The sequence below is a fragment of the Woronichinia naegeliana WA131 genome (genome assembly GCA_025370055.1).
Taxonomy (GTDB): Bacteria; Cyanobacteriota; Cyanobacteriia; order Cyanobacteriales; family Microcystaceae; genus Woronichinia; species Woronichinia naegeliana.
Window position 1 is genome coordinate 2,825,904 of record CP073041.1, and the last position, 57,671, is coordinate 2,883,574.

The following is a 57,671-nucleotide window of genomic DNA, read 5'->3' on the forward strand; positions in this document are numbered from 1 at the left end:
TAAATGTGCCAGGGTGGTGGGTGATGTGTTGGGAAAATACCATCCTCACGGTGATCAGTCGGTCTATGATGCGTTGGTGCGTTTAGTGCAGGACTTTTCCAGTCGTTATCCATTGCTATCGGGTCATGGCAATTTTGGTTCGGTGGACAATGATCCCCCTGCTGCCATGCGTTATACCGAAACCCGTTTAGCACCGATCGCGATGGGTGCAACTCTTCAGGGCATTAGTGAGGCGATCGTTGACTTTACCAGCAATTTTGATAACTCCCAACAGGAACCGACGGTTTTACCGACCCAATTACCGATTTTGCTGCTCAACGGTTGTTCAGGTATTGCCGTTGGTATGGCCACCAATATTCCTCCCCACAATTTGAGTGAAGTGGTGGATGGTTTAATTGCCCTGATTGATAAAGCAGATTTAACCGATGCAGAACTCTGGCGTTATATTCCTGGCCCCGATTTTCCGACAGGGGGAGAAATTCTCAATAGTGAAGGCATTGAAAGTGCCTATAGCACAGGGCGAGGTTTAATTCCAGTACGAGGGGTTGCCCATTTAGAAACGGTACAAACGGAAAAACGGCGTAATCGTCAACGCACAGCCATTATCGTTACAGAATTACCTTTTCAGGTTAATAAAGCCGCCTGGATTGAAAAGGTAGCAGAGTTGGTTAACGGTGGCAAAATTGAAGGTATTGCCGATCTACGGGATGAAAGCGATCGCACTGGAATGCGGGTCGTGATTGAATTAAAACGGGATATTGATCCTCAAACTATTTTAGAAAAACTTTATAAAAATACAGCTTTACAAAGTAATTTTGGAGTAATTTTTCTCGCCCTAGTTAACAATAAACCGGTTCAATTATCCCTACGTCAAATCCTAGAAGAATTTTTACAATTCCGCGAAGAAACCCTCACGCGACAATATCGCCACGAATTAGGAGAAGCCACTCACCGTCGCTCCATTCTTGAGGGTTTACTAATTGCGCTTAATCAGTTAGATACCCTTATTGAAGTGCTACGCTTTGCCCCCGATGGCAGTAGTGCCAAAATGCAATTACAGTCCCGTTTAGAATTAACGGAGAATCAAGCTGAGGCGATCTTAGCCATGCCCATGCGTCGCATAACGGGTTTAGAACGACAAAAGTTGCAACAGGAACATGATCAATTACAATCTCGTATTGAAGAGTTAGAAAGATTATTAAGCGATCGCCCAGTTCGTTTAAAGGCCCTTAAAAAGGAATTAAGATCGTTAAAAAAACAATTTGCCGATCCAAGACGCACGAAGATTTTAAAACCGATCGCCTCCAAACCAAAAGCCTCAAAATCAGTGATTGTGCCTGAGATAGCAGCCGGATTTTCTGAAATCACCACCGAAGCGATGGCGTTAGAAACACCGTTAGCAGACAATTTAGCCTTTTCAGACAGCATAGAAAATCCGATTCCAGAAAATCTTATTCCAGAAAATATTACTCCAGAAAATTCTAGCCCAACGACTGAATCAATAACCCCATCCCCAACAGTTGCCAAAAATAAATCGTTGTCTCTTTTCACACCTCAACAACCGCCGGAAAACGCACTGGTTAATATCACGGCAACGGGCAAAATTTATTGGTGTTTACCAGAGGAAGAAAAGCCTCAAACTGAAGATGATCCGGTAATTTTTGAGCAAGTCATTCCCAATGAAGCCCCCTTAATTATTGTCGGCGATCGCGGTAAGGCCTATCCCATTGCTGTTAAAGACATTCCGCCCCTGGCCGTTGCTACTATTTCCTTGCTAGATCTACTGCCTCCGTCAGCCCAAAAAGAAACCGAAAAGGCGATCGGACAATTTTTTGTTACGCCGGAACTTAACCAGGATTTACTGTTGCTAACTTGTCAGGGTCGTTTAAAACGGTTATTTAATTCGGAATTGCAAGAGGTCAAACAACGGGGCTTAAGTTTACTTAAACTCAAAGAAGATGATCGCCTCCAATTTTTGCAATTTGTCCAGAGCCAACAAGCCTTAATTTTGGCCACCAGTGGCGGCAGATTATTACGTTTTTCCCTGCACGAAGATCGGATTGTCCCCATGAGTCGTCAATCCCAGGGCGTACCGGCGGTTCGTCTCAGACCCCAGGAGTCGTTGATTGGTAGTTTGGGAGTCAATGTCCAGCATTCCGTCCTCCTCATCACCGCCAAGGGTTACGGTAAAGCCTTGGGAATTGAACATTTACGGCAGGGGAACTTGGGTGATATTGGCACAACAGCGATCCAATTTACTCACAAGAGCGATCGCTTACTGGCCCTACTCCCCCATGAAGCCGGTTTCGACCTGCGACTACAAACCAATTTGGAAAATGTCTTTATGCTAACGACCAAGCGATTTTCTCCCTGGGGCAAGGATGGTAGCGGCGATCGCCTGGTGAAACTTCAGCCAGAAGAATGGATTACCCAGATCACCCATTTTCCTAAGCTTCTTTCTTGAGAGATTGTTCAGCATAAAACTTTTTATCATGGGATTAGAGTTTCACTAGCAAATCTGAGGGAATAAAAATCAATGGCAGGTCATAGTAAATGGGCCAATATTAAACGTCAGAAGGCCAGGGTAGATGCCAAAAAAGGAAATACCTTTACTCAACTTTCTAGAGCTATTATTGTGGCTGCCCGTCAAGGTTTGCCCGATCCGGCGGGTAACTTTCAACTGCGAACCGCGATCGAAAAAGCCAAAATCGCTGGTATTCCCAATGAAAATATTGAACGGGCGATTGCCAAAGGAGCCGGAACCTATGGTAGTGGCGAGGCCGAGCTAGAGGAAATCCGTTATGAAGGCTATGGGCCAGGGGGCATTGCTATTTTGATTGAAGCCTTGACCGATAACCGTAATCGCACGGCGGCGGATCTGCGGGTTGCCTTCAGTAAAAAAGGAGGCAATTTAGGCGAAACAGGTTGCGTCAGTTGGATGTTTGCCCAAAAAGGAATAGTGCGTTTAATGGGGACAATTTCAGAGGAGCAACTTTTGGAAGCTTGCTTAGAAGGGGAAGCCGATTACTATGAATGGTTAGAGGAAGAAGAAGGGGGAGGAGTAGAAGTTTTTACGACTATTGCCGGTTTAGAATATCTCAGCCAAACTTTCAAGCAAAAAAATCTCAAGGTTACGGAGGTAGAACTGCGTTGGATTCCTGAAAATACCATTGAAATCACAGATCCAGAGCAAGCCAAAACCCTATTAAAGTTAATTGATCATCTGGAATCCCTAGACGATGTACAAACCGTAACGGCTAATTTTGAACTCAATGATAATCTGCTTTATCTTACCTATTAGAGTCTAAAATAGAAGAGCAAAATATCTTTAACCTATCAATATATTCTCTAATGCAATTGATTAACCAAAGAAAGAACATTTTGACATTCTTCCTGTAACTCAGTTATTAAGCGGTTTAAAGTAGAATTTTGAGTGTTAATTTTTCTAGTGATTAATTGCATTAGTTTTTACCCAATCTCTTTAATGCCTGTTGAATACCTTTTTCAAAAGCCCTAATTTCCTTTTGCCAATGATTAATTAAGGCTTGATCGACTAACTCTTTTTTTGATTCTAATCTAATTTTCTCTTGATGTTCAGCAATTCGGGCTTCCAAAGACGCGTGCTGGCGTAGCCAGATCCCTGCGGGATCGCTTTTTTAAAATGACTTTTTCCCATAAAAATGAAGTTAAATCGAGGTGAGCCATAAAGATTCATCCTAGAGCAATTCTAGCTCAAAACTTGTGCCGCAATCGCCAAAATATCCTCAATTCTCGTAAAATACAAACATTAACATCGTGAGAGATGCCATATCAATGTCGAATCAATGGGGTCGTTTTTTTCTGCAAAGTATTAGCTCCCTGCTGCTGGTCAGTTCCCTAACCACCGTTGTCCAAGCCCAATCAGCAACCAAACTCATCCCAGAAAATGCTGCGGAACAAAAAACAGCCCTTTACTTTGAACGCATTCGTCAATCTCCTCCCCAGATGTTAGCTTTTTTACGCCAAATGCCCAAAGGCGGTGATCTGCATAATCATTTATCAGGAGCCATTTACGCCGAATCCTATATCCAGTGGGCCAGCGATCGCGGTCTTTGTGTCAGTCAAGTCACTTGGATAGCATCAGAAGCTCCCTGTGAAGAAACAGCGGCCCAGATTCCCATTAGTAAAGCCCTGACTGACCAAACCCTCTACAATCGTTTAGTTAACGCCTGGTCAATGCGTTTCTGGCAATACTCAGGACAAAACGGTCACGATCGCTTTTTTGAAACCTTTAGTCAATTTGGAGCCGCCACCGATCATCAAACGGGCCGAATGTTAGCAGAAGCTGCTTCTCAAGCAGCCAAAGGCAAAGTAAGCTATTTAGAATTAATGCTGACCCCTGCTAGTAAAATATCCCGTCAAGTGGGAGAAAAAGCCGGTTGGGACGGTAATTTTGAGAATAGTTTTAATCAATTGAAAAAGAATAATATTGACGAAGCCGTGACAGTGGGAATTCAAGAAATTGCAGCAGCAGAAAAAGAAAAAAATCGTTTACTTCAGTGTGAAACTCCCCAGGCAGACCCAGGCTGTACTGTAACCATTCGCTATATCTCCCAAATATCCAGAGGTGCAGCCTTAGAAAGGGTTTTTGCTCAGATGGTGACTGGCTTGATGCTGGCCAACCTCCCCCATTCTCCCTTTGTTGCCGTTAATTTAGTACAACCAGAAGATAGTTTGATGGCCAGACAAAATTTTTCCCTGCAAATGCAAATGCTGAACTATCTACACTTCCAGTATCCTCAAGCCCATATTACTCTTCATGCCGGAGAACTTTTTCCCGGTCTGGTTCCCCCCGATGACCTAACTTTTCATATTCGCGAATCGGTGCGAACGGGTCATGCTGAACGGATTGGTCATGGTGTAGCGATCATGAATGAAGATCAGCCCTATGAACTGTTAAAAGAATTAGTCCGGCGTAATGTTCTGATTGAGATTTGTCTGAGCAGCAATGAAACTATTTTAGGGATTACCGGCAAACGTCACCCTCTGGCCACCTATCTGGAATATGGGGTTCCTGTGGCCCTGGCAACTGATGATCAAGGCATTGCCCGCTCTGATATGTCCCAGGAATTTCTCAAGGCCGCTGAGGATCAGGGGCTAGGCTATTTACAGCTGAAAATGATGGCCCGTAATAGTCTGGAGTATGCTTTTGTGTCGGGGGAAAGTCTCTGGCGCGATCGCCGCAAATTTATCTCCATCGCCGCCTGTGAAAAAGGGACAACTAAACCATCACAGCCTTGTCAACAGTTTCTGAACCAGAGTGAAAAGGCCCGCCTACAATGGCAATTAGAAAAAGCCTTTCAAGGGTTTGAGGCAGAATATAGCGTTCAGCCATGACAGTTACGCAATCTTGAAAAAAACCGAAAAGTCAACACACCTAATCACAGAATAACGAAGTATAATGGAGTAAAATAGGGTAAATCAAATGAAGTACCTAACCCCAACCCAAGTTTATCAAAAATACGGTTATCACCCAAGAACAACGTCCGACTGGGCAGATCAAGGGAAAATCCCTTGTATTCGTTCCCCTGGTGGACATCGTAGATACCCTGAGTCTGCATTCGAGGAGTCAATCTCTGTCGAGAGAGAACGGGTCTTGTATGCTCGTGTAAGTACGAGAACCCAAGTCAATGATCTTGAGAGTCAGATTGACTTTTTGGGGAATGCCTACCCAGGGACAAGAGTGGTCAAGGATGTCGCCAGTGGAATGAACTGGAAGAGAAAAAACTTCCTGAAATTAATGACTCAAGTATCAAAAGGAGAAATCGGCGAAATTGTTGTTGGACATAAAGACCGACTTTGCCGATTTGGATTTGATTTTGTGGAATGGTTCTGTCATCTTCACGATTGTAAAATCACGGTAATCAACAATAGTAAACTATCTCCTCAAGAAGAATTGATGCACGATTTTATGAGTATAATGCACTGCTTTAGTTCCAAACTCTATTTTCTTCGTGCTTACAAGAAAAAGATTGAGGATGAACAAAATATATCTACAATAAATTCAACAACCAAGCAATGTGAAGCACTATAATAAAGCGAGGAGGTTAACTCAATGAAACGCAAGGTAAAAGGTCAACTGACGGTAACTAGGATTGCTATTCTAGGAACTCAAGAACTGAATAAGTGGAAGTCGGAAGAACTGGATACCATCGCGTTTCGATTGGGTCAACTTCGTTGTGACCTCTGGAATGAATTTGGTTCATTAAAAGCTTGGGGAATCTCAAAATTCGAGATCGACAAACTACTCCGCCCCTTTCGTGAAAAATATCAACTTCCCGCAAAACTGTGGGATTCAACTCTTTACGATGTAATAGACAATATTCACCTTGTACAAGCTTCCTGTATTGAAAAAGTAATGAAGGCACTGGGGCAATCTTATCAAACGTTTCACTCCAAAAAAGGAGTATTACAGTTAACCCTAGAAAGTCGTGATTGGCTTAATCACCCTAAGTTATGCTCTCTTGTTCGTAAATATTGGCATCGTGGTCATACAAGGGTTAACAATCAAATTATCCTCAGAGCTTTTGATACACAATTCGATGAAAATGGAGTGGTCTGGCTTCGTTTTGGTGGACTTGAAAAGGGAAAAGCCATAAAAGTTCCGACTACATTACCTCACGAAGTTACCTGTCAGTTACGCTTGATTAAACGGGCTGATAGATGGGAAATTCATTACACAACTAATATTCAAAAAGCAGAACCTAAAACAGAAGGTTTAACCATCGGTTGCGATAGGGGTTATACGGAAGTTTATGCCACTTCTTCTAACGATGGTGCTAGACTTTTAGGTAATAATTTTGGTTCCTTGCAAACGAAAGAAACCGATTATCGTACAGCTAAAAAAGTTAAGCGCAACAAATTAAAATCTGTTGCCGATAAAGCAATCCAAAAAGGGGATACCGCCAAAGCGGATAGGATTAATCGTAACAACTTGGGTAAACAGAAATGGGATAAACGAGAGTCCCGTTTCAAGGGACAAATTAAAACCCTTGTTTTTACGGCTACCCATCAACTCATGCAAAATGCGATTAAGGTAGCCTTTGAAGATTTAACAGAGCAAATTCGCAACAAAAAAACAAGAACAAAACGGATGAAAAGAAACGTTTCTTCTTGGTGTAAAGGCGTGGTCGCCGATGCTCTTAATCAGGTTTCAACTCGCGTAGGTTGCGCGATTGTTGCTGTTAACAGTGCCTATACGTCACAACTCGATTCTCGGTTCGGGACTCTCACAGGGACTCGTTCAGGGGAGCAGTTTATCGGACATGATGGGGTCGTATTACACTCTGATATCAACGCGGCTGACAACATTCTAGCAAGACTGGGAGACGTTGAAATCCCCCGTTTTCTTGGCTATAAAAAGGCAAAGGAAATATTGCTAGAACGGACTCGGAAGTTTCTGGATAGCTTGACTCCTATGCAGGGTCAACTATTCGAGGCGAAAACGGACAAAGGCAAGTCCCAGACCCTAGAACCAAGGAAGCGCAAGCCTCCATCGGTCAATCAGGGAGCGAATATAAAGCAGTTGACGCTGTTTAACTTCGGTTAACTCCGTTTTCTGTGTGCCTCTATAATTAATAAAGCGATATTGAATCTTCTTTTCGTGAAAAGCAAGTAAGAGCAGTTTTATTTCGCTCTCTTTGCCCGTTTTCTTAATCAGCATAAATACTTAAAAGCTTATCAACTGATTAGAAGTTTGTATCATCCGAACGCTATTGGTGGTTCTAACTTATCAAATGCATTATTTATCAACGATTATTCAAGGATTGGTTAAAAATTTAAAAGAAATCCTCTTCATGAGGATAGTGATCGAGTTAAAAAAACAGGAGCATAATATTCCGCCTTCTAGCCTTGATGCACGCAAAGATACTCATACCCTTTTTCCAAGCACGACGGAGCCAGTAGAGCACCAATCGTCTGCCGCAGTAGAAATAACGCTTCTTCAATCCCAACTCCAGACCGAAATTGCAGAACGCCAACGCCTAGAAGCCTTGTTGCTCTCCCAAATAAATACAGAGGAGGAGTCACAGACCGAGCAAAAACGTTATCAGCGTCAGGATGCGATCTCCCAATTAGGACAACGGAGCATTTTAAATAGAAATCTCGACCATCTCTTTGACGAAGTGGTTACTCTAGTGGCCCAGACCTTAGAAGTTGATCTTTGCTGTCTCTGGGAATTACTACCTAATCGAAGTGCCTTCATGTTAGGGGCGAGTTATGGATCTGATCAGGACTTAGGGACAGTGACGATTGAGGCCACATCACGTTCCTATACAGGCTATACCCTCCAGATCAACGAAAACTTGGTGATGGCCACCTATCAACCCGTTCTAACTCAAGATTTACGGGTTGAAACCCGTTTTCGCGGCGATCCCTTTCTTCAGAATCATCAAGTGGTCAGTGGACTCACCGTCATTGTGCCCACTCCCCTAGGCCCCTTCGGTGTATTAGGGATTTATAGCAAGGACGAGTATAAATTTACCGGCGAGGAAATCAGTTTTTTGACGATTGTCAGTCATATTTTGTCGGCGGCGATTGATCGGCATAATTACGAATCTCGTTTAACCTTACTGGAACGAGCCATAAATGCCAGCCAAAATGGCATTATCATTACGGATGCTCTGGAGTCAACTAATCCAGTCATCTATGTGAACAAGGGTTTTGAAACGATTACCGGCTATAGTCAATCGGAGATTCTAGGGCAAAATTGCAATTTTTTGCAGAAAGATGACCGCTATCAGACAGAGATTGAGGCTATTCGAGACGCTTTGAGTTCGGGACAGGAATGCCAGGTCACGCTGCGTAATTATCGTAAAGATGGCAGCTTATTTTGGAATCAATTGTATATTGCACCCGTTCAAGATGAACAGGGCCATCTCACCAATTTTATTGGCATCCAGGCTGATGTAAGTGATATTAAGCAAGTCGAAGAGAATCTAGCCACCAGTGAAGCTAAATTTCGAGGTATTTTTGAACAAGCAGGGGTCGGCATTGTTCAGCTAGATCGGTTTGGCAATTTTTTGACGGTGAATCCAGGCTTTTCTAAAATTCTGGGTTATACCACCGAACAAGTGAGAACCAAAGTCTTTACCGATCTCTATCGCATTAACATACAATTTTCTCCCACTCTAGAGCAAAATCAGGCTATTACTGAATTTCAATCTTTTTTGACGAATGCTCAAACGGGTCGGAAAGTTTCTCTCTCTCAAGAACAACCCTGTCGCCATCACAATGGTTCTGAACTGTGGTGTCAAATTACCTTTTCTACCATTCACGATGAACTTAGTCGTCCGACGGGATTTTTAGCTATTCTGATTGATATCAGTGAACGCAAACAAGCAGAAGCCGCCTTAAAAGATAGCCAGAATAAGTTGCACAGCATTTTAGGGTCTCTTAAGGACATGGTTTGGTCGGTGGATCTGGAAACTCAACAATTTATTTATTTGAATGAAGCGATCGCCGACTTTTATGGCCAACCCCTAGCCAACTTTCATCAAAATCCTGGGCTGTGGTTAGAAATCATCCATCCTGAAGATCGAGCCTTTGTGGAACAGGCCAGTGAACGGTTGCATACGGAAGGAATTGCTAAGGATATTCGTTATCGCATCATTTACCCCAATGGAGAGATTCGTTGGCTCCGCGATCGCGCCCATCTGATTTACGATGACACTGGCAAGGCCATTCGTCTGGATGGTATTGCCACTGATATTACGATCGCAAAACAGATTGAAGCCGATCTTCAGTCCAGTGAAGAACGTTTGAGCCGCATTATTACCACCATCTCCGATGGCCTATTGGTGATCGACGGTGAAGGGATGATCAAATTTGTCAATCCTGCTGCCAGTAAACTCTTTGGGCGTTCTCAAGCAGAACTGTTGGGTGATCATTTGGGCATTCCCGTCATCACCAATGAAATTACAGAAATTAGCCTTCATCACCCCACAGGAGCCTTGATTATGGCCGAAATGCGGGTGGTGGACATCACTTGGGGACAAAGCAATGCCCATCTAGTGTCTTTGCGAGATATTACCGAACGTTACACCTCTGCCCAGGCTCTGGCCCAAAGTGAAGAAAAATATCGCCGTATTGTGGAATTAACCACCGATGGTATTTGGATTCTGGATCAAAATCAGGAAACGATCTTTGTTAACCAGCAATTGGCAATGATGCTGGGCTATTCCATCGAAGAGCTTTTACACCATAACATTTTCTCTTTTATGGATAATAACTATGCTTTTAACCCTTTAAATCTGTCCTTCCCCACCTGTACCCTACCCCATAGCCGCGAAACCCAAGACTTTAAGTTTTATCGCAAGGATCAGCAGAAATTGTGGGCGATGGTTTCCAAAAGTGCCTTTTTTGATGAAGAGGGCAACTATGCGGGAGAACTGGCTATGGTGACAGATATTACTGAACGAAAGGCGATTGAGCAGGCCCTGTTGGAAAGTGAACAACGTTTAGAGGGAATTCTCAGTTCGATTCAAGATGTGGTCTGGTCGGCTTCTGCCATCACTATGGAAACCCTTTACCTCAATTCCGCCACCGAAGCGGTTTATGGGCGATCGCTGACCGATTTTTATAACAATCCGACCTTGTGGTTTGAATCCATTCACCCGGAAGATCAAGTTCTAATGGAAGGTCATCTGCAAGTTTTATGGGAACGGGGCAGTGCAGAAGTCGAATATCGTATTGTGTGGCCAAGTGGCGAAATTCGGTGGCTCTTGCGGCGCGTTAAAGTTGTTTATGATGAGCAGGGTCGTCCGCTACGTTTAGATGGCATTGATAGCGATATCACGGAACAGAAGCTGGCCACCGAGCAACTTAACCACCGTGCGACCCATGATTCCCTCACCGGCTTACCCAACCGTTTGCTGTTTTTGGATCGGTTAGGTCATGCCTTGCAACGCAATTCTCGCTACCACGATTATCATTTTGCTGTCCTCTTTTTAGATCTGGATGGTTTCAAGGATATCAATAATAGTTTAGGTCACACCTATGGCGACTTACTTCTACAGGAGATTGCCCAATGTCTTCAGAAATGTCTGCGACCCAATGATACCCTAGCGCGCTTAGGCGGGGATGAGTTTACCATGCTGCTGGAGGATATTCATGATGTGCAGGATGCGATCACCGTCGCGAATAGGATTCATCGCCAATTAACCTATCCTTTTATTTTGAACGGGCAAGAAATTTTTACCAATACCAGCATCGGTATTGCCCTTAACTATCCCTATTACCGTCATCCCCAGGACATTTTACGGGATGCAGATACGGCAATGTACCATGCCAAAGCAGATGGCAAAGCCTGTTATCGTATTTTTGATCCGGCTATGCACACCCTAGCGGTCAACCGTCTCCAACGAGAAAACGATTTACGGCGGGCCTTGGAACGTCAGGAGTTTCAGGTCTATTATCAACCCATTGTCGATTTGCAGGAAGGGGGCTTGGCTGGTCTAGAAGCCCTAATTCGTTGGTATCACCCCAGTGAGGGTTTGATCTCACCGATAGATTTTATTGCGATCGCCGAAGAAACAGGATTAATTATTCCCATGGGACAGTGGATTTTAGAAAAAGCCTGTCATCAAGTTGCCCAGTTGCAAAAATTATTTCCCCAACATCAAAAGCTGAAAATCAGTGTTAATATTTCCAGCCGCCAAATTCGCGATCAAAGTCTCTTACAAAAGATTGACCAAGTTCTCTGCAAAACGCAACTTCAGCCCACTTGTCTCAAGTTAGAAATTACCGAAAGTATCCTCATGGATAATATGGAACTGGCAACCAACGTCCTAGCAGAATTACGCGATCGCAACATCGAAATTTGTCTAGATGATTTCGGCACAGGCTATTCTTCCTTAAGTTATCTGCACCGCTTTCCTATTAACACCTTAAAAATTGATCGCTCCTTTGTCATGCCCATGAAGCCCGATGACGAAAATACCGAAATTATCCGCACCATTGTGATGTTAGCCCATGCCCTTAACTTGGATGTCATTGCCGAAGGGGTTGAGACGGAAATGCAAGTCACCCAATTACGTTGGCTCAAGTGTGAGCAGGGTCAAGGTTATTATTTTGCTCGACCCATGCCCTACTCCCATCTCTTGGAATGGCTAAGAGACTATCAATCCTGGAATGGGCGGAATGTTCAAAATCAGCCATAAAGCTGACTAGAGCCTACGCCAACGGCGGCCATCTTGATTGAGCAGCATTTCCGCCTCCGCCGGTTCCCAAGTACCAGCCTCATATTGGGGAACAGTACTCGGATCAGCCGGAGCATCCCAAGCCGATAAGGCCGGAGTGACCACTCGCCAAGCCTCTTCCACCTCGTCCGCACGGGTAAAGAGCGTTTGATCCCCTAGCATACAATCCAATAAAAGCCGATGATAGGCATCCGCCGTAGCGACTCCAAAGGAAGAGCCATAGCTAAAATCCATCTCCACTGTACGGGTGCGTAATTCTGCCCCAGGCATTTTGGCTTCAAAGCGCAGTGAAATCCCTTCATTGGGCTGAATCCGTAGGCTTAGAATATTAGGATTGGCTTGGTGAGCGACGGACTGAAAAATCAGCAAGGGTACATCTCGAAATTGAATGGCAATTTCACTCACTTTTTTGGGTAAGCGTTTTCCGGTTCGTAAATAGAAGGGAACCCCTTGCCAACGCCAGTTATCAATCAGTAATTTCATGGCCACAAAAGTTGGTGTGGAAGAATTGGGATTAACCCCTGGTTCTTCTCGATAGCCTGGAATCGGTTTACCCTTCATCCAACCCGCTTTATATTGGCCCCGCACTGCAGATTTATCGAGGTTACTAATATCGGCTAAATGGGTGGCCTGCAAGACCTTCACCTTTTCGTTACGAATACTATCTGCATTAATGCCATTGGGAGGTTCCATCGCCGTTAAACAGAGTAATTGCAGAATATGATTTTGTACCATGTCCCGCAAGGCCCCCGCCGTCTCATAGTAACCGGCCCGTTCTTCCACTCCAACGGTTTCCGCCACCGTGATCTGGACATGATCGACAAACTGACGATTCCAAATTGGCTCAAAAATAGCATTAGCAAAACGGAAAACCATCAAATTTTGAACAGTTTCTTTACCTAAATAGTGGTCAATCCGATAGACCTGTTCTTCTTGGCAGACATTTTGAACCACGCGATTCAGGGTTTGGGCAGAGGTCAAATCTTTCCCAAAGGGTTTTTCGATGACAATCCGTTGTTTGCTGGGATCGCTTAACATTCCGGCGGCTCCCAGTTGTTTAATCCCCGGCGGGAAGAATTTCGGCGAAACCGCTAAATAGAAAACGCGATTACCTCTGGTGCCGCGCTGTTCATCCAGTTCAGCCAGAAAGGCCTTCAAGCGGTTATAGCTGTCTGGATTGTCCATGTCCCCAGAAAAGTAGAATAGTCCTTTGGCGAACTCATTCCATAGTTCTTCACTGCCAATGCCATCGGCAAATTCTTCAATGCCTTGACGCATTTGATCCCGAAAATGGTCGTGGCTCCAGTCTCGTCTAGCAAACCCGACTACCGTGAGTTCTGAGGGAAGGCGATGTTCCCGCTTCATTTGGTAAATGGCTGGCACTAATTTGCGTTGTGTCAGATCACCGGATGCCCCAAAAATCGTTAAAATCAGGGGGTCTGGGGTGCGTTCTTGTCGAAGTCCAACTCGAAAGGGGTTTTCTAGTAGCGTTACCATAAATTGCATCTAGTCCTGTAGGCACTCAGCTTAAAAATAGCGCGAAAATCCCAGAAGACCCATTTTTATCCTTGATAAATTAAACTTTGTTGATTTTTCTGGCTCTAGCCTGGGGCGGAACTGCGATCGCCGCTTGTGCCTTTGACCTTGTAACAATGCCATAATGCGATCGCTCATCCAGAAATAATCATGATGCCTGTAACCATTAGAACCCAATTGAGATTATCAAAATCAAATTTTGTTAGCAAGGGATTAATGAGCCTATTTGGTCTCTATTTTTCCTGTTCGACACCGCTATTAGCTCAAAATAAAACAGTCTTTCAAGAAATTCAAAGAACTGGCTTACTCAAAGTTGCCGTCAGAGAAGATGCAGTTCCCTTTGGCTATCGAGATCTGAATAATAATTGGACAGGCATTTGTCTTGATTTTATGGCCTTGCTAAAACAAGAAGTAATTAGAAAACTAGATCGACCCACTATCCTGGTGAAATTATTTAAGTCAACTCTCTTTAATCGTTTTGATCTGGTTGATGATGGTGTAGTTTATCTAGAATGTGGCCCTAATAGTATTCGTGCCAATCTTGATTATAAAAATGTCACCTTTTCCGAACCCTTTCTTTTGACGGGAACTCAACTACTAATTCGAGAAGCAGATAAGAGTAGAATTAATCCCAATAGTTCTCTTCCGGGAATTACGATTGGCGTTTTACGAAATACGACTAACTTACAGTTTATTCGAGAAAAATATCCTGAAGCAACGATACAAGAATTTCAGGGGGTGACAGGTCGCTTGAGAGGGGTTCAGGCTCTTCGGCAGGAAAAAATTGATGCGTTTGCCAGTGATGGAATTTTATTGCTTGGGGAAGCGTTATTACAAAATCTGGCCCTAGGAACAGATTATTTAATGATTCCTAAAATACCGCTTAATTGTGAAGCCTACGGGCTAATTTTACCCAATCATGATCCAGAATGGAAAGCATTAGTGGATGAAACCATTAAAAATTATGCAGCCCGTCAACTCTATCAAAAGTGGATTGGCCCGGTTCTTCCCGAAATTGAAAGTGCTATTAAATACTGTGAGCAACAGAAGACAACACCCCTCGAAAATAATCAAATTAATGATCAGCTTGAATAAATTCTATCTATTGCTAAGTGACTGGTTCCAATTAAATTGAACATAGATTTTGTGCCTGATCCCCCCTGCCCCCCTTGATAAGCTACTGTGTACACACATCTTGAAAGAATCACGCTTTGAAAGAATCACGCTTGTAACTCACATTCCACAGATTGTCGAAGAGGCGAAGTAGTTCGCGCGAGCTAGTATGGGTGCCTGTGCATTAATTTTGGGTAAGGATACAAAATATAAATAAAGTTCTAAAATAGAGTCTTGTAGTAGATGAAATTAACAGTAAAAATGGAGAACCTAAATATTAAAGACCTCGACCACTTAGGTCTAGTAGCAGGGATTATAGATGAAATGGGTTTAGTAGAAATTATCAATGAAGAAGTAGGAACTCATCCTCAAGAAAAGCTGAGTGTAGGTACAATAGTAAAAGCAATGATATTAAACTGCTTAGGATGTGTAAATGCTCCGTAACAAGAAAAAGAAATCAAAATTCTCAAAAGAAGCGTCCTGAAACATTTTCAGTACCTAAAAGAACCGAGGACAGGGAGAAGGCAAGACCATAACTTAACAGCAATTGTCACCATAGGAATATTGGCAGTATTGTCAGGGGCAGATGGCTTCGTAGCCATTGAAGCCTATGGCAAAGCCAAACGAGAATGGCTAGAAACGTTTCTAGAGTTACCAAAGGGAATTCCCTCTCACGATACCTTTGGAAGAGTATTTGGAAGGTTAGAAACAGAAGAATTAGAAAAAAGTTTTCTGAGCTGGATAAGTAGTATAACCAAGAAAATGGACATAGAGCTAATACAGATAGATGGAAAAACGAAAAGAGGTTCTTATGATAGGGAAAAAGGACTCAAGGCGTTACATACGGTAAATGCTTGGAGCAGCGAACAAGGACTAATGTTAGCTCAAAAGAAAGTAGATAGTAAGTCGAATGAAATAACGGCAGTCCCCTTGTTACTGATTACTGAAGTTACTTAACATCAAGGGAGCCGTAGTGACTTTAGATGCAATGGGAACGCAAACAGAAATCGCAAAACAATTCAGTGGTATTTGAGTCATCAGGACTGGTGGCAACCGTTATTATCCGAAGAATATAAGCATTATTATCAATCAGTTTATGGACATTAGAGTTGATCCACTGAGGAATGGACACATCTTAATAATACAAGGCTCAATTAGAAGATAGTGCTAATTTTGCTTTAACCCTTCGGCAATTCTTATTAAATGAAAATGTATTATAAGAAAAAATGACCATTATCTTGGATAGCTTTCTTACAAAATTCGGGTATTTGCTATAATAACATTTTGAGCTAATCAAAAAGAAACCTATGAACCAAACTTTAACGACTGACTATAAGTTTATTCTCAGAGACGAAAATGAGATTCCTTTTATCGAAGGAACATCTATGAAGGTTGTCGAATTAGTGACTTCAATTCATGCCTATGGTTGGAGTCCTGAAGAGTTACATTTTCAATATCCCCATCTTAGTATGAGTCAGATTTATTCGGCTTTGGCTTATTATTGGGAACATAAACTAGAGATTGATGCTGATGTTCAGCGACGGTTTGAATATGCGGAGAAGCTACGTTTAGAAGCAGGAATTTCTCCTTTCGTTAAAAGATTGCGTTCTGAAGGAGTCATTGAAAGAAAAGTAATTTTGACTTAAAGAAAGATGAGTGGAGTTAAAAAAGATTATCAAACTATTAAAAAATAAGAAAACGGTAATCATTTTAAAAACGGATTCTTTGCGCGAAAATTCTATTTCCACATGGAACAATCGGGGGGAAATGTTAGAGAATCTGAAGCTTTATCTTGTTTAATTTCATTAATTTTTCTTTGATTAGCTTCTGGGTCTTTGGCGATCGATCTATTTCTCTGATCGGGTTCAGTATATATTGCTTTTTCCCAAGAGCAGGCTGATTTAATTTGTTGATTAGTTAAGTTTTTAGCATTGTAGAGGTTGGCAAAGCTGAGGTCGGCACTGGTAAGGTTGGCACTTTTGAGGTTGGCACCTTCGAGGTTGGCACTTTTGAGGTCGGCACTTTTGAGGTTGGCACCTCCGAGGTAGGCAAATTTGAGGTTGGCACTTTTGAAGTTGGCACTTTTGAAGTTGGTACGGTTGAGTTTGGCACTTTCGAGGTAGGCATTGTAGAGGTAGGCATTGTAGAGGTTAGCATTGTAGAGGTTGGCATTGTAGAGGTTGGCATTTTCGAGATTGGCAAAAGCCAAATCTGCTGTGTTAAGAGAAATAATTGAAGCAACTTTGGGATCAAATTTAATTAAGCCTGATTCATACAAAAATTGTATAATCAAACCCTTCCGTTGATTGTATTTTCCTTCCTTAGCTTTTTGTTGATCTTGTTCACTATTCAGTTGCGTTAAAGTCGTTAAAGTAATGGTGCGAGCGATACTTCTACTTTCACTATTTTTCTTCGAGTCTTTTAAAGGATAATCTTTATCTAACAGCGATGCCTTCATGTCATTAATGTAGGTTTTCAGTAATTCATCTTTTTGTTTTCGATCCGCAATCTCCCTTTCTTCTATCTTGTTTTGTTTCGCAAGTTCCTGTTGCTGTTTATTGTTCTGGTCAGTAAAATATTGTGTCCCCCACCATAATAGTAGAGGAATAGAAACGGTGCTTATTAACTGTATAATGTCCCAACCTTTCTTTTCGCCAATTCCTGTCCATCGCCACAACCGTCGCAATACTGATGGATTAGCTTCCAATCGTTCTTTTTCTAATGCTGCCCTTGCTTCCTCGCAGATCTTTTTTGCGAGCTGCTCGTTATTTTTTTCCAATAACTCATAGTACTTAGCGTAAATATCGTTATCATTAGAGGATGATGGTGTAGGGTTGTCAAATTGCTCAGTGGACATGAAGAATTTAGGATAAATCTCTATAAATTATTACATCATTAGATAGAATATACCACATTACTCAGAAAATGAGATGCGCTTTTTTTTGTTTAACTGATTAAAAATGGGGAAGTTGGAGAGTTTTTTAGTTTAGCCCCCCTAGCCCTCCAACTTTGGGGAGAACCGTTCTCTATTTATGGGTTTCAAAGTCCCCCAGTATTGGCAATGGACTGAGCCTGTCGAAGTGGGGATTTAGAGGGCGAAAATCTCAATCTATGACCGTGCCAAGTGTAGTTCAATTGATGCGGATCTAATTGAGAGAAAACCAGCTAACTTAATCGCAAGGTTAATGCTTCCCTGGCTTGCTCACGATCATCAAAATGGATTTTTTCTGTTCCTAGAATTTGATAATCTTCGTGGCCTTTACCAGCAATTAACACCCCATCCCCTGGTTTGGCTTCTCGAATGGCTCGATGAATAGCCGTAGCGCGATCGCTGATTACCCAGGGATCGATCTGTGCGGGAATCCCTTGAATAACATCGGCTAAAATCCGTTCAGGGTCTTCGGTGCGAGGATTATCAGAGGTGACAACAGCGAGATCGGCCAATTCTGCCGCAATTTTGCCCATCAAGGGCCGTTTTGTTCGATCGCGATCGCCACCACAACCAAAGACGCAGATCATTTTGCCTTGAATAAAAGGACGAGCTGCCTTCAGTAAATTCTCCAAACTATCGGGCGTGTGAGCATAGTCCACAATAACGCTAATGTCTTGATCTTCTTGAATTTGCACCCGTTCCATTCGACCTGGCACTCCAGCAAACTCCGGCAAACTGGCCACCATCTGGGTTAAATCTAAGCCTAACTGTAAACCCGCCGCGATCGCCGCCAAAAGATTGGCCAAATTAAACTGACCCACCAACGGCGATCGAAATTCCTGCGCCCCCACAGGTGTCACTAAAGTGCCACTCACTCCATTGGGTTCATAGGTCAAATGACGGGTATGAAAGTCTGCCTGGGAATCGTTAACTCCGTAAGACCAAACTCGCTCTTTGAGTAAACTCTCCATTAAACGTTGGCCATAGACATCCTCGCGGTTAAGAATAGCCCGGCCTTTGAGATAATGCTCTTCAAACAATAAGGCCTTGGCCGCAAAATACTCTTCCATGGTTTTATGGAAGTCCAAATGATCCTGAGTCAGATTAGTGAAAACTGCCACTTCAAACTCACAGGCTTTTACCCGTCCTTGGGCCAGGGCATGAGAACTGACTTCCATAACCGCGTATTGATTGCCAGCCTTGACCGCTTCTGCCAATTGTTCCTGTAATTCCGTGGCAAAGGGCGTGGTATGGGCAGCGATTTTCTGAAAATTTTGCCAACGAGTATAAAGGGTTCCCAATAGAGCCGTTGGTTGGTTCGCTTGTTGCAGAAAATATTCGATTAAATGGGTGGTCGTGGTTTTGCCATTGGTTCCCGTTACCCCGATCAGGGTTAATTGTTGCGTGGGATCACCATAAAACGCCGCCGCTATTTGGGAGCAAGCTGTGACCATATCTTGAACGGAAATCACACAAGCTTCAGCCGTTGCTGGAAATTTACTCAAGGCCACTGGTGTTACTAGGGCCGCGATCGCCCCTGCTTCCAAAGCACTAGGCCAGAACTCACCCCCATCAACTCTTGTACCCGGCATTCCCAGAAATAAAGAATGGGCTTGACAAGCATGGGAATTGGTGGAAATCGACTGAATTTCTGCTTCCAAGGCAGGATGATTAGGTAGTGCCTCCAATTCAGTAACCTTGGCCAAAAGCTCACGTAACTTGCTCATCGTTTTCCCAATAAAAATAGTTTTTGCCGTTTAAGAACCCAAAGGCGATCGTTAAGTTCCGTCTGCCTAGCAATCTGTTCTGTATTCAGTTTAGATTATATTGCCTAGGCCCCTCCTGCTGAAGAAATTGAGTCAGCAATTCCAAATTCAAACGGTAACATAAGATACAGACACTATCTCGCTTTTATGGTGTCAAGAGAGATTTCGCTGATTTCTGACGTTTTTTGTACTTCCTCCTCGAATCTTAGCCTCTTGGAGAGTCAGCAACCTGCAAACAAACTTGATCAATCACTAAATAGGGCTTGCTGAAAAAGTCAAAAAACGAAAGAAATGTGGGTTAGGGAAGTATGGACTGAAAAAGCATAGATAACTTATCCTTATGGAAACAAATCAAAATACAGATTTTGTTTAATCTATTGTTCCTTTCTGTCTAAAAAGGTCAACACAAATCACTCCTCACAAAAGAGAGGAAAATTAACACCATTTTTCACAAGAAAAACGACTCTACAACTTTTTACTTTTTGTCTTCTGAAGTAGAGTAGAAAGATTCATTACCAAAAAGTTCATCGCAATTACCGTTTCCGAGGTCTCAGGTAGTTTGGCCATCACTCGACCAAGACTAAATTTCCTCTTTCCCTGTCCGAATTTACCCTCAATGGCATTACGCACTCTTTCATCTGAGCGTGCCTCTTTCTTTTTTTCTTTGCTCACCTCTTTCGGCGGTCTTCCCAATCGGGGACCACTCATTCTTATATCCCTTTCTTTACAATAAGCTCGATTCGCTTTTGTTCGATAGATTTTATCCACATGAACCGATTCCGGATAACATCCTGTTTCCCTTTTATATTCTTCTATTCGCGCTTGTAAATCTCCCGATTCGTTGTAATTATCCCAACTTAATTTGTCTAAGAAGACAAAGCCATTCACATTACTTGCCGATATTTTAGCTCCAAACTCTACTGCTTTTCCCGCTTTTCCACGCACTATTGGACGCACGTGAGGTTGGCTTACACTCACAATTCTGTTTTCTACTTTATTTGTCTTTTTTTCATACATTTCTAACTGTTGCTCATACACTTTTCCTATCGTTACAAGCTCTTCTTGCTCTTTTTTCGTTAGTTTTTCTAACTTTGCTCCCTCTTCTATCATTTTTTCTATATCAGACAAGTTTCTTTTTATATATCCTAGTTGTTTTTTTGTTCCTTTTCTTCTTTCTTTTTTTGACACACGACGTTTTTTTGCTATGGCTAAGTACTCTTTTCTTGCCACTTCCCTATAAGTCCTCGGCTTTTCTTTCCTTTTCTCTTTTATTTCTTCATACAGCTTATCTATTATTTTTTCTGTTTTTTCTCTGGCATCATTCAATATTCCTATATCCGTTGGATATTTTATATCTGCTGGTGTACAAGTCGCATCTAACAATAACTTTCCTTCATTTTCTTTTTTTTCTGACGCTACACCCGTCGCTTTTTTTTCTATTTCTTTATTAATTTTATTTATTTATTAATTCCATTCCTATTTTTTTACGAAAATGAACCATCATTGACGCATTAAATGCTTCTTTGCTACTATAGCTTTCCATTCCTATAAAGTACTGTAAATAAGGGTTCTCTTTTATTTGTTCTACTGTTTCTCTGTCACTTTTTCCTGAAATTTCTTTGATAATTAATGCTCCTAATGCCATTCTAAATGATTTGGCTGGGGCTCCTTTTTTTTCTGTGAAGTTTTTTGCATATTCTTCCTCATATTCTTCCCAAAGAATCATTTTTGACATTTCTATCCAACGATTTTCTTCGTCTAACTGCCCGCCGAACAGATTTTTCAAGTTTTCTGGTGTTTCAATTGAGTACTGTTGCTTTCGGTACATCTGCTTTCTCTCTTCTTAATGCAATGGTTTTGAGGCATTCTACCCTATTTTCGTGCATTCTAGCGGTTCTTAATTCGCCTACTATTTTTCTCCGTAAAGGTTTCAGCTTTTTTCAGCAAGCCCTAAATAGAGCATTACGCTGATTCCACATATTGAAACAAAACCCCTTGACCGTAAGCACTTCAAGACTTTTGTATCTTGGACTACATTCTGAATTTGGAATTGCTGATTGATGACACGCCCTAGGGGTTGGATAATCATTAAGGCGCGATCGCTGACTTGCCTTGTCAAAAGAATTAGTCAACGACAAGAAATCCTGCGATCCATCGAATGACCCAGTAATGCTATCCTGTTAGGGTGTTAACTTAAATTGACATATAGAGGCAGGGAAGCCATGCAAGTTAATAATCTGGGTTTTGTAGCGAGTATTTTATTCGTGCTAGTTCCAACTGTATTTCTGCTCATTCTGTATATCCAAACAGGTAAGCAGGGTCAAAGTTAAGTCATTTTTAGGATGATTTCTTTAACAACTCGTAATGAAAAAGATGGGGCCAATCAACCCCATCTCTTTTTTTCAAACCTTTAAATTGATTGTTGTTTGTCTCTAGAGAGAGACGTTAAAATTTTTCTCTATAGGTTTTCTTTGCGAGCCAGCAGAACGGGGCAAGGAGCATTGACACGAATATAGTCAGACAAAGAGGTTCCTAAGAGACGATCCAGGTCTGGTAAACTTTTCGCTACCGAAGGACGACGATCCGGAGACCCCAACATTAAGAGGTCAATGTTATACTCACTAGCCAAATCACAGATTTGTTCCGCCGGTTTACCGCCAGTGACAATACAACGATAGTTAATGCCAAAACGCTTGGCCTTGGCGATCGCCGGAGCCAGGACAGGGTTATTTTCCATTTCCTGACGAGAGAGGGGAAGCAGTTCTGGTTTGAGATCTGGGTTGACCCGTGCCAAAACCAATTCCGCTTCGGGATAATCCCTCAGTAAATAAAGAGCCAAATCGAGGGCATATTCTGCTGCGGACGATTTATCTAAAGCCACCATAACCCGTTTGATGCGCTTGACGTAGATATCGTCTTTGACCAGCAACATAGCATGGTTGGTAAGTTGAAAAACGTACTGACTGACGGAATTTTCTAAAATGGCCTCCAGTCGTTTCAGACCTCTTGACCCCATAATAATCAGATCGGCGTTAATTTCATCTGCAACCTCACAGACCACATCTTTCGGATCACCTTGACGTAAAATTGTGGAAACTTTGCTAGGTTCAATAGCCACCTGAGAAAGGAGATCGCTAATAATTCTGCCCCCCTCTTCCCATTTTTCTGCAAAGGCATCGGTGGTAATTTGAGGCGGAACAACCTGGAGAACGGTCATCGCCGCTTTGCGGATTGCGGGCAGATCCATTAGGGCCTTGAGCATATCCTGGGTTTGGGCAGTACCTGCACCAGCGTATAAAATTTTATCGAGCATTGCCATTAAGTTCCTCAGAAATTTGAATCAGTAATTTTATGTAAAGGGACTGAGACGGGGTCGGTTCCCCACTGACATTGGAAAAGTTTCTCCCATTATCAGAATACTTCTAATCTTGGCTTGCAAATTTAACAACTTATTACAGTTTCTCCGTCTAGGCTGTAGATCTTTAGAAAAGCGATGGGGGCTAAAACAGGGAAATTTCCTCTAAACTCAGCTAAAATCTGCTGGGTATCATCAATTTTACCGCCGGATCAAACCTTATTTTTTCTCTCAAGAAGGGCATTTTGGCGGATAATTCAAAAGAGAACTTTTCCTTTCTGAATCGCTAACCATGAAAGCAGCAGATATTATGACCTCAGAGGTCGTCACCATTCGCGGCTCGGCAACCGTAGCAGAAGCGACGCAACTGATGAAACAGCGTAATCTACGGGCCCTCATCGTAGATCGTCGCCATGAAGAAGATGCTTTTGGGATCGTCACAGCTACGGATGTAATTTATAAGGTGACTGCCTACGGTCTTGATCCCAAAACGGTTCAAGTCTATGAAATTATGACCAAACCCTGTATTGTCGTTAATCCTGAATTGCAAGTGGAGTATGTAGCTCGTTTGTTTGCCCAGTCTCAAATTCGCTGTGCACCAGTGATTAAGGGAGAACTGTTAGGGATCATTTCTATTAGTGACATTCTCAATAAGGGTGATTTTGTCGAGCAACCGAAAGCGGTTCTCCTAGAGCAGAGAATTCAAGAAGCGTTAGCCAATGCCCGTCAGATCTGTGCCAAAGAGGGGGCCACCTCTCCTGCCTGTGCGGCGGCCTGGGATGTGGTTGAGGAATTGCAAGCAGAGGCAGCCCATCAACGGGCCAAGAAGCCGGAAACCAATTATTTTGCAGAATATTGTCAGGAAAATCCCGATGCGATCGAGGCCAGAATATACGATAGCTAAGGTCGCAAGTTTAGATTACGAGTGGTGATGACCCTTCATTTTTGGTGCTAATTGTTTAGTTTTTGCATGATGGAATCTTCTCCGATTGGGGCTATTGAGCCAATGGTGCGATCGCTGATTGAGGGCGTTGAAAAGGCCGACTCGGCTACAAAGTTAGTTTCGGCTGTTGAGGCTTTGGCTGCGGTCTGCCAAACGGAGGCGATTCCGACTCTGGTTACGGTTTTACGCTATAACAATCCGGGGGCGGCGGTGGCCGCAGTAGATGGGTTAATTGCCCTGGGAAGGGTTACGGTTCCCTATCTACTGGATAATATTGATGGCTATAACTATGGGGCGCGGGCCTGGGCAACTAGGGTTTTTGCGGGCATTGGTGATCCGGCGGCTTTGGATATTTTGTTAGACGCGGCTAAAAATGATTTTGCCCTGAGTGTGCGACGGTCTGCGGCCAAGGGATTGGGAAATACTCATTGGGAGTGGATGGCTAAGGGACAAGTCACCCAGGCTCAACAACAGGTTTTTGAGGCTCTCTATCAGGTTGCCCTGGACTCGGAATGGGTGGTTCGTTATGCGGCGATCGCGAGTTTAGAAGCTTTTGCCCTAGGCAATTTGCAGTATGAGGTCAATGTCTCTGAAAAACTAATGACATTAAAAGAGACGGAAAAAGATACCATGGTTCAGACTCGCATCAGTTGGGCATTGCAGAATCTTCAGGCGAAACTTACGGGAAAACTCGATAAATTTCTCGACGGTGGGCTACCCTCTGACAAATAATTCTACCTGTAAATAATTCGTTGATAGATTATCCTGTGAAACGGTACGATAGGGCTTTCAAGCTCGCGTCAGATGTAATCAACGAAAATTTTACAGCAAGAAATAATTCCTGCTCCTTTTTCTTTCCATCGCATCCCTGAACAACATAATCTTTGTTTGACCAACGTCTTACAAGCTGCTTCCGTAACACCTGAACCAATCGGATACTTTTTCTCTAAGTAGGGCTTGCTGAAAAAGTCAAAAAACGAAAGAAATGTGGGTTAGGGAAGTATGGACTGAAAAAGCATAGATAACTTATCCTTATGGAAACAAATCAAAATACAGATTTTGTTTAATCTATTGTTCCTTTCTGTCTAAAAAGGTCAACACAAATCACTCCTCACAAAAGAGAGGAAAATTAACACCATTTTTCACAAGAAAAACGACTCTACAACTTTTTACTTTTTGTCTTCTGAAGTAGAGTAGAAAGATTCATTACCAAAAAGTTCATCGCAATTACCGTTTCCGAGGTCTCAGGTAGTTTGGCCATCACTCGACCAAGACTAAATTTCCTCTTTCCCTGTCCGAATTTACCCTCAATGGCATTACGCACTCTTTCATCTGAGCGTGCCTCTTTCTTTTTTTCTTTGCTCACCTCTTTCGGCGGTCTTCCCAATCGGGGACCACTCATTCTTATATCCCTTTCTTTACAATAAGCTCGATTCGCTTTTGTTCGATAGATTTTATCCACATGAACCGATTCCGGATAACATCCTGTTTCCCTTTTATATTCTTCTATTCGCGCTTGTAAATCTCCCGATTCGTTGTAATTATCCCAACTTAATTTGTCTAAGAAGACAAAGCCATTCACATTACTTGCCGATATTTTAGCTCCAAACTCTACTGCTTTTCCCGCTTTTCCACGCACTATTGGACGCACGTGAGGTTGGCTTACACTCACAATTCTGTTTTCTACTTTATTTGTCTTTTTTTCATACATTTCTAACTGTTGCTCATACACTTTTCCTATCGTTACAAGCTCTTCTTGCTCTTTTTTCGTTAGTTTTTCTAACTTTGCTCCCTCTTCTATCATTTTTTCTATATCAGACAAGTTTCTTTTTATATATCCTAGTTGTTTTTTTGTTCCTTTTCTTCTTTCTTTTTTTGACACACGACGTTTTTTTGCTATGGCTAAGTACTCTTTTCTTGCCACTTCCCTATAAGTCCTCGGCTTTTCTTTCCTTTTCTCTTTTATTTCTTCATACAGCTTATCTATTATTTTTTCTGTTTTTTCTCTGGCATCATTCAATATTCCTATATCCGTTGGATATTTTATATCTGCTGGTGTACAAGTCGCATCTAACAATAACTTTCCTTCATTTTCTTTTTTTTCTGACGCTACACCCGTCGCTTTTTTTCTATTTCTTTATTAATTTTATTTATTAATTCCATTCCTATTTTTTTACGAAAATGAACCATCATTGACGCATTAAATGCTTCTTTGCTACTATAGCTTTCCATTCCTATAAAGTACTGTAAATAAGGGTTCTCTTTTATTTGTTCTACTGTTTCTCTGTCACTTTTTCCTGAAATTTCTTTGATAATTAATGCTCCTAATGCCATTCTAAATGATTTGGCTGGGGCTCCTTTTTTTTCTGTGAAGTTTTTTGCATATTCTTCCTCATATTCTTCCCAAAGAATCATTTTTGACATTTCTATCCAACGATTTTCTTCGTCTAACTGCCCGCCGAACAGATTTTTCAAGTTTTCTGGTGTTTCAATTGAGTACTGTTGCTTTCGGTACATCTGCTTTCTCTCTTCTTAATGCAATGGTTTTGAGGCATTCTACCCTATTTTCGTGCATTCTAGCGGTTCTTAATTCGCCTACTATTTTTCTCCGTAAAGGTTTCAGCTTTTTTCAGCAAGCCCTAAGTAGGGCTTGCTGAAAAAGTCAAAAAACGAAGGAAATGTGGGTTAGGGAAGTATGGACTGAAAAAGCACAGATAACTTATCCTTATAGAAAGAAGTCAAAATACAGATTTTGTTTAATCTATTGTCCCTTTATTTCTAAAAAGGTCAGCAAAAGTCACTCCTCACAAAAGAGAAGAAAATTAACACCATTTTTCAGAAGAAAAACGACTCTACAACTTTTTACTTTTTGCTTCCTTCTTTGTCTTCTGAAGTGGGTGTGACCTTTAGTTGATGAAGGAAAAGAAAAGTGTTAACATGGGATGAAAAGTGACAAAGAGGAAACAATGATGACAGCAAAACTAATTAATGTAGAGGGTTCAAAGATAAAAATAGAACTAACATTAGAACTCAGTCGTTCAATGTTGGATACAGAAATAAATATTCAAAAAGGCTTAAACGAAGTAGTGGTCTGTCAAGCTAAAGATTGTGAATTTGAGGGAAAATGGAGAGGCTATTCATTACCTCAACAGATATCGTAATAAGTAACCATGCTCAAGACCTATATTGTCCGATTAAGTCAAGAAGAACGTCAGACCCTAAAAGATTTGGTATCCATCGGCAAAGGAGCGGCTTACAAAATTAAGCACGCCAATATTCTGTTAAACATTGATGTGAATGGACAAGGATGGACGGATGAGGAAGCTGCCGCCGCCTTTAGTTGTCACCGTAACACAGTCGCCAATCTCAGGGAGCGATTGGTCAATGAAGGTGTGGAGTCAGCATTAAGCCGCAAGCCCCGCAAAACGCCGCCTCGTCAACCGATTATTGATGGAGAGGTAGAAGCAAAACTAATCGCCTTACGTTGTGGAGAACCGCCTGCTGGTCAAGCCCGTTGGACATTGAGGTTACTAGCCGACAAGGCGGTCGAGTTAGAAATTGTGCCAGCAATTAGTCACGAAACCGTGCGTCAAGTGTTAAAAAAAACGAACTAAAACCTCATCTGCGACAGATGTACGTGATTCCACCAGAAAAGAGTGCCGAATTTGTGTCTAACATGGAAGATGTTCTAGAAATTTATCACCGACCCTATGACCCCAATTGTCCAGTGATTTGCATGGATGAGCAACCTATACAATTGGTCAAAGAAACCCGCCTTCCTCTACCAGCCAAACCTGGACAGCCAGAGGCGCATGATTACGAATATGAACGCAATGGAACAGCCAATATCTTTATGTTTACAGAACCCTTGTCTGGGTGGCGAAAGACAGTTGTCAGTGAACGTAGAACATCGGTTGACTGGGCAACAGAAATTAAGAATTTACTCGATAACGACTATGCTGATAACGACAAAGTCATTTTAGTATGTGATCAGCTAAATACTCACAAACTTGCCTCACTATATGAAGCATTTGAGCCTTCCACGGCTCGTCGTCTAGTCGAACGGTTGGAAATTCACCATACCCCAAAACATGGCAGTTGGCTTAATATTGCTGAAAACGAGCTGTCCGCAATGACTCGGCAATGCCTAGCTCGTCGAATTCCAGATCGGGAAACTTTAGAGCAAGAAACAACGGCTTGGTACACTCAGCGCAATCATTCCCAAAAGTCGGTAGATTGGCAATTCACGACGGCTGAGGCTCGTATCCGTCTCAAGCGTCTTTATCCACAAATAGAAAATTGACAGACCAGTAGGTTGCATCGCCAGCAAAGAAGCCTTGAAATATTTAGATACAGATGGTTCACCCTTAAAAATCGGTGAAGAAATCTGGAAGAGTAAGGGAGAGCAACCGAAAGAATATCAAACACCTTATGGTGAGGTTATAGTGAATCGTCATGTATATCAGCGTTCACCTTTGAGGAAAAACGTATTGCCCCTTAGAAAGAGAAGCAAGGATAATCATAACATCAACGCCATTATTGGCAAAACAGGTATCCTCAAAAATGTCAGGGATGGCAGGCAAAGAGGTGAAAAATGATTTATTAGAAAATCATGGTAGAAAAGTAGCGCTATCCTATATCCAAAGATTGAGTGAAGCAGTAGGAAGTGTGGTACAGGCAAAAGAAGAAGCGTGGAGTTATGCCCCGCCCAAGGAGGATAGCCAAATTGCAACAGTGGGAATAGGATTAGATGGAACCTGTATGCTGATGTGTGAGGATGGCTACCGTGAAGCAATGGTGGGAACCGTTTCCCTATACGATAGTGAAGGCGAACGTCAACCTACAATCTATCTAGGTGCGGCACCAGAGTATGGAAAAAAGAGTTTTCTAGAAAGATTAGAAAGAGAAATTGAGCGAGCGAAAAACCGTTATCCAGAGGCAACATTGGTCGGGATAGCAGACGGGGCAGAATCAAATTGGAAGTTTTTAGAAAAGCAAACGGAAGAACAGATATTAGATTTCTATCATGCCTCTGGTTACTTAGGTGCCTTGGCAGAAGCGTTGCATCCGAATACCGTGTCAAAACAAAAAGAATGGTTGACTGAAAATTGTCGAGAACTCAAGCATGAAAAAGGAAAAGCAGGAGAACTGCTAAATCTGATGAAAGAAGTCAAAGAAGAAAAAAGTCATTCTAAGAATCTTACCGAGAAACTACAAGCGGCGATTACTTATTACGAGAATCATCAGCATCAAATGGATTATGCTGAATACTTAGAGAAAAAGTATCCGATTGGTTCAGGTGTTACGGAAGCAGCTTGTAAGACGTTGGTCAAACAACGATTATGTTGTTCAGGGATGCGATGGAAGGAAAAAGGAGCAGGAATTATTTTGAGCCTACGAGCTTTGGTATTGACCAAGGAACGATGGAGTCAATTTTGGGCAAAACTTGATCAATATGGGTTCCCTGTAGAACCCTGATTACAACAGCTTTTATCAACTAAAGGTCGCACCCTCTGAAGTAGAGTAGAAAGATTCATTACCAAAAAGTTCATCGCAATTACCGTTTCCGAGGTCTCAGGAAGTTTAGCCATCACTCGACCCAGACTAAATCTTCGCTTTCCCTGTCCGAATTTACCCTCAATGGCATGACGCACTCTTTCATCTGAGCGTGCCTCTTGCTTTTTTCTTTGCTCACCTCTTTCGGCGGTCTTCCCAATGGGGAACCACTCATTCTTATACCCCTTTCTTTACAATAAGCTCGATTCGCTCTTGTTCGATATATTTTGTCCACATGAACCGATTCCGGATAACATCCTGTTTCCCTTTTATATTCTTCTATTCGCGCTTGTAAATCTCCCGATTCGTTGTAATTATCCCAACTTAATTTGTCTAAGAAAACAAAGCCATTCACATTGCTTGCCGATATTTTAGCTCCAAACTCTACTGCTTTTCCGGCTTTTCCACGCACTATTGAACGGACGTGAGTTTAGGTTACACTCACGATTCTGTTTTCCACTTTATCTGTCTTTTTTTTATACATTTCTAACTGTTGCTCATACACTTTTCCTATAGTTAGGGTCTGCTGAAAAAGTCCACAAAACGAACCTAGATGCCACAGGACGCGAAAAATGGTGACTTCAGAGAGTTGTTTCCAATTTCAACCCCCAGTTTTCCAACGACGTGCATGGGCTTTGAGCCTCCAAAGGCCATAACCTTGCACCTGATCGTTTTTAAAATGCTTGAAAGCATTATCCGGCAAAGGTTCTATACTTATTCAGCAAGCCCTAGTTACAAGCTGTTCTTGCTCCTTTTTTGTTAGTTTTTCTAACTTTGCTCCCTCTTCTCTAAGTACAGGACAAAAGGCTTGAAAAGTATACGAGAAAGGGGTTTCATGGAAGATGAACGTAATGTAAGAAAACCCATGAACCAATATAACGCATTGAAACAAGCCCTAAAACCCCATTTGGGATGGCATGGTGCCAGACTCTCCTTCCTAGCCTTGTTCTTACTCGCCCTCCTCAAAGTGAAAACGGTTAACCTTAAAGAATTGGCTCTGGGTTTTGAAGGTCGGGCATTGGTGGATTCTCATTACAAACGCTTACAACGCTTTTTCTCAGGATTTGAGCTGGATTACCATCACATTGCCCGTATTGTAGTCAGTTGGCTGGATACATTGGTGTCAACTTAAGCCAAAATGCCTACTCACAAAAGATTAGCCTAAAAGCAGGCGGAAGTAAGAGTCGGCTGAAAAAAAGGTTAGTATATAAAAAAGTGAGCAAAAAACAAATGGCAAGACAACATCCTCGGAGAAAAGGAAACCCAGACTTACGTCGTAAGACAAATCAGCCAGGGGTAGAAATCCCTGAAATAACAAAAGAGTTGTTTGAATTACTAGAACCCACAATGTTTACACCATTAAAATATTTACAGGGAACTCATGAGAAAATGATGAGAGATAGGGTATTAAATTTACCAGTAATGGTGGCATTAGTGTTAAGTATAGTGTATCGTCAAATAGCGGGTATAAGTGAAGCGGTAAGACTGTTAGAGGAAGAGGGATTGCTATGGGTAGCATCATTAAAAGTAAGCAAACAGGCAGTATCAAAAAGAATGATGAATGTGCCAGCCGAAATATTTGCAATATTACTAAAAGAAGTGTTAGAAAAAGCAGCCGAAAAAGGGAAGAAGCTCCAAGTAGGAGAAAAATGGGAAAAAATAAGAGAAAAGTTTAGTGCAGTGTGGATAGCAGATGGCTAAACGCTAGAGCAGATAAGGAAAAATATGAAAATAAGTAAAAAAGAAGAAAAGAGTAAATTGGGGGGTAAAATAATGATGGTAGTGGAAGCCTTTACCCAAAGACCCGTTACTTTATGGTACACAGAAAATGATAAATCAAATGATAAAATATGGTGTGAAGAATTGGCAGCTAAATTACCAGAAAATGGTTTAATTCTCGTAGATATGGGATTTTTTAGCTTTGTGTGGTTTGATTTGTTAACAGAAGCTAAAAAGTTTTTTCTAACCAGATTTAGAGCGGGTACATCTTACAAAACCAAACAAGTATTGTCTCAAGGTAGTCATTACAGAGATGAGATTATCATTATGGGAAATTACCGTTCTAATCCTTGCAAGCATCCGGTGAGATTAGTCTCAGTATTATGGGGAACAATCTGGTATCAGTATTTAACAAATGTGTTGTCTCCCGAACAACTGTCCGCCGAAGAGGTCTGTGATTTATATCGAAGACGATGGACAATCGAAGAAGCCTTTTTATTAACGAAAAGACTTTTAGGACTAGCCTATTTATGGGTAGGGAATAAGAATGGTGTCCAAATCCAGATTATTTGCACTTTGATTTTCTATACGGTCTTAAATCAATTGGTAGGGGAAGTGGCGATTGCTCTAAATCAACCGAAAGAAAAAATCTCAGTAGAGATGGTGTTTCGGAGTCTATACTATGTAGCGAAGGCTATTGCTAGAGGAGAAAAGCCTGATACAGTAACCTATCTGGCTGAACGTGCTAAGTTATTTGGTTTGGTCAAAGCTGAGAGAAAGCGACATCGAGAAAAGGCCGCTCTCAATCAACAAATTTGGGAACCCATTCCTTTAAGTTGACACGGATGGGCTGGATATCCCTCAACCTTGGGTATTAAGTAGGGCTTGCTGAAAAAAGCTGAAACCTTTACGGAGAAAAATAGTAGGCGAATTAAGAACCGCTAGAATGCACGAAAATAGGGTAGAATGCCTCAAAACCATTGCATTAAGAAGAGAGAAAGCAGATGTACCGAAAGCAACAGTACTCAATTGAAACACCAGAAAACTTGAAAAATCTGTTCGGCGGGCAGTTAGACGAAGAAAATCGTTGGATAGAAATGTCAAAAATGATTCTTTGGGAAGAATATGAGGAAGAATATGCAAAAAACTTCACAGAAAAAAAAGGAGCCCCAGCCAAATCATTTAGAATGGCATTAGGAGCATTAATTATCAAAGAAATTTCAGGAAAAAGTGACAGAGAAACAGTAGAACAAATAAAAGAGAACCCTTATTTACAGTACTTTATAGGAATGGAAAGCTATAGTAGCAAAGAAGCATTTAATGCGTCAATGATGGTTCATTTTCGTAAAAAAATAGGAATGGAATTAATAAATAAAATTAATAAAGAAATAGAAAAAAAGCGACGGGTGTAGCGTCAGAAAAAAAAGAAAATGAAGGAAAGTTATTGTTAGATGCGACTTGTACACCAGCAGATATAAAATATCCAACGGATATAGGAATATTGAATGATGCCAGAGAAAAAACAGAAAAAATAATAGATAAGCTGTATGAAGAAATAAAAGAGAAAAGGAAAGAAAAGCCGAGGACTTATAGGGAAGTGGCAAGAAAAGAGTACTTAGCCATAGCAAAAAAACGTCGTGTGTCAAAAAAAGAAAGAAGAAAAGGAACAAAAAAACAACTAGGATATATAAAAAGAAACTTGTCTGATATAGAAAAAATGATAGAAGAGGGAGCAAAGTTAGAAAAACTAACGAAAAAAGAGCAAGAAGAGCTTGTAACGATAGGAAAAGTGTATGAGCAACAGTTAGAAATGTATGAAAAAAAGACAAATAAAGTAGAAAACAGAATTGTGAGTGTAAGCCAACCTCACGTGCGTCCAATAGTGCGTGGAAAAGCGGGAAAAGCAGTAGAGTTTGGAGCTAAAATATCGGCAAGTAATGTGAATGGCTTTGTCTTCTTAGACAAATTAAGTTGGGATAATTACAACGAATCGGGAGATTTACAAGCGCGAATAGAAGAATATAAAAGGGAAACAGGATGTTATCCGGAATCGGTTCATGTGGATAAAATCTATCGAACAAAAGCGAATCGAGCTTATTGTAAAGAAAGGGATATAAGAATGAGTGGTCCCCGATTGGGAAGACCGCCGAAAGAGGTGAGCAAAGAAAAAAAGAAAGAGGCACGCTCAGATGAAAGAGTGCGTAATGCCATTGAGGGTAAATTCGGACAGGGAAAGAGGAAATTTAGTCTTGGTCGAGTGATGGCCAAACTACCTGAGACCTCGGAAACGGTAATTGCGATGAACTTTTTGGTAATGAATCTTTCTACTCTACTTCAGAAGACAAAAAGTAAAAAGTTGTAGAGTCGTTTTTCTTGTGAAAAATGGTGTTAATTTTCCTCTCTTTTGTGAGGAGTGATTTGTGTTGACCTTTTTAGACAGAAAGGAACAATAGATTAAACAAAATCTGTATTTTGATTTGTTTCCATAAGGATAAGTTATCTATGCTTTTTCAGTCCATACTTCCCTAACCCACATTTCTTTCGTTTTTTGACTTTTTCAGCAAGCCCTAAGTATTGACCGCACAACCTGGGAGTTTGGCAGTCATGGTTATAATATCCTCACTGTCGGCATTGTCCATGAAGGAGTAGCCATTCCCATCTTGTGGTGGATGCTTAGCAAGAAAAAGGGCAATTCTAACAGTGATGAACGAATGCGTTTTATCGAGGAGATGCTCAAGATTTTTCCCACCGCCCTGATTCGTTGTTTATGTGGCGACCGTGAGTTTATTGGTCAGGCTTGGCTTCGCTATCTTCTGCTCGAACCGCTACTGGCTTTCTGTCTGAGAATTCGGGCTACGGACAAGATTGAGCACAATGGCAAGCTTTTGGCCGCCAAAGTCATTTTTGCCCATCTTGCAAAAGAGTGAATCTCAACGTCTTCAAGGGAGTTGTCGGGTTTGGGGATATCCTGTTTCTGTAGAGGCTCTTCGCTTGCCTGATAATTCTCTACTCATCGTCATTGGACATCCCGATTCCCAAGGTCTTATTCACGATTATGCCCTGCGTTGGGGCATTGAAACCCTTTTTGGCATCTTTAAGACTCGTGGCTTTTGCTTGGAATCTACTCACTTTACTGACCCCAAGCGTCTTCGTAAGCTTTTGGCTTTACTGACTTTAGCTTTGGCTTGGTCTCTCAAAACTGGTCTAGCAATTCATCATCTTCATCCCATTCCCCTCAAGAAACATGGTCGCCTAGCGCAGAGTCTTTTTCGTCTTGGTTTTGACCATCTTCGTCATCTTGTTCTTAATCCTTCTCTACCCAATTTTTCTCTTTTTCTCGACTCCCTACATTTTTTGTCCTGTACTTAGGTCTTTTTTTTATACATTTCTAACTGTTGCTCATACACTTTTCCTATAGTTACAAGCTGTTCTTGCTCCTTTTTTGTTAGTTTTTCTAACTTTGCTCCCTCTTCTATCATTTTTTCTATATGAGACAAGTTTCTTTTTATATATTGTAGTTGTTTTTTTATTCCTTTTCTTCTTTCTTTCTTTGACACACTACGTTCTTTCACTATGGCTAAGTAATTTTTTCTTGCCACTTCTCTATAAGTCCGCGGCTTTTCCTTCCTTTTCTCTTTTATTTCTTCATACAGCTTATCTATTATTTTTTCCGTTTCTTCTCTTGCCTCACTCAATATTTCTATATCCGTTGGATATTTTATATCGGCTGGTGTACAAGGCCCATCTAACAATAATTTTCCTTCATTTTCTTTCTTTTTTAACACTATACCCTCCACATTTTTTACTATTTCTTTATTAATTTTATTTATTAATTCCATTCCTATTTTTTCATGAAAATGAACCATCATTGACGCATGAAATGCCGCCTTGCTACTATAGCTCTCCATACCGATAAAATACTGTAAATAAGGATTTTCTTTGATTTGTTCCACTGTTTCTCTATCACTTATTCCTAAAATTTCTTTGATTATTAATGCCCCCAATGCCATTCTAAATGATTTCGCTGGTGCGCCTTTTTCTTCTGTGAAGTTTTTAGAATAGTCTCCCTCATATTCTTCCCAGGGAATCATTTTTGACATTTTTACCCAACGATTTTCTGCGTCTAACTGCCCGTCGAACAGATTTTTGAAGTTTTCTGGTGTTTCAATTGAGCACTGCCGCTTTCGGTACATCCGTTTTGCCTCTTCTTAATGCAAGGGTTTTGAGACATTTTAACACATTTTCCTGCATTCTAGCTGTTCTTAATTCGGCTACTATCTTTTCTCCGTAAGAGTTTCAGCTTTTTGCGGCAAGCCCTAAATAGCTGTAAGCCTTTCATAGAAAGGCTGATTGACTGACAAAAGTTTGTCTGGATACGACCAAAGCCCCTGACAGCAAGGGTTTGAGGTGATCGAGAGCGTGTCATATCTTCATTGTGCCTGTAATGCTTATCAGCTAAGGGTTTCAAGCATTAATGCTCCATGTTTTGTCAGTCAACCAGCTATGAAAGGATTAGGTTAAATAAAAAATATTCAAAATAACCTGCTGAATGTGGGTTAAAACCTTAGCTGTTCTGAATTGAAGGAAACAATTTTTCTCCTTTCAATAAATGCTCTTCTACAAAGGTGTCTAATTGGGCTGGATCAACCTGTTGTAGGGTTTGCAGTAATTGATAGCTTTGCTGCCATAGATCGCTGATATCAATGCCGTGATAGGTGGGCTGATAGTCTTGAATGCGTCTAATTCCCTCGCCCAGTAAAATTACGGCCCCGCGCCAATTGTAATTTTCTAAATGGTAACAAGCGACTGCAATTTGCAGAATGCCCTGATAAAAATTACGATCAACGGCGATCGCTTCCATCCAGATAGCTTCGAGGGTATCATGACAGGCATAAAAATCCCCTTGATTAAACTGTTCGATACCCTGCCAAAAGCGGAAAAAATCCATTAAATGAGTTGTATTAACCTGCTAGACTAGCTTTAATTTCCTGAACCAATTCTATGTCAATGTGTTGGGCATCTCCGGCAAAATCATTATCCGGTGTTAAAAAGAGCATACAATGACACTCTTTGCGCTCTCTCATGGGCACACAAGGACAATTCCAAAAAGTATTTTTGACCTCAGCTTGTTTGTCCTCATAGTGACGACAGGGGCAGAGAGGAGATCCCAATTCTTCTTTATGACGGGCTAGGCCTTCAATGACCACTGCTGTCACCGACAAATCACTACAGAAATAGGTATTAGTCCGCTTGGCATACTGTTCAGCAAAGTTTTTCATTGCCTCTAGCGTTTTATCATTTTTCTCTAAATCGGCGGTGGTCATGATTGTCTCTAACAGCTGTAACGATAAAATAAAGAATCAGAAAACAAGAATGCTTATCTATCTTGCCATATTTTGGAACGAGATTAGGCATTGCTGGAGAATGGCGATCGTCACCGCCGGCAGTTCCAATTGGGGCGTAAGTCCCACATCTTCTAGTTCAATGAAGGTCTTGATCTGGTCAGGATTTAAGGCGGCTAAACGCTTACCGAGTTCTGGGCCAGTCAATTGGGATTCCTTGCCCCAAAAGATGGCAGTAGGAATAGTTAACTGGGGTAGATAGCGAGCTAAATCAAAACAGAGATCGCCTCGTACAAAGGAGAGGGCTGCATATTCGGCATTGGGTTCTGAGGCCGATTCCAGATAGGCTTCCGCAATTTCTGAATAAATGCGATTGGCCTGGGCAAATTGTCGGGTTTCGAGAAAGTTCATAATGCCCGTCATATTGGCGATGCCCATACTATAAATTAACTTATCCAGAATGGGGACACTGGCAATCTGGGCAAAGAAATTACTGCGATAGTCTTCTCCAAAGTCTGATAATCCCGTGGGGGCGCAAAGAATTAAGGATTGAAAGCGATCGGGTTTTTCAATGGCGGCCCGAATCGTTAACCCCGCCGTCAAGGAAGAGGCAACCACAATGGGAGGCTGTAAACAGGTTTTCTCAATAAATTCTAAAATCGTGGTGATATAGTCCTGGGGAGAATATTGACGTTCAGGATGGTCTGAGCGTCCCCAACCCAGTAAATCAGGAGCTAAGACCCGATATTCTCTTGCAAAAGCAGGATAGACCTTTGACCATTCGTAGGCAGAGGAACCACCCCCAAAACCATGCAGAAAGAGTAATGTGGGTCGATCGCTTTCTAACATTTCTGTTTCGTTTACCCAGGGAAATTTCGTAGGGGAATAATAAACCATCGTTCCTAAGGAAGTCACAACAGAATTTCTCTCAACACCAATGGGTTCAATCATAGTCAGTTAAAAAGAGTAATTATTAAAAGGGATTCTTGAGAGAGTGAGTTTGTCAGTTTGATCGGCAATTTACGATCGCTGCCTAGATCTTAACCTAGCTACAATCTAATCGCCTGGCTAGGCAATGGGCAAAAATGGTACTTTTCTCTAAATGGAGGTTATGGCCACAATGGGGAAAGATTTCTAATTGAGATTGAGGAGAAGTCAAGGCCATCTCACGGTTAATTGCCACAAATTTATGATCTTGCTCCCCAACTAAGAGCAGCATAGAAACCGTATTTTGATGAAGCTTTTCCCATAGCCCATATTCCGTACCAATTAGGAGAAAATAAATGATTTAAAATTTACACGCTATATGCAGGCATCATTAGCCATCACAACACTAGATAGGGTCTGCTGAAAAAGTCCACAAAACGAACCTAGATGCCACAGGAGGCGAAAAATGGTGACTTCAGAGAGTTGTTTCCAATTTCAACCCCCAGTTTTCCAACGACGTGCATGGGCTTTGAGCCTCCAAAGGCCATAACCTTGCACCTGATCGTTTTTAAAATGCTTGAAAGCATTATCCGGCAAGGGTTCTATACTTATTCAGCAAGCCCTAGTTAAAACCTTGGTTTAATCCTTCCTGGCTGTTTTGAGGCCCATAGGAAAAAGAAAGAATTCCAGATACTTTATGCTGAGTCTTGAGTTCGGCCATTGCTGCAAAAAACTGTTCAATTTCTGAGGGTAAAGCATCCTCTCGGAATTGAAAAAAGACGGTATGGCATACTTGAGGACGACTTGGATGAGGATCGGTCATTGGTACTAAAAGCTAGGTGTTGATGAGTTCTGATTTCTTCATTATCGACTCTATTTGTAAAAAAATTGATCTGAAAGACGGATTTAACCATAGGGTGGGGAAACAGGACGACAAAACAGCCAATTAAATTTTTAAGTTCAACTCTGGAATCAAAAATATCAATTGGGTACGGGACGTTGGTTAGAGTCAGCCGAAAGGGTTTAAACTTTTGATAAAGTTTCTTGAAATTAATGATATTTATGAACACTGAACCCAGTCTTTGGATTATTACCAGCGATCGCACAGATGACGAGTTAGGCAGTAAAGGGGGTTACGATACTGGCCCAAGCTATCGGGGAATTGAGCCACAGTCAGCAAGAAATCGCCATCAGGTTTCTGCCCAAACTTTACAGCAAAATATGACGGAATTTTTGTCCGTAGTGGAATCGGCTTTCGAGAAGGCGGAACAATCCCAAGCTAAAATGCAATTGGACGAGGTGGAATTAGTGGTTGAAGTGAATGGCAAGGGTCAGGTCAGTTTATTGGGGACTGGCGGCGAACTTGGCGGTAAGGGAGCGATTACGCTTAAATTTAAACGTAAATCACCATAATTTCCTTTACTGGACAGTGAGAAGTTCTCGAGGCGTGTAAGTGGAGAAAAGAAAATCGGACATCCGATACAAAAGAGTGCCGTTATGTCCGAAACTGGCTGATATAAGAAAATCGGCGTTGCTTAATCAGGGTATGAAATAGAATTTTGCATACATCTAGAAACCAGTGTGAGTCAATGTTTTAAAAATTGCATCTTTAGAGATTCATACCTCAAGTCAGCAACGCCAGAAAATCGATAGCCAGTGCTATCTATCAATTATGCAACTATGTCAGCGACTAGAGCAAATCCTCAATAATCTCCGTCCAGCCTTTAGCCGAGAAGCAACGTTCCAATGGTTTATCCTGTTAGTCTGGGGAGTAGTGCTCAACAGCCAACCCAGCGCAATAACTAGCTATGTCAATGCCATTGGCTTAACAGAGAGCTACTACAATCAGGCTCTACATTGGTTTGATTCCAAGGCGTTTAGGGTCGAAGGACTAACTTTACAATGGTCAAAGTGGCTAAGTCAGCATGAAAGTCTATACAGAATTAAAGGGAAACGGGTGTATGTGGGTGATGGCATCAAAGTGGGGAAAGAAGGACGCAAGATGCCAGGTGTAAAACGACTACACCAAGAATCGGAAGATGTGTCCAAGCCAGAGTGGATAAGGGGTCATTACTTCAATGCCTTGAGTATTTTGGTGGGAGTAGGGAAAGCCTGCTTTGCCTTGCCCTTAGTGTTGCGGCTAGACGATGGCATCAAGTCCAAAGCAACCGAGAAGGGGGAGGGAAAAGGCAAAAAAAAGGTGAAGACGAGCCTGGTGACAAAAATGGCTGACCTTTGTGTTACTTACGCAGAGGCAGGGAGTTATGTAATTTTGGATGCTTATTTTGCTTGCGAACCAGTGCTCAAAAGTTTTCGCCAGAACGCCTTGCATCTATACTGAACACGGTCACAAGTTGCGAATTTTAAAAATAAGAGATAATATAGTAAAAATAGAAAAAGTAGTCAAGAGGCTGAGAAATGATTAAGTTAGAATTTACGGAAGAAGACAAAAGACTGTTGTCTTACGGTCGGTTTAATCACCCGCATCCTAGAGTACAGCTAAAGATGGAAGTTTTATGGTTAAAAAGTCAGGGATTATCTCATCAAAAAATTGCTCAATTCGCAGGAGTTTCAGTAAATACGGTGACAAGCTATATCCGTGATTATCAAGAGGGCGGGATAGAAAAACTAAAAGAAATAAAATTTAATCGCCCGAAAAGCGAGTTAACAGAGCATCAAGGGACAATTGAGGCATATTTTGAGTCAAATCCACCAGCAAGAATAAATGAAGCAGTAAAAAGAATAGAAGAATTAACGGGAATAAAAAGAAGTCCAACGCAAGTCAGAAAATTTTTAAAGTCAATAGGAATGAGGTGTCTAAAGGTGGGAACAATTCCATCAAAAGCAGATGTAGAAGCTCAGGATAGCTATAGAGAAAAAGAGCTAGAACCAAGGCTAGAAGAGGCAAAAGCAGGAAAAAGGGCAGTTTTCTTTGTAGATGCCTCTCATTTTGTAATGGGAGCATTTGTAAATTTTATATGGTGCTTCAAAAGGATTTTTATTAAGTCACCATCAGGGAGAAAACGTTTTAATGTGTTAGGAGCATTAAATGCAATTACCCATGAAGTAATTATGGTAACGAACAGTTCTTATATTACGGGAACTCAGGTTTGTGAACTCCTAGAAAAGATAGCAGAATTAGGACTATTAATACCGATTACGTTGGTATTAGACAATGCTCGTTATCAAAAATGCCGAATTGTGCAGGAGTTGGCAGAATCATTAGGAATAGAGTTACTGTACTTACCTCCTTATTCTCCTAACTTGAATTTAATTGAAAGACTGTGGAAGTTTGTGAAGAAGAAGTGTTTATACGCAAAATATTATGAAGATTTTACGCAGTTTTCTGCAGCAATTTCAGGATGTCTTGAAGATGCTAACGCAAAATATAAGGAGGAGCTTGATTCTTTGCTCACCTTACGATTTCAACGCTTTGATAAATCTCAGATTATGAACGTTTGAAGTATAACCCACATTCCGCAGGTAAGTCAAGAGACAAAGTAGTACTTTTGACATGAAGAGCCAAGAAAGGAAAGAATATGTTTGTGTTTGGAGGTCAAATTAACGATAGTTTGAATGCCGTCAATCTCTAACCAACGGATACAGCAATTCCAAACTGGACAGTGGGAAGTTCTCGAGGCGTGTAAGTGGAGAAAAGAAAATCGGACATCCGATACAAAAGAGTGCCGTTATGTCCGAAACTGGCTGATATAAGAAAATCGATAGCCAGTGCTATCTATCAATTATGCAACTATGTCAGCGACTAGAGCAAATCCTCAATAATCTCCGTCCAGCCTTTAGCCGAGAAGCAACGTTCCAATGGTTTATCCTGTTAGTCTGGGGAGTAGTGCTCAACAGCCAACCCAGCGCAATAACTAGCTATGTCAATGCCATTGGCTTAACAGAGAGCTACTACAATCAGGCTCTACATTGGTTTGATTCCAAGGCGTTTAGGGTCGAAGGACTAACTTTACAATGGTCAAAGTGGCTAAGTCAGCATGAAAGTCTATACAGAATTAAAGGGAAACGGGTGTATGTGGGTGATGGCATCAAAGTGGGGAAAGAAGGACGCAAGATGCCAGGTGTAAAACGACTACACCAAGAATCGGAAGATGTGTCCAAGCCAGAGTGGATAAGGGGTCATTACTTCAATGCCTTGAGTATTTTGGTGGGAGTAGGGAAAGCCTGCTTTGCCTTGCCCTTAGTGTTGCGGCTAGACGATGGCATCAAGTCCAAAGCAACCGAGAAGGGGGAGGGAAAAGGCAAAAAAAAGGTGAAGACGAGCCTGGTGACAAAAATGGCTGACCTTTGTGTTACTTACGCAGAGGCAGGGAGTTATGTAATTTTGGATGCTTATTTTGCTTGCGAACCAGTGCTCAAAAGTTTTCGCCAGAACGCCTTGCATCTAATCACAAGAGTGCGTTGCTCCACCGTCGCCTATGCCCCCTTTTGTTCCGTGCCGACGCTGACGGGGAGAGGACGACCACGGATTTGGGGGAGTTCGATAAAACTAGAAAAGCTGTTCGCTCTGGCGGCGGACTTTCCGACAGCTAAAGTCTGGCTCTATGGTCAACAAGTCACGGTTTCTTATCAGTGCTTTGAGTTCCACTGGGATAGTCCCCATCAGCTCGTCAAGTTTGTTCTGACCCAATTGCCTAACGGACGACGACTGATTCTGCTTTCTACTGATCTCTGTTTGACTGGACCTGAGATTATTGCCGCTTACGGTCTCCGATTTAAGATTGAAGTCACTTTTCGTCAATTAGTCCATCTTTTGGGCAGCTTTGCCTATCGTTTTTGGCTTAAGAGTCTTCCTACTTTACCTACCTGGCCCAGCAATCTTATCCTCAGTGACTATCCACAAGCTGTTCAGACTCAGATTTTAAACAAGGTAGAAGCCTTTGAGCGTTTTGTTAACCTTAATGCCATTGCTTTAGGGCTACTTCAAATTCTCGCCTTAGAGTTACCCCAGGGGATTTGGGCTAATTTTCCTCGATGGTTTCGGACATTACCATCCCATGGCTACCCTAGTGAACGGATTGCTCAACTAGCCCTTCAACATCAAGCCCAAATGATTTTTCCTCAAAGTCCACCCAGTCTGCTTTTGCCTAAATTCCTTACCGCTAAACTTGCCTCTTCCCCAAGCCCTGATATGCTTACTTTCGTCGCATAGTCATTACCTTATCTGGCATCCATAAACTTCCCACTGTCCAGTTCCTTTAATTATGAAACGTATTCATTTAGAGCGAGGATTAACTCAACGATCAGCCCATATTTTTCGGGATGCAGAAGGACATTTTACAGAGGACACGGTTAACAATCGTCAACAACTGATTAATACGGCTATGGATGAGGAAAATTATTTAGGAATGGACAAATGGGGTAACGATTGGTACGCAAAATCTCTTCCTAATGGCCAGCAGATTTGGGTACAAGTTAGAAAAGGGGAAATTATTAATGGGGGAATTAATTCATCGTCACGTCGCTGGTATCGTTCCACCGGACTAATTCAATAGATTTTTTATGGAGGAAATTTTGAAAATGGAAAAGTTAACACCAACAGAGGCTTTTCAAGCAATGATTTTATTCCTAGAGACTTATTATGAGCGCACTCAATCGGATGAAATCGGAGCTTTATTAGGAAGTTTACAATTGTTAGAGGATGGTAAACCGGCCGATCCTGCAATGTGGCAAGATTGGTTACAATATTCTAATTCCGTCAAGCTTTCTTCCGTTAATCACGTTTAACAGATTTTCAATGGCAAAAAATTGGGCGATGTGTGTCGGCATTAATCAATACGATAATCTTTCTCCCCTCAATTATGCGGTGAGAGATGCAGAAGCCATGCGCGACTATTTTACCGAAGTCGGTTTTGACCAGGTTTATCTGTTTACGGACAATTCTCCAGCCATTACCGATGCGGGTAAACCCTTTAATTCTCAACCCTCTTTTGGTTCTTTGCGGCGATTTTTGCGGGTACGTTTTGAGAAAGCTTTTTTGAGTAGTGGGGATAATTTTTGGTTTTTCTTTAGTGGTCACGGAATGCGTCATGGGGAAAAGGATTATTTGTTGCCTTGTGATGGCGATCCCCACCCCGAAGGAATTGAGGAAACTGCTATTCCTTTGAGTTATGTCAGCGAAAGATTGCGCCGTTGTGGAGCCGATAATGTGGTTTTGTTATTAGATGCTTGTCGCAATGAGGGTGGTTCTAAGGGCATTGGTTTGGGCGAAGAAGAACAGCAAGGTGTGATTACTTTGGCTTCCTGTAGTCCGAGTGAACGTTCCTATGAAATTGAGGCTTTGCAACAAGGTTCTTTTACCTATGCGTTATTAGAAGCTTTACGCATTCAAGGGGTAGGGAATTGTGCCACTGTTGAACGATTGGAGCAACGTTTACGGTATCGTATTCCAGAGATTAATCAATCCCATCGTAAGCCTAAACAAAATCCCTATGCTGTGGTTGAACCTGCTTTTAAATATCATTTGATTTTATTGCCTAATAGGGCGACTTTACAAGATGTAGCAACGTTAAAATTAGCGGCATTTGAAGCTCAAACAGAAGGAAATTTCGTTTTGGCAGAGCAGTTATGGACAAGGATTTTAGCGGTTTCTCCAGCCGATGCTCAGGCATTGAAAGCTTTACGACAAATTTGGACAAGATCACCTGATACTCAATCTTTTAAGCCTGTTTCAAACTTAACTGAAGATACTTCTTCAAAATCTTCTCCCTCTCTCCTAGTCACCCCGTCTCGCAGTCCCCAAATTTTAACCAAAACTCTGCCAGGCGATATCAAGCTAGAAATGGTCAAAATTCCCGCAGGTAGTTTTACGATGGGATCGGATGAATATGACGGTGAAAAACCCAAACATCAAGTCAAATTACAGGAATTTTATCTAGGGAAATATCCCGTGACTCAAGAACAGTATCAAGCGGTTATGGGAAAAAATCCTTCTAACTTTAAAGATAACCCTAAAAATCCTGTTGAACAAGTTAGTTGGAATGATGCTCAGGAGTTTTGTAAAAAGCTTAATCAACTAATAGCAGGAAAAGATTTTCGTCTGCCAACGGAAGCGGAATGGGAGTATGCTTGTCGGGCGGGAACGCAAACTCGTTATTATTTTGGAGATGATGCTGCAAAATTGGGAGACTATGGTTGGTATGACGAGAACTCAGGTTCAAAAACTCATCCAGTGGGGCAGAAAAAGCCAAATGACTGGGGGTTATACGATATGAGTGGCAATGTGTGGGAATGGTGCGAAGACCCCTATCACGATAGCTATGCCAATAAACCAGAGAACATCAAAAACAACGGCAATACTATATGGTCATCTAGTGATGCTTCTTTGCGTGTACTGCGCGGTGGTTCTTGGTTCTTCGATTCGAGGCTCTGTCGTTCGGCGGATCGGTACTGGTTCGATGCGGACTTCAGGTTCGACCTCATCGGTTTTCGCTTGGTTCTTTCTTCGTTCTAGGATTCCTTACCCTTTGCTCTTTTACCCTCTTTCCCTTTGCCTACCCAACGCCGCCGTAGGGGTTTGGTTTCCAAATCCCCCAAAATCTCCAAATCCCCCAAAATCATCAATTCACAACCTAATTATCCTAAAATCTCTACCCTAATCCCCAAATTGACAATTCCTCATTCCCGACTCAATATTGTAGAATAATTTGTATAGATATTGAAAAGGGTTGGGAAAACCCTACGCATTAAATTAATTAAACAATTGAAATGAATTTGATCTGTTTAAATATGGTTTTTATTCGGATTTGGAAACCAAACCCCTACGACATTTTTAAACATAAATCTAGATTGGGATTTGGAAACCAAACCCCTACAAAATTTCTAATTAAATAGGGAAAAATTTTATTGTTTACATTTAAATTGCAATGCACAATCAAAATATCCAAAATCGAAAGACAATGCGCCTTAAAAACTATGACTATAATCAGTCAGGTGCTTATTTTATTACCATCTGTATTCAACAAAGAGAATGTTTACTAGGCAATATCACAAATGGGATGCTTCAATTGAATGAATACGGAGAAATTGTTAATAAAATTTGGAGTGAATTGCCAAATCATTTTCAGAGTATAGATATTGATGCGGCGGTTATTATGCCAAATCATTTTCACGGCATTGTTATTAATTTTGATCGTAATATAAGCACTCAAAACTCTACAATCTACAAGCAAGAACCACCTCTTTTTTATCAAAAGAAAACAAAATTAGGTAAAATCATTGCTTATTTTAAATATCAAACAACTAAGCTCATTAATCAAAAACGAACGATGGAAGGAGTTAGGGTTTGGCAACGAAATTATTATGATCATATTATTCGTAGTCAGGAATCTTTAGAAATTTTACGAAAATATATTATCGAAAATCCATTGCATTGGACAACAGATCAACTCCATCCTCATAATCCGTCTAAATGATAATCTTAGGATGAAATTTATTGGGATTTGGAGACCAAAATCCTACGGATTAAAGATGGTTTTTATTGGGATTTGGAAACCAAACCCCTACGAAATTTTCAAACATAAATCTAGATTGGGATTTGGAAACCAAACCCCTACGAAACCACTAAAAATTATCAAGCGATGTCTGATGTCTTTAAGAGCATCCGCAAATAAAACAAGATGGGTTGGCTTAGTAAGCTTTGCTGAAACTTCAGCCCGTCTTATCCGAATTTAGCCCAAAAAGCCGATCAATTAATTTCCACTAATCAACTGCAATAATTGATCCATTGAAACCTTACCACTCATATCCGTACCTTCCAATAAACTATCCGCCAGGACGATAAATCGTAACAGGACACTTTTGGCCAATACGATCGCCGCGATGCCCAAGATTCTGGGCCTGGTTGCTAAGAGTTAGGTTAGAGTAAGAAAGTCTATAGACCTTACCCGTCTCAGTCTTAATGGAGGTAATATGTGTGTAACTTGTGGTTGTTCCGAAGAAGCCGAAACCGTTCTCACCCATTTTCCCGTTCAGACCACAGCCAGCATTCACGAACACCATCATACCTTACCGGATGGTACTGTAATTAGCCATAGCCACGATCGCCCTGAAGCTCATCATCACCACCAGGAAGCTGCCCATCACCATGCCCAGGTACATCGGACGAGGATCAGTTTAGAAGAAAATATTTTGGCTAAAAATGATTTATTAGCGGCTCAAAATCGTTACTACTTTCAACAAAATCAGATCTTAGCTCTGAACTTAGTCAGTTCTCCTGGTTCTGGAAAAACGACATTGTTAGTCCGCACTATTCAGGATTTACAACCCCAAATTCCCATCTATGTCATTGAAGGGGATCAGTCCACCGCTAACGATGCTCAACGAATTCGAGAAACGGGCTGTGAGGTCGTGCAAATCAATACCGGAACCGGCTGTCATTTGGAAGCGGCCATGATTGAACAGGGTTTACAGACCCTTAATCCGGCGCATCACTCCCTTATGATGATTGAAAATGTCGGCAATTTAGTTTGTCCCGCTCTTTTTGATTTAGGAGAAGCGGCCAAGGTTGTTATTCTTTCGGTCACGGAAGGCGAAGATAAACCGTTAAAATATCCCCATATGTTTCGGGCCAGCCAGGTCATGCTGCTCAATAAAATTGATCTGTTGCCCTACGTCAATTTTGATCTTGATCGCTGTTTGGACTATGCTCGGCAGGTCAATCCCCAGTTACAGATCTTTCAGGTTTCAGCAACAACGGGGGCCGGTTTAGACAGTTGGTATGATTGGCTAAAAACTCATTCTCAAGCGAAGGTTACAGTCTAGAGTCATCATGCTTGCCTTAACCCTAGCCCCGTACTATTGCTGACTGAGAGCAAAGGCTTAACTGAGGGTTTCGATTACTTCGTCTTTGAGAAATCTGACCTTGGCGAGATTGGCATATTTATCATCTTCGGCACGATAACCCGCCGCACAGGCCACCACGGTGGCATAGCCCTTTTCTGACAGTCCTAGTAACTTGTCATATTTGGGTGCTTCAATGCCTTCCATCGGACAAGTATCGACTCCGATCATTGCCGCACTGGTCATAAAATTACCCAAGGCGATATAGACTTGACGGGTTGCCCATTCGTTAACGGTTAAGCTGCGAGGCCCGTAAATCACATCACTGGCCATAATATTGCGATAACCAGCGATCGCTTCTACGGTAATTCCTCGAACTTCGGCGGTGCGAGCGATAAAGTGATCAAGATGCTCAAGACTTAGATTTTTCTTAATGGCAAAGACGACATAGTGGGAGCAATCTGTTACCTGGGATTGGTTCCAGGAAAGGGGCTTGAGTTGTTCCCGTAGTTCTGCGTTGGTAATTACCCAGAATTTCCAAGGTTGCAGTCCATAGGAGGAAGGGGTTAACACGAGAGAGTCCTCTAGGGCAGCCCAGGTTTCTGCTGCAATCGTTTTGGTGCTATCAAATTTCTTGGTGGCATAACGCCAATTAAGATTTTCTAGTAAATCGGTAACTGCGATCGCGTTCATACGTTAAAGAAAAAAGTACTGTTTGCTGCTTATGATAACTGGTGGAGGCAAGATTGGGAAAAGCGATCGCTCAGACCCATTGTTTATAGGGACATTGAGCCAGATTAACGTTGTAGTAACGAGCATCCTGGGTGACTTCAACCCCAACCCAATCCGGTAGATTAACGGTTTGCTGTTCCTCTTCTAACTCCACTTCAGCTAAGACTAAACCCTGATTTTCCCCGGTAAATTCATCGACTTCCCAAATGACATTTTCTATGGGAATACAATAACGAATTTTTTCAATCAGAGGTGGCTGACAAAGGGTTTGGAGAATAGTTTCTGCATCCGTGACAGGAATGGGATATTCATATTCAGCACGGGTCATACCAGTGGATTGGCCTTTAATGGTTAAGTAACCTTGACTGCCTACCACTCTAACCCGCACAGTCGTTTTATCTTGGGTGGGGATATAGCCCTGACGGTAAACCTGTCCTTCGGCAAGAGAACGCCAGGCATCCCCGATTACTAAGAATTTACGTTCAATTTCGATGGCCATTAGCAATTTAAGACAATAAGCAAAAACCGTGATTCTCAATTATTCCTAAATTTAGGTAATGTCGTCTAGGATTACGGAGATTCTGGTTTAGCTTGCTGAGGTTTGCCTAAGGCTCAACGCTTTTACGAAGATGCTCTAACACTCGTTTTTTCTCTGATTCTGACGGGTCAAGAGAAAAGCTGCCAAATTCACCGCTACTTTGGGTGACATGATTTAGAATCCGCCGTTTACGTTCTTCGCTACTCACTTTGGTGATTGAAACGGGTGGTGGCGCGATCGGGGGCGGTTCAACAATGGGGAGCGGAGTCTCTGGTTCTGGAGCAGCAGACTTGAGATTAGTGTTCAAAAATTTTAAACCATCGGCACTCTGGGTTACATGGTCTAAAATTCGTCGTTTGCGATCGCTGGTGGCCATGGTAAGAATACCCTACAGAAATAAGTTTGAAGTTTTGTAACAGAGCTTCTTTATTTTAGGGGAAAATTTGACTAGGAGAGGGTAGCGATCGCTGCAATTTGCATGGAATCTATCCGAGCATTGATTCGATCGTTAATGGTTTTTCGTATTCCAATCCTCCTTAAATAGTACAAATCTTTGTTTAATCATTTAACCTAGAGATGCACCGCACAGAATGCGGCTCCCATAAGCACTACGTTTCGATTCAGAACAACATATATCGGCATTTTATCATATAAATCTTTACCCAAAGCCTCTCGAAAAGTATCATCATCTTCCAGTAACGGCAAAATTCGCGGAGCAATGCCACCAGCGATATATAACCCTCCATTAGACCAAGTTTTTAAAATAAAATTTCTAATCTCACGCCCAAAAGCAGATAAAAATATCTTCATTGTTTTCTGACATAGCTCACTTTTCCTTAAAAGAGCAAATTTAGAAATTTCTGCTGCTGGATCCACACTTTTTTCTCCACGATCTCCATGAGAATCTTCCTTATTTTCATTTTCCCAGATCTTTATTTCATCATCAAGTTCCTGAAGCCCATCATCATCAAGTTCCTGAAGCTCAGGATTAGATTGCTTATTTTTCAGTAAATTCTTGTCCTCGCGTAGAAACTGATAAATATCAATAATTCCTTGACCTGAAACGATACGCTCAACAGAAATATGATGTGAATCTTGATTTTGTTCACAATATTTTTTACGAAGAAATTCATATAATTCATACTCTTCCTCAAAACGACAAGGAAAATCTGCATGGGCTCCTTCAGTAGCACATACTTTTTTGATTTCCTCCTTTTCAATAACCATAAATGCCTCTCCTAGACCAGTCCCTGCACCAACAACAGCAAAGTTAGTTTGACATGAATCATTGTTCGTTGGAGAATGTTTTTCTTTGTTCAGTAAATATAAATCCTCCTGAATCTGTCGTGATGTTCTCAATAGATGTATTCCATAGCAAACCGCTTCAAAATCGTTAATTAATGAAATCTGTTCAATCTTAAGTTTTTGTATTAAAGACTCTGTATTAAGCTCTCCCCATTGAGATTCTTTTGTGAGTCCCCTTGACTTTTCCCATCCACTTCGTACTATCTTGTCCTCGGTGACAGGACTAGGTACAGCAAAACAAGCCTTTGTAATCGGTTCTTGTAAAAGATCTAATGTTCCTGGTGCGTCTGCTAAAAACGCCTTGATCATTTCACTAAGATCTGAATAGATACGTAAAGGGTAACTATCCATATATAAGACACGAAAATCTTTAGAAAAATCTTTTATTTCATTAACATCTTTTTCTGTTTCAAGAAGAGATAAATTAACTCTTTTTCCAATATCTCCCACCAATAAACGCACCATAGAAATAACCCCTTTAAGTATATTTTGCCAATATGTCTATTTTTTTAGATCGAGCCAACATTCCTGATTAGCAAGAAAGCTTATGGCTCATTTTATTCATTATTTTGCAGCTTTATTTCTTGCGGACAATAACGTGTCTTATCTAAGCCTTTAGCCTCATCATATTCGGCCCAAGTCCAGATACTATTTTTGAGATTAGCTCCTCTTAGATCAGCATTTTTAAGTTTAGCTAATTCCAAATTAGTTCCTTCCAGAACAGCACTACAAAGTATTGCTTCCCTCATATCAGCACGATTTAGATTGGCGGTACTAAGAACAGTGCCACCGAGGTAGGCAGAATGAAAAGTAGAATCATCTAACTTAGTATTGCTGAGATCTGCACCACACAGATTAGCCTCAGTTAAATTAGAACTACGCATATCAGCATTGCTAAGGTTAACATCAATTAAATAGGCCTCAGTAAGATCAGCACTTTCCAGATTAACCCTTCTCAGATTTGCATCTTTGAGTCTTGCCTTTTTAAGATTAGCTCCTTTTAAATAGGCTCCACTAAGATTAGCCTGACTAAGAGACGCTCTTTCAAGGTTGACACCACGAAGATAGGCTCCACCAAGATCTGCTCCATCAAGTTTGGCGTAACCCAAAAAAGGGCCAACTTTCTCGGCAAATTCTCCAATTTTAATACAGTTACTATAGCCAATAATACGTAACAACTGACTTGGATCGTCTTTACAAGGCAAAAATTGTATTTCTTCCTCTGGAATACTGGGGGCTTCTCTTCTCGCGTAACGATACAATTCTAGCAATAAGATCATTACATTCAAGCCAGCATAGACATCAAGTTGTTTTAGATCAACAGAAACTCTATACTGCTTTAGTTCAGCGATCTTTTTCTGCAGAATTGGTATAATTAAAGGGTCGTTAATAAATTCTCCCTTACACCAACGAAAATAAAAATCTTGCAAGCGTTTAGATAAATTCTTGATATTGTTTTTGTTTTCCTGCCCAAATTCCTCGCTTGATCTTAGCAAATCCACTAAATACTCTAGAATCTCCGTCGTAATTCCTCCATAGCCGAATAAATCGTAAACTTGTTTATCAAAAATTTCGTCAGAAACTTCATCGCCTGAACTTTTTGAGTTAGTCCGTACCCATGCCTCTAAACTATTTTTTAAACGCTCTGCACATAGAAATTCTCCAAAGCTTTTATGAACAAACTCAACAGAGTCTTGCTGTTGATTGGCATCAGCCGGTTGTTGAAGATAAAAGGTTGCCAGGGCTTGTGTGAAGAGATTTTCATTTTCCACAATATTTTTTTTGTATACATGATCTTTCTCTAAACGAGCTTTAATAAATTTGGTTTCAATACGCGCATCAGATGTTTGAACAGCGCAAAGTCCCACCTCTTGCAAAATACGTTTCACTGATTTTTGGAATTCCTGATTGGATTCTGGCCGTAATTCAGTTAATACACACTCCAATGATTTTTGATAAATTAGAGTTTTAACTGTAACTTTATCTGAACTTTCTTTAGTATTAATTATTAATTCTAAATCTAAATGCCCCTTTTGATACATGGAAGCAAGAAGATAGAGCAACAAAGGCTCTTGAGCCAAACCCACCTCCGAGTCAGATCCGCATAAACAGGTTGGGCAATCTTTACTCTTTAAAAAATTCCGAAACAACTCGTTTTTTTGCTTTACAAATTCTGGATTTTGCTTTACAAATTCTGGATTTTGCTTTACAAATTCTAGAGATGGATCTTTAACAGAACAGGCTTCCCATTTTTCAAGCCATTCATCTTGAAGTTTTTCATTCATTTCTAAAATTTCTACTCGCTCACACTTTTCTAACAAGCCCTTTTCTATAAAGCCGCTACTAAGAGCAACATCTGTTAAGGTTAATGTCCTGCCAGTAATCAAAACTCGATGACCCATATCGGACTCTTCATTACATTTTTTTTGAAAGTCTAATACTGACTTTAAAAAATCCTTCCGTTCAGAACTACTCTGTCTATCATCTGGTAATTCATCAAACCCGTCTAGTAAAAATAAAAATCGTGTGTTGCGATCACTTAACCAACCACCATTAGCTCCGTCGGCAAAAGATTTATTAACTGCTTCTGTTAGTTTTTCCCTAAGACTTAGACTGGCTTCATTATTAATACTCTTTAACTCAATGAAAATTGGAATCCAGATCGGATACAAATTGGCGCGCACAAACTCAGCAAACATTCGACAAAAAAGGGTTTTACCTCTTCCAGGTGTAGCCTGAACAAACATAACCTTAGCCTGTTTTTCGCTATCCCGAAGCCAATTTTTTACCAAGCTTTCTAGAGGCTCATCTTTTTTGCGCTCCAAACCTAGAGGCTCATCTTTTTTGCGATCTAAACAACGAGCATTAAGAGGCACGTAAATATCTTTATAGGAGAAATTTTCTTTAAATACTTTTTTGTCAGGTAGTGTTTTGATGTTTTCTTCTAGGTAACGATCAATGCTCATGTATGTATCGATATTATTTCTTCGTCCTTCAGCAGGATAGATAGCCGCTAAATTTTTGACTTTATCACCCAATTCAACCACAATGTCGAGCAGATAACGATGGGTATGACGGCTAATTCTTGCAGTTAAGATCTTCGCTTCATCTTCATTTAATCCAGATTCCTGAAACCTTTTCATCAGAATAGAATCAAAGTTACTTGCTAATTTTGACCCATAAAAACAGTTCATCATGTCTCTTATCTCTTCCCTAGTGAGTTCTATCTCTACCAAATTCTTAATCTCTTTTTTAACTTCTTGGGTTGATTGGCTATTCCCAATACGCTCTAAAACCCATTGGTTTTCAGTCCAGCTTAGAACTTCATAATAACTTTGTAAACAGGCTGCTTCACTAACAAGAGATGCACAATATGACGGAGGAGCGTTCTCATTCTGATGTTCTTCATAAAGCTTGATAAATTTAAATACCCCAGATACAAAAGGCAGTGATTCTCCAACTATCTGTATTGGTGGACAGTTCAACAACTCTAACAGAGATGATGCTCCGCTAGTAGCAATAAGATTTTTAATATTCGGATCACTTTCATTTTCCTTTATCTTTTTGAACACATCCAAAAGTGCCTTACCCATTCCAGTTGCACTTTCAACACCTTCTGCTAAGTCACCTACATCGGTCTTAAAAATTTCCACCAAACTTCCAAATCCTAACATTTAATCCTCTTGAAGTATCTAAGCTTGCATTTGTACTAACGGCGTATAATCTTAACTGAGATAGATAAAAAATGCCTGTATTAAGCCTGTATTAGGATTAATATCTCGTCTCAATTGAAACCCGTAGTTTTAAAGATCATCCTCTCAATCTTTCACCTCAATTCTGAGGGACTTTGAAATTAGAAAAGTTCTAGACAGTGTATCGCATCTCCATAATTTTGTCAAGACTTTAGATCTTGGTGAACTTGAACTAAGGAAGTTCCGAACTCCCCCAATGTTGGAAGACTAGCGGGAAAAGAATTTCCAGTTCTCGAACTAGACTGGCTCCAGTTTTAAGTTTATAATTCAAAGGAGCAAGATAGATGCAGACAAGAAAAAAAATTTACATTTCCTTACATCTCCCTATGTCAAAAACTAAACAGCAATATACTTGTCTAGCAATTCTTCAGTCTGGTGAACGACAAGAAGACGCTACTAAAGCACAGATCGAGGTTGGCGAGAGATTAATAGAATCATTTTGGCTTCGACATGCAGGCACAGATACTCTCTACAACACGAAGGGAGGTGATACTGATTTTGCTCCTCGTACTGAAGAGCAGTTTAAGCTTGTAAAGTATATTCAAAAACAACAAGCTAATCCCATCACTGTTTCAGTCGGACAGATTGTTTCTCATTCTGGCCTTGTCAGTATTTATCAATTTCTTCGTTATAACAGACAATTGGTCGAATTGCCTGAGATAAGTGATGCTATTCAAAGTTGGGAAAATTCTAATGCTGAAAATCGAAATTCATTAGAACATCCAGCATTACAAGTCGTGCAGTCTGGAATTAAAACAGAGAATCTGCTTTGTAAAGAGACGATAAAGTTTTTTATAGAAGTTTACGCAGCAGAAGCAGGAAACTTTGCACTAAAAACTTTGCCATACGGTGGAATTTATCTGTCTGGTGAGATCACTATAAAAATTATTGAAGGATATCAGGATATGAACAGAGTAGATGAATTTAAGAAAAATTTTATTCATCAATTTACGAATAAAGGACGAATGAAAGCATTATTAGAAAAAATCCCTGTCAGTATTAAGGGGATAGATAACGGCTCTAATATCAAGGAAGAGACACAACTACATAGCTAAGCCCATAAGCTATATGGATAAATATAGTGATCAATCTTTTATGATTACATTTAGTGAAGAATTCAAAATAGCAGCTATTTATGGTCTGCTGAAAAAGTCCACAAAACGAACCTAGATGCCACAGGACACGAAAAATGATGACTTCAGAGAGTTGTTTCCAATTTCAACCCCCAGTTTTCCAACGACGTGCATGGGCTTTGAGCCTCCAAAGGCCATAACCTTGCACCTGATCGTTTTTAAAATGCTTGAAAGCATTATCCGGCAAGGGTTCTATACTTATTCAGCAAGCCTTATATAGACAAAACTCAGAGACCTGAGTCAAAAAGTCTGACAGAGGACAGAGGAATAGCATTTCATATACAGCAAAAATAACACTACTTGCGCAAACTGCTAAGTAGTTATTGAATTTCATAAGAAAAAGGTGGGAGTTTGGAAACTCAGCGTCTTCAGACCTGAGAGGAAAAACGACTCAGGGGAATTTATTCCCCCGTAAAATATGGGTTAAAAACTATAGGAGTAACCATCTTTACGATGAATTGCCCGACAGTATTTATGCCCAATTCCTTGTATTAGCTGTGAGGATGTTGAAATATTGAAACTACCACTAGAACGAACAGCAACTCGTCCAACGTAAGTTACGATTTTCTTTCCAGAAGTTACGATTGCCTTAACAATGTCACCTGTCTGAAATCCTTTAATAAACTTAAGGCGAGGGACATAACGAGATGGGAAGCCAAATTTATCGGTGCGACACATTTGACGGCATCCATGTCCTGTTGCCTTAATCAATAAAGGCTGCTTGGTGACAATCCGTAAAGAATCAATCGTTCCTACACAAGCGGCATCAATCCAATGAGCTTTAGTTAATTTTAATCGAGTGCGATTAAACTTAGTTTGTCCACCAGATCCCGTAGAAACAGGTAATCCAGTGATCTTTAAGGCATTAAATAAAGCCCAACGGGTCGAATTAACGGCGGCGGCATCCTTTAAAGGAGACTTTGCCTGACTCAATACTCGTTTCAAGACATCAGGTTTTCCTGAAAGAAAGTCTTTAATATCCTGAGTTCCCTTGCCAATATTACAGGGTTCACAGGCTAAACAAAGATTGGAAATGCGATTAGTTCCGCCCTTCGCCTTGGGTTGAATATGCTCAACTTGGAGAGGGATGTTCTTTGCTCCACAATAGGCGCATTGACGGTTCCATTTTTCCAAGAGATATTCCCGCACTTCGTAACCCTGTAACTCTCCTTGTTGGTATTCAATACCAGAGATTTCAGGGTTTTCCATTTTCTGTAAATCGAATCGAACCAACTCCTGAACAATGCTAGTGACAGGACAGTAACGAATCAATTTCTTGACCAAGGTTAGCGTGGTATCTACTCGATGTTGGAGACTGGGAGTTAACCATCCCTTTTCCTTTTTCCGATTAAGGAATCGAGCAGGACGATAGCGAGTTTTACGATTTCGGCGATTACGACGAATAGCGCGACGGGAATCTAAGTCGGACTTGATTTGTTGTCCTCGGTGAGATAATTCGGCTCCCCAAATGACATCTTCTCCATTGAGAATAGCAATCCCTGTTGCTTGAGAGCCTGGGTCGATTTTAAGAGTCAACGAATTGACTTCTACATCTTCTTGCTTCTCCTTGAGAATAATGGTGAAGGGATACCGACGAAATACAGCAGCTTTTTTCTGATTCAGTAACAATCGTGCTTGAGCAGGATGCACTGGATTACAAGGCTGTTTATCGGTATCAATAACAAAAACATAATTAGACATAGATAACTCCAATTTCTTGGGTAATGTTAGCCTCGGTAATGTTTTAAGAGCTTGTTAGGCTGAAAGCACTTCCTTAACCCCGTAAAGATGTTTAACTTTCAACAACAGAGCGACAAACTGGCTACGCATTCGTCGGTGTTATGACTCAAAAAACGTAGTCCTCGAAGGACTTAACCTGGTCAGCTAACTGAAGTTAGAGGCACGAAGCCCCCGTACTTCAGTCGGGGGTGCTGACCTCCTGCGATCGCTATCTCGCTGTTTTTTGAACAAGTAATCCTTATGTTTTATCGATTAATTAGGGTCTGCTGAAAAAGTCCACAAAACGAACCTAGATGCCACAGGAGGCGAAAAATGGTGACTTCAGAGAGTAGTTTCCAATTTCAACCCCCAGTTTTCCAACGACGTGCATGGGCTTTGAGCCTCCAAAGGCCATAACCTTGCACCTGATCGTTTTTAAAATGCTTGAAAGCATTATCTGGCAAGGGTTCTATACTTATTCAGCAAGCCCTAATTAGGGCTTGCTGAATAAGTCAAAAAACGAAAGAAATGTGGGTTAGGGAAGTATGGACTGAAAAAGCATAGATAACTTATCCTTATGGAAACAAATCAAAATACAGATTTTGTTTAATCTATTGTTCCTTTCTGTCTAAAAAGGTCAACACAAATCACTCCTCACAAAAGAGAGGAAAATTAACACCATTTTTCACAAGAAAAACGACTCTACAACTTTTTACTTTTTGTCTTCTGAAGTAGAGTAGAAAGATTCATTACCAAAAAGTTCATCGCAATTACCGTTTCCGAGGTCTCAGGTAGTTTGGCCATCACTCGACCAAGACTAAATTTCCTCTTTCCCTGTCCGAATTTACCCTCAATGGCATTACGCACTCTTTCATCTGAGCGTGCCTCTTTCTTTTTTTCTTTGCTCACCTCTTTCGGCGGTCTTCCCAATCGGGGACCACTCATTCTTATATCCCTTTCTTTACAATAAGCTCGATTCGCTTTTGTTCGATAGATTTTATCCACATGAACCGATTCCGGATAACATCCTGTTTCCCTTTTATATTCTTCTATTCGCGCTTGTAAATCTCCCGATTCGTTGTAATTATCCCAACTTAATTTGTCTAAGAAGACAAAGCCATTCACATTACTTGCCGATATTTTAGCTCCAAACTCTACTGCTTTTCCCGCTTTTCCACGCACTATTGGACGCACGTGAGGTTGGCTTACACTCACAATTCTGTTTTCTACTTTATTTGTCTTTTTTTCATACATTTCTAACTGTTG

Annotated in this window: 44 protein-coding genes and 8 pseudogenes (2 of these 52 cut by a window edge); 31 read left to right on the top strand and 21 right to left on the bottom strand. The window is 41.1% G+C overall.

The genetic code is table 11. The features are described 5' to 3' along the window. Nucleotides 1-2,464 carry the 3' portion of a DNA topoisomerase 4 subunit A gene (locus KA717_14455; GenBank protein UXE63678.1) on the top strand. Its footprint begins 206 nt before the window's first position, so only the last 2,464 of its 2,670 coding nucleotides appear in the window; its start codon lies beyond the left edge, outside the window; it ends in the stop codon at nt 2,462-2,464. Between the two features lie 72 nt (nt 2,465-2,536). Next, on the top strand, nt 2,537-3,301 hold the full coding sequence (locus tag KA717_14460; protein ID UXE63679.1) for a YebC/PmpR family DNA-binding transcriptional regulator: 765 nt from the start codon (nt 2,537-2,539) through the stop codon (nt 3,299-3,301). 160 nt (nt 3,302-3,461) lie between these two features. On the opposite strand, the gene KA717_14465 is transcribed toward KA717_14460, so the two are convergent. After that, the gene (locus KA717_14465) at nt 3,462-3,614 is read right to left on the bottom strand and encodes a hypothetical protein (GenBank protein ID UXE63680.1); all 153 of its coding nucleotides are present in this window, start codon (nt 3,612-3,614) and stop codon (nt 3,462-3,464) included. A gap of 199 nt (nt 3,615-3,813) precedes the next feature. On the opposite strand from KA717_14465, the gene KA717_14470 reads away from it, so the two are divergent. The 4 genes from KA717_14470 (at nt 3,814) to KA717_14485 (ending at nt 12,197) form a co-directional block, all read left to right on the top strand. After that, the gene (locus KA717_14470) at nt 3,814-5,376 is read left to right on the top strand and encodes a hypothetical protein (GenBank protein UXE63681.1); all 1,563 of its coding nucleotides are present in this window, start codon (nt 3,814-3,816) and stop codon (nt 5,374-5,376) included. Between the two features lie 88 nt (nt 5,377-5,464). Beyond that, nucleotides 5,465-6,073 (top strand): IS607 family transposase, encoded by a 609-nt coding sequence (locus tag KA717_14475; GenBank protein UXE63682.1) that lies wholly within the window; start codon nt 5,465-5,467, stop codon nt 6,071-6,073. Nucleotides 6,074-6,094: 21 nt separating this feature from the next. Beyond that, nucleotides 6,095-7,588 carry a transposase gene (locus KA717_14480; GenBank protein ID UXE63683.1) on the top strand — a complete coding sequence of 498 codons (1,494 nt, stop codon included), beginning with the start codon at nt 6,095-6,097 and terminating at the stop codon, nt 7,586-7,588. Nucleotides 7,589-7,844: 256 nt separating this feature from the next. Further along, nucleotides 7,845-12,197 (top strand): PAS domain S-box protein, encoded by a 4,353-nt coding sequence (locus tag KA717_14485; protein ID UXE63684.1) that lies wholly within the window; start codon nt 7,845-7,847, stop codon nt 12,195-12,197. A 6-nt stretch (nt 12,198-12,203) separates the two neighbouring features. Here the strand turns inward: KA717_14485 and zwf are convergent, their stop codons facing one another. Then, entirely contained in the window at nt 12,204-13,733 is a 1,530-nt protein-coding gene (gene zwf, locus KA717_14490) for a glucose-6-phosphate dehydrogenase (GenBank protein UXE64665.1), read from the bottom strand. A gap of 255 nt (nt 13,734-13,988) precedes the next feature. Here zwf and KA717_14495 point away from each other — a divergent pair, with 255 nt between their 5' ends. The 4 genes from KA717_14495 (at nt 13,989) to KA717_14510 (ending at nt 16,531) form a co-directional block, all read left to right on the top strand. Next, a complete protein-coding gene (locus KA717_14495; GenBank protein ID UXE63685.1) occupies nt 13,989-14,867 on the top strand; it encodes an amino acid ABC transporter substrate-binding protein in 879 nt (292 codons plus the stop codon). 261 nt (nt 14,868-15,128) lie between these two features. Beyond that, nucleotides 15,129-15,329, top strand: a complete 201-nt coding sequence (locus KA717_14500; protein ID UXE63686.1) for a DUF4277 domain-containing protein — start codon at nt 15,129-15,131, stop codon at nt 15,327-15,329. A 36-nt stretch (nt 15,330-15,365) separates the two neighbouring features. Continuing rightward, nucleotides 15,366-15,842, top strand: coding sequence for an ISAs1 family transposase (locus KA717_14505; protein UXE64666.1), 477 nt, complete (start codon nt 15,366-15,368; stop codon nt 15,840-15,842). Nucleotides 15,843-16,192: 350 nt separating this feature from the next. Continuing rightward, nucleotides 16,193-16,531: a DUF433 domain-containing protein gene (locus KA717_14510; protein UXE63687.1), complete on the top strand. Its 339-nt coding sequence runs from the start codon at nt 16,193-16,195 to the stop codon at nt 16,529-16,531. 92 nt (nt 16,532-16,623) lie between these two features. Here the strand turns inward: KA717_14510 and KA717_14515 are convergent, their stop codons facing one another. The 3 genes and pseudogenes from KA717_14515 to KA717_14525 all read right to left on the bottom strand — a co-directional run bounded on the left by KA717_14515 (nt 16,624) and on the right by KA717_14525 (nt 21,411). Then, a complete protein-coding gene (locus tag KA717_14515) occupies nt 16,624-17,742 on the bottom strand; it encodes a pentapeptide repeat-containing protein (protein UXE63688.1) in 1,119 nt (372 codons plus the stop codon). 308 nt (nt 17,743-18,050) lie between these two features. Continuing rightward, a complete protein-coding gene (locus KA717_14520; protein ID UXE63689.1) occupies nt 18,051-19,544 on the bottom strand; it encodes a UDP-N-acetylmuramoyl-L-alanyl-D-glutamate--2,6-diaminopimelate ligase in 1,494 nt (497 codons plus the stop codon). 525 nt (nt 19,545-20,069) lie between these two features. Then, nucleotides 20,070-21,411: pseudogene (locus tag KA717_14525) on the bottom strand (IS5 family transposase). A 394-nt stretch (nt 21,412-21,805) separates the two neighbouring features. Here KA717_14525 and KA717_14530 point away from each other — a divergent pair. Beyond that, the gene (locus KA717_14530; protein UXE63690.1) at nt 21,806-21,913 is read left to right on the top strand and encodes a photosystem II reaction center protein M; all 108 of its coding nucleotides are present in this window, start codon (nt 21,806-21,808) and stop codon (nt 21,911-21,913) included. Nucleotides 21,914-22,041: 128 nt separating this feature from the next. Here the strand turns inward: KA717_14530 and KA717_14535 are convergent, their stop codons facing one another. Next, nucleotides 22,042-22,896, bottom strand: coding sequence for a universal stress protein (locus KA717_14535; protein UXE64667.1), 855 nt, complete (start codon nt 22,894-22,896; stop codon nt 22,042-22,044). Nucleotides 22,897-23,230: 334 nt separating this feature from the next. On the opposite strand from KA717_14535, the gene KA717_14540 reads away from it, so the two are divergent. After that, nucleotides 23,231-23,842, top strand: coding sequence for a CBS domain-containing protein (locus KA717_14540; protein ID UXE63691.1), 612 nt, complete (start codon nt 23,231-23,233; stop codon nt 23,840-23,842). 66 nt (nt 23,843-23,908) lie between these two features. Continuing rightward, nucleotides 23,909-24,613 (top strand): HEAT repeat domain-containing protein, encoded by a 705-nt coding sequence (locus KA717_14545; GenBank protein UXE63692.1) that lies wholly within the window; start codon nt 23,909-23,911, stop codon nt 24,611-24,613. A 448-nt stretch (nt 24,614-25,061) separates the two neighbouring features. Here the strand turns inward: KA717_14545 and KA717_14550 are convergent. Next, nucleotides 25,062-26,398: pseudogene (locus KA717_14550) on the bottom strand (IS5 family transposase). Between the two features lie 425 nt (nt 26,399-26,823). On the opposite strand from KA717_14550, the gene KA717_14555 reads away from it, so the two are divergent. The 4 genes from KA717_14555 to KA717_14570 all read left to right on the top strand — a co-directional run bounded on the left by KA717_14555 (nt 26,824) and on the right by KA717_14570 (nt 29,359). Beyond that, nucleotides 26,824-27,042 (top strand): hypothetical protein, encoded by a 219-nt coding sequence (locus tag KA717_14555; GenBank protein ID UXE63693.1) that lies wholly within the window; start codon nt 26,824-26,826, stop codon nt 27,040-27,042. Between the two features lie 9 nt (nt 27,043-27,051). Next, a protein-coding gene (locus KA717_14560) for an IS630 family transposase (GenBank protein ID UXE63694.1) occupies nt 27,052-28,184 on the top strand; the annotation gives its coding sequence in 2 pieces (ribosomal slippage) (nt 27,052-27,472 and nt 27,472-28,184; 1,134 coding nt in all). A 34-nt stretch (nt 28,185-28,218) separates the two neighbouring features. After that, entirely contained in the window at nt 28,219-28,479 is a 261-nt protein-coding gene (locus KA717_14565; GenBank protein UXE63695.1) for a hypothetical protein, read from the top strand. After that, nucleotides 28,445-29,359, top strand: a complete 915-nt coding sequence (locus tag KA717_14570; protein ID UXE63696.1) for an ISKra4 family transposase — start codon at nt 28,445-28,447, stop codon at nt 29,357-29,359. Before KA717_14565 ends, KA717_14570 begins: the two co-directional genes overlap by 35 nt. On the opposite strand, the pseudogene KA717_14575 reads toward KA717_14570, so the two are convergent. Beyond that, nucleotides 29,332-29,957: pseudogene (locus KA717_14575) on the bottom strand (transposase). The gene KA717_14570 and the pseudogene KA717_14575 sit on opposite strands and share 28 nt — an antisense overlap. Nucleotides 29,958-30,302: 345 nt before the next feature. Here KA717_14575 and KA717_14580 point away from each other — a divergent pair. The 4 pseudogenes from KA717_14580 to KA717_14595 all read left to right on the top strand — a co-directional run bounded on the left by KA717_14580 (nt 30,303) and on the right by KA717_14595 (nt 34,525). Further along, nucleotides 30,303-30,554, top strand: a pseudogene (locus KA717_14580) (IS4 family transposase). 113 nt (nt 30,555-30,667) lie between these two features. Further along, nucleotides 30,668-31,996: pseudogene (locus KA717_14585) on the top strand (IS4 family transposase). Between the two features lie 164 nt (nt 31,997-32,160). Beyond that, nucleotides 32,161-33,497, top strand: a pseudogene (locus KA717_14590) (IS5 family transposase). A 226-nt stretch (nt 33,498-33,723) separates the two neighbouring features. After that, nucleotides 33,724-34,525, top strand: a pseudogene (locus KA717_14595) (IS4 family transposase). Here the strand turns inward: KA717_14595 and KA717_14600 are convergent. From KA717_14600 to KA717_14625, 6 genes are all read right to left on the bottom strand, one after another. Continuing rightward, nucleotides 34,522-35,349 carry a transposase gene (locus KA717_14600; GenBank protein ID UXE63697.1) on the bottom strand — a complete coding sequence of 276 codons (828 nt, stop codon included), beginning with the start codon at nt 35,347-35,349 and terminating at the stop codon, nt 34,522-34,524. The pseudogene KA717_14595 and the gene KA717_14600 overlap by 4 nt on opposite strands. Nucleotides 35,350-35,720: 371 nt before the next feature. After that, on the bottom strand, nt 35,721-36,104 hold the full coding sequence (locus KA717_14605; GenBank protein UXE63698.1) for a DUF309 domain-containing protein: 384 nt from the start codon (nt 36,102-36,104) through the stop codon (nt 35,721-35,723). Between the two features lie 13 nt (nt 36,105-36,117). Further along, the gene (locus tag KA717_14610) at nt 36,118-36,480 is read right to left on the bottom strand and encodes a ferredoxin--nitrite reductase (GenBank protein UXE63699.1); all 363 of its coding nucleotides are present in this window, start codon (nt 36,478-36,480) and stop codon (nt 36,118-36,120) included. A 57-nt stretch (nt 36,481-36,537) separates the two neighbouring features. Further along, nucleotides 36,538-37,413 (bottom strand): alpha/beta hydrolase, encoded by an 876-nt coding sequence (locus tag KA717_14615; GenBank protein UXE63700.1) that lies wholly within the window; start codon nt 37,411-37,413, stop codon nt 36,538-36,540. A gap of 130 nt (nt 37,414-37,543) precedes the next feature. After that, nucleotides 37,544-37,717, bottom strand: a complete 174-nt coding sequence (locus KA717_14620) for a hypothetical protein (protein UXE63701.1) — start codon at nt 37,715-37,717, stop codon at nt 37,544-37,546. A gap of 330 nt (nt 37,718-38,047) precedes the next feature. After that, nucleotides 38,048-38,248, bottom strand: coding sequence for a Dabb family protein (locus KA717_14625; protein ID UXE63702.1), 201 nt, complete (start codon nt 38,246-38,248; stop codon nt 38,048-38,050). A gap of 239 nt (nt 38,249-38,487) precedes the next feature. Here KA717_14625 and KA717_14630 point away from each other — a divergent pair, with 239 nt between their 5' ends. From KA717_14630 to hypB, 9 genes are all read left to right on the top strand, one after another. Beyond that, on the top strand, nt 38,488-38,838 hold the full coding sequence (locus KA717_14630) for a hypothetical protein (GenBank protein UXE63703.1): 351 nt from the start codon (nt 38,488-38,490) through the stop codon (nt 38,836-38,838). A 259-nt stretch (nt 38,839-39,097) separates the two neighbouring features. Then, nucleotides 39,098-39,766, top strand: a complete 669-nt coding sequence (locus tag KA717_14635) for a hypothetical protein (GenBank protein ID UXE63704.1) — start codon at nt 39,098-39,100, stop codon at nt 39,764-39,766. Between the two features lie 77 nt (nt 39,767-39,843). After that, a complete protein-coding gene (locus tag KA717_14640; GenBank protein UXE63705.1) occupies nt 39,844-40,887 on the top strand; it encodes an IS630 family transposase in 1,044 nt (347 codons plus the stop codon). 283 nt (nt 40,888-41,170) lie between these two features. Further along, nucleotides 41,171-42,598 carry a transposase gene (locus tag KA717_14645; protein ID UXE63706.1) on the top strand — a complete coding sequence of 476 codons (1,428 nt, stop codon included), beginning with the start codon at nt 41,171-41,173 and terminating at the stop codon, nt 42,596-42,598. 52 nt (nt 42,599-42,650) lie between these two features. Beyond that, on the top strand, nt 42,651-42,941 hold the full coding sequence (locus KA717_14650; protein UXE63707.1) for a hypothetical protein: 291 nt from the start codon (nt 42,651-42,653) through the stop codon (nt 42,939-42,941). Between the two features lie 25 nt (nt 42,942-42,966). Continuing rightward, nucleotides 42,967-43,173 (top strand): hypothetical protein, encoded by a 207-nt coding sequence (locus tag KA717_14655; protein ID UXE63708.1) that lies wholly within the window; start codon nt 42,967-42,969, stop codon nt 43,171-43,173. A gap of 10 nt (nt 43,174-43,183) precedes the next feature. Beyond that, nucleotides 43,184-44,899, top strand: coding sequence for an SUMF1/EgtB/PvdO family nonheme iron enzyme (locus KA717_14660; GenBank protein UXE63709.1), 1,716 nt, complete (start codon nt 43,184-43,186; stop codon nt 44,897-44,899). A gap of 412 nt (nt 44,900-45,311) precedes the next feature. Continuing rightward, nucleotides 45,312-45,860: a transposase gene (locus tag KA717_14665; GenBank protein ID UXE63710.1), complete on the top strand. Its 549-nt coding sequence runs from the start codon at nt 45,312-45,314 to the stop codon at nt 45,858-45,860. A 496-nt stretch (nt 45,861-46,356) separates the two neighbouring features. Beyond that, on the top strand, nt 46,357-47,208 hold the full coding sequence (gene hypB, locus KA717_14670; protein UXE63711.1) for a hydrogenase nickel incorporation protein HypB: 852 nt from the start codon (nt 46,357-46,359) through the stop codon (nt 47,206-47,208). A 57-nt stretch (nt 47,209-47,265) separates the two neighbouring features. On the opposite strand, the gene KA717_14675 is transcribed toward hypB, so the two are convergent. The 5 genes from KA717_14675 to KA717_14695 form a co-directional block, all read right to left on the bottom strand. After that, nucleotides 47,266-47,919, bottom strand: coding sequence for an NAD(P)H-dependent oxidoreductase (locus tag KA717_14675; GenBank protein ID UXE63712.1), 654 nt, complete (start codon nt 47,917-47,919; stop codon nt 47,266-47,268). A 70-nt stretch (nt 47,920-47,989) separates the two neighbouring features. After that, a complete protein-coding gene (locus tag KA717_14680; protein ID UXE64668.1) occupies nt 47,990-48,457 on the bottom strand; it encodes a CYTH domain-containing protein in 468 nt (155 codons plus the stop codon). Between the two features lie 106 nt (nt 48,458-48,563). Then, the gene (locus KA717_14685) at nt 48,564-48,872 is read right to left on the bottom strand and encodes a hypothetical protein (protein ID UXE63713.1); all 309 of its coding nucleotides are present in this window, start codon (nt 48,870-48,872) and stop codon (nt 48,564-48,566) included. 194 nt (nt 48,873-49,066) lie between these two features. Next, nucleotides 49,067-50,266: a glucokinase gene (locus tag KA717_14690; protein UXE63714.1), complete on the bottom strand. Its 1,200-nt coding sequence runs from the start codon at nt 50,264-50,266 to the stop codon at nt 49,067-49,069. A gap of 92 nt (nt 50,267-50,358) precedes the next feature. Next, nucleotides 50,359-53,475 carry a pentapeptide repeat-containing protein gene (locus tag KA717_14695; protein ID UXE63715.1) on the bottom strand — a complete coding sequence of 1,039 codons (3,117 nt, stop codon included), beginning with the start codon at nt 53,473-53,475 and terminating at the stop codon, nt 50,359-50,361. 404 nt (nt 53,476-53,879) lie between these two features. Here KA717_14695 and KA717_14700 point away from each other — a divergent pair, with 404 nt between their 5' ends. Then, nucleotides 53,880-54,608, top strand: coding sequence for a glucokinase (locus tag KA717_14700; protein ID UXE63716.1), 729 nt, complete (start codon nt 53,880-53,882; stop codon nt 54,606-54,608). A 501-nt stretch (nt 54,609-55,109) separates the two neighbouring features. Here KA717_14700 and iscB read toward each other — a convergent pair. Further along, complete coding sequence (gene iscB, locus KA717_14705; protein ID UXE63717.1) at nt 55,110-56,387, bottom strand: RNA-guided endonuclease IscB; 1,278 nt, start codon at nt 56,385-56,387, stop codon at nt 55,110-55,112. A gap of 741 nt (nt 56,388-57,128) precedes the next feature. Then, nucleotides 57,129-57,671: pseudogene (locus KA717_14710) on the bottom strand (IS5 family transposase) (it continues 795 nt past the right edge of the window).

Coding starts and splice junctions, on each gene's coding strand:
- KA717_14460 (UXE63679.1), top strand. CDS start 2,537: ATGGCAGGTCATAGTAAATGGGCCAATATTAAACGTCAGAAGGCCAGG.
- KA717_14470 (UXE63681.1), top strand. CDS start 3,814: ATGTCGAATCAATGGGGTCGTTTTTTTCTGCAAAGTATTAGCTCCCTG.
- KA717_14475 (UXE63682.1), top strand. CDS start 5,465: ATGAAGTACCTAACCCCAACCCAAGTTTATCAAAAATACGGTTATCAC.
- KA717_14480 (UXE63683.1), top strand. CDS start 6,095: ATGAAACGCAAGGTAAAAGGTCAACTGACGGTAACTAGGATTGCTATT.
- zwf (UXE64665.1), bottom strand. CDS start 13,733: ATGGTAACGCTACTAGAAAACCCCTTTCGAGTTGGACTTCGACAAGAA.
- KA717_14495 (UXE63685.1), top strand. CDS start 13,989: ATGAGCCTATTTGGTCTCTATTTTTCCTGTTCGACACCGCTATTAGCT.
- KA717_14500 (UXE63686.1), top strand. CDS start 15,129: ATGAAATTAACAGTAAAAATGGAGAACCTAAATATTAAAGACCTCGAC.
- KA717_14510 (UXE63687.1), top strand. CDS start 16,193: ATGAACCAAACTTTAACGACTGACTATAAGTTTATTCTCAGAGACGAA.
- KA717_14515 (UXE63688.1), bottom strand. CDS start 17,742: ATGTCCACTGAGCAATTTGACAACCCTACACCATCATCCTCTAATGAT.
- KA717_14520 (UXE63689.1), bottom strand. CDS start 19,544: ATGAGCAAGTTACGTGAGCTTTTGGCCAAGGTTACTGAATTGGAGGCA.
- KA717_14530 (UXE63690.1), top strand. CDS start 21,806: ATGCAAGTTAATAATCTGGGTTTTGTAGCGAGTATTTTATTCGTGCTA.
- KA717_14535 (UXE64667.1), bottom strand. CDS start 22,896: ATGCTCGATAAAATTTTATACGCTGGTGCAGGTACTGCCCAAACCCAG.
- KA717_14540 (UXE63691.1), top strand. CDS start 23,231: ATGAAAGCAGCAGATATTATGACCTCAGAGGTCGTCACCATTCGCGGC.
- KA717_14545 (UXE63692.1), top strand. CDS start 23,909: ATGATGGAATCTTCTCCGATTGGGGCTATTGAGCCAATGGTGCGATCG.
- KA717_14555 (UXE63693.1), top strand. CDS start 26,824: ATGAAAAGTGACAAAGAGGAAACAATGATGACAGCAAAACTAATTAAT.
- KA717_14570 (UXE63696.1), top strand. CDS start 28,445: ATGTCAGGGATGGCAGGCAAAGAGGTGAAAAATGATTTATTAGAAAAT.
- KA717_14600 (UXE63697.1), bottom strand. CDS start 35,349: ATGTACCGAAAGCGGCAGTGCTCAATTGAAACACCAGAAAACTTCAAA.
- KA717_14605 (UXE63698.1), bottom strand. CDS start 36,104: ATGGATTTTTTCCGCTTTTGGCAGGGTATCGAACAGTTTAATCAAGGG.
- KA717_14610 (UXE63699.1), bottom strand. CDS start 36,480: ATGACCACCGCCGATTTAGAGAAAAATGATAAAACGCTAGAGGCAATG.
- KA717_14620 (UXE63701.1), bottom strand. CDS start 37,717: ATGCTGCTCTTAGTTGGGGAGCAAGATCATAAATTTGTGGCAATTAAC.
- KA717_14625 (UXE63702.1), bottom strand. CDS start 38,248: ATGACCGATCCTCATCCAAGTCGTCCTCAAGTATGCCATACCGTCTTT.
- KA717_14630 (UXE63703.1), top strand. CDS start 38,488: ATGAACACTGAACCCAGTCTTTGGATTATTACCAGCGATCGCACAGAT.
- KA717_14635 (UXE63704.1), top strand. CDS start 39,098: ATGCAACTATGTCAGCGACTAGAGCAAATCCTCAATAATCTCCGTCCA.
- KA717_14640 (UXE63705.1), top strand. CDS start 39,844: ATGATTAAGTTAGAATTTACGGAAGAAGACAAAAGACTGTTGTCTTAC.
- KA717_14645 (UXE63706.1), top strand. CDS start 41,171: ATGCAACTATGTCAGCGACTAGAGCAAATCCTCAATAATCTCCGTCCA.
- KA717_14650 (UXE63707.1), top strand. CDS start 42,651: ATGAAACGTATTCATTTAGAGCGAGGATTAACTCAACGATCAGCCCAT.
- KA717_14655 (UXE63708.1), top strand. CDS start 42,967: ATGGAAAAGTTAACACCAACAGAGGCTTTTCAAGCAATGATTTTATTC.
- KA717_14660 (UXE63709.1), top strand. CDS start 43,184: ATGGCAAAAAATTGGGCGATGTGTGTCGGCATTAATCAATACGATAAT.
- KA717_14665 (UXE63710.1), top strand. CDS start 45,312: ATGCACAATCAAAATATCCAAAATCGAAAGACAATGCGCCTTAAAAAC.
- hypB (UXE63711.1), top strand. CDS start 46,357: ATGTGTGTAACTTGTGGTTGTTCCGAAGAAGCCGAAACCGTTCTCACC.
- KA717_14675 (UXE63712.1), bottom strand. CDS start 47,919: ATGAACGCGATCGCAGTTACCGATTTACTAGAAAATCTTAATTGGCGT.
- KA717_14680 (UXE64668.1), bottom strand. CDS start 48,457: ATGGCCATCGAAATTGAACGTAAATTCTTAGTAATCGGGGATGCCTGG.
- KA717_14685 (UXE63713.1), bottom strand. CDS start 48,872: ATGGCCACCAGCGATCGCAAACGACGAATTTTAGACCATGTAACCCAG.
- KA717_14690 (UXE63714.1), bottom strand. CDS start 50,266: ATGGTGCGTTTATTGGTGGGAGATATTGGAAAAAGAGTTAATTTATCT.
- KA717_14695 (UXE63715.1), bottom strand. CDS start 53,475: ATGTTAGGATTTGGAAGTTTGGTGGAAATTTTTAAGACCGATGTAGGT.
- KA717_14700 (UXE63716.1), top strand. CDS start 53,880: ATGTCAAAAACTAAACAGCAATATACTTGTCTAGCAATTCTTCAGTCT.
- iscB (UXE63717.1), bottom strand. CDS start 56,387: ATGTCTAATTATGTTTTTGTTATTGATACCGATAAACAGCCTTGTAAT.